We start from the raw sequence: 53,525 nt of genomic DNA, 5'->3' as shown, positions 1-53,525 counted from the left end.
CAATCAACGCACCGGCCATCGCGCAGGCGACGACGTACGCGATCAGGCGCCGGCGTCGTGCCGTGTGTGGACGGGAACCGAAACTGGCCATCGTGAAGCCTTCCCCTTTCGCGGCCGGGTGCCGCTCGCAGCGAGGCCGGTGGCCTCCACCTATGAGGACTCGGTCGGGAGGCGTCTATTACGGGGCCGGGGACCCTATACAGATAACCGATCTAATGCGTATATTGCGTTCCCCACGAGCGCCCTCTCCCTGCGGCCTGACGTCGCTGGCATACTGACCTCCATGACCGACATCACGGATCCCTCCGGTGCTTCGCTTCGTCTCAGCAACGACGAGAGGGAGCGTGCCGTCGCCGCCCTGCAGGCGCACGCCGCGCAGGGGCGGATCACCGATGCAGAACTCCAGACGCGCTCGACGGCCGCCAGAGCCGCGGTCACGCGGGGAGACCTCGCCCCGCTGTTCACCGACCTACCCGGCGGGCTGCACCTCGATGCTCACGCCCCGCAGCCGGGCGCCCAGCCTGCATCCGGAGCGGCCTACCCCGGTCCGCAGAACGCCCAGCAGCCGTATCCACCCCAGCAGCCGTACGCGCAGCCGTACCCGTCGCAGCAGTCCTATGACGGCCGCGGCGGCTCGGGATGGAGTGGACGCGAGCCGTCGAGCCGGTGGGGTCTGCTCGCCGTCTCGATCATCCCGTTCGTCTCGCTGATCCTCTTCTTCATCACCGGGGCGGTGTGGGGGTATCAGTTCTCGTGGCTGTGGTTCCTACTCATCCCGCTGGTCGGCGCCATCGCGTACGGGACGGACGGCGGGCGACGGCGCTAGCAGCGCACTCCCGCGCAGCCGCTCGGCCCGCTCAGCCGACCGTGGCGCCGAACAGCAGTCCGAGGAGGTATGTCGCCGCCGCGGCCCCGTAGCCGATCAGCAGCTGCCGCACGGCGCGCTTCAGCGGTGATGCCCCCGACAGCAGCCCGACGACCGCGCCGGTCCCCAGCAGGGTGATCCCGACCAGGATGGCCGAGACGATGATCGCGGTCGTGCCGGTGAGCCCGAACAGGAACGGGATGATCGGGATGAAGGCGCCGGACGCGAAGAAGCAGAAGCTCGACAGCGCCGCGCTCCAGCCGTTTCCGACCGCCTCGTGCTCGTCCTCGGTGTCGCCAGCAGCGACGGGGATGGGGGAGGTCACGGCCTGAAGTCCGGTGAGCACCTCACGGGCGTGCTCCGCCGCCTCCTCGGCCGACATGCCGCGCGCGCGATAGACCAGCGTCAGCTCGTTCGCGTCCACATCGAGGTGCGGCAGTACCGAGCCCGTCTCCGGGTTCGGGCTGGATGCCTCCAGCAGTTCGCGCTGCGACCGAACGGACACGTACTCTCCCGCGGCCATCGAGAGGGCTCCGGCGAGGAGGCCCGAGATGCCGGTGAGGAGGACGATGTGCGTCGCGACGCCGCTGGCGCTGACGCCGAGGACCAAGGCCAGGTTGCTGACGAGGCCGTCGTTCGCGCCGAACACGGCGGCACGGAAGGTGCCCGACAGCCGCTGCCGGCCGCGGGAGGCGAGCGCGCGGACGACCTCCTCGTGCACCTGCTCGTCGGCGGCCATCTGCGGGGTCGCGTCGTCGTCGGCCGCGTACGGGGACCGCGCTTCCGCGCGCTGGGCAAGCGCGAGGACGAACACCGAGCCGAACCGTCGCGCCAGCCAGCCGAGCATCCGCGTGCGGACATCGCCGCGCAGCGGCCGGCCCGCGTGGTCGCCCAGCAGCTCGACCCAGTGCTGTTCGTGCCGGCGTTCGGCCTCGGCGAGGGCGAGCAAGATCTCGCGCTCTTCGCCCTGCCGTCGGCTGGCGAGGTCGCGGTACACGGAGGCCTCGGCACGTTCGTCGGCGAGGTAGCGGCGCCACCGCCGGATGTCGGCGGGGCTCGGGGTGCGGGCGGCGGTCGTCATCCCCTCCAGTCTAAAGTGCGTTCCCGCCGCTCACCGGCTCGCTGCGCTCGATCCCGAATTCCGCCGCCGACCGGGTGAATCGCTCGCCCCAGTCGGCCGCGGCGACGACGGCATCCTCCGGCCCGAGGATGCGAAAGGGCGCATCGACCGCCGCGAGCCCGAACAGCGCCCATTCCGCGCTGTCGGCCGTGATGTGGACGGCGCTGGTGCCGTCGCCCAGGTCGTCGACCGTCGCCCATCGTCCGAGCCGCTCGAGGACGCGGTCGTGGGGCGCGTCGATGACCGCTTCGACGACCACGGATTCCGAGACCGTGTGCAGGGATTCCCGGACGTACTCCGCGGCGTCCTCCGCCGGCAGCGACCGGGGGCGGAAGCGCGTGCCGGTCGGCCGCGGTTCCGCGATGCGGTCGAGCCGGAAGCTGCGCCAATCGAAGCGGGTGAGGTCGTAGGCGACCAGGTACCACCGCCGTTCGATGGACACGAGGCGGTGCGGCTCCACGGTGCGCTTGGATGCCTGACCGTCGCGTGCCACGTAGGCGAACTCGATCCGCTCCTCATCGCGGCAGGCCTGTGCGAGGGCGGTCAGGATGCCGGCGTCGGCGGTCGGGCCGGGGCCGAACGTGGTCGACAGCGTCGTGGTGCGTAGCGCATCCACCCGCCGACGCAGCTTGGGTGGCATCACCTGCACGATCTTCGCCAGAGCGCGGACGGATGCTTCGTCCACTCCTGCGATCCCGCTCTGGGCTGCCGTCCTCAAGCCGACGGCGAGGGCGACGGCTTCGTCGTCGTCCACGACGAGCGGCGGGAGGGACGCGCCAGCGGCGAGCTGGTACCCGCCCGCGACACCGCGCGTCGCGTCGACGGGGTAGCCGAGGTCGCGCAACCGCTCGACGTCGCGCCGGAGGGTGCGGGGGGAGACGCCGAGGCGCTCGGAGAGCTCCTGCCCAGGCCAGTAGCGGTGGGTCTGGAGGAGCGAGAGGAGCTGGAGCGCGCGGGAACCTGTGCTGGCCATGTCTCTAGTGTGCACACACTTGTGGACAGAACCTGACCGCTATGGCCGCAATCGTGAGGCCCTACTCGGCGAGGGAGGGATGCAGCGCCGTCGACCCGGGTCGCGACAGCGTGAGCACAGCCTCGGTGACCCACTCCGAACGCTCCAGCTCCTCCTCGACCACCTGCAGATCGGCCGCGACATCAGCCTCGCGATCGTTGCCCACCAGATCGACGGCCGCCACCAGGTAGAAGCGTTCGGGGCCGACGTACTCCAGGTGCAGATACGTGACCTTCTCGACCTCGGGATGCCGCAGCAGCGCCCCGAGGGCGGCCTGCCACGCCCGATCCGAGCCCGGCTGCCCGAGCAGGAAGCGCCGGTTCCGCTCGATCAGCACGACAGCGACGATCGCGAGAAGCACCCCGACCAAGATGGAGCCGAGCGCATCCCAGAAGGGATTACCGGTCAGCTCGTGCAGCAGCACGCCGAAGAAGGCGATCACCAGCCCGATGAGGGCGGCCGAGTCCTCGGCGAAGACCGCCCGCAACGTCGGGTTGGAGGTCGTGAACACGTGCTCGAACGTGCCCGTACCGGAAGATTCGGCTTTCGCGTGCGCCTGCCGGTACGACTGGATGAACGAAATACCCTCGAAGACGAACGCGGCGGCCAGCACCAGGTAGGCGATGAGGTAGTCGGTGTCCTCTTCCCGCGACCCGAGCGCGGACACACCGTGCATGATCGAGACGACGGCACCGGCGGTGAACAGCCCGACCGCGGCGAACAGGCTCCACACGTAGGCGTCGCGCCCATAGCCTCCGGGATGCGCGTCGTCCCGCGGCTTCACCGCCGAACGCTCGGCCTGGATGAGGAAGACCTCGTTGCCCGCGTCGGCCCAGGAGTGCGCCGCCTCGGCCACGAGCGATGCGGATCCGGTGACCGCTGCGGCGAAGGTCTTGGCGATGGCCACCAGGACGTTCGCGCCGAAGGCGAGGAGCACCGTGAAGAAGCTGGAAGACCGTTTCCTGCGGGGCATGGCGACACCATATCCCCGCCCGGTGACGGGGGTGGATGGCGGCGGAAAGCAGAAGGCCCCGGTTGCTATGACCGGGGCCTTACCTTCTGTGTCCGAGGGGGGACTTGAACCCCCACGCCCTATACGGGCACTAGCACCTCAAGCTAGCGCGTCTGCCATTTCCGCCACCCGGACGGGTGAGATCGACGGCCGGATCGCTCCGGCTGCCGAAGAAAGACGATAGCACGGATTCACCGGCCGGCATCACTCGGAGGCACACCCCGGGCGTGGCGGAGCGGGCGTCGGTCGGGGCAGGTAGCGTGGAGGGATGACCGACGAACTCCGCGCGACCGAGCAGGACCTGGACGAGACCGCGATCATCGCACGTGACCTCATCCGGTTCGACACGACGAACTACGGCGAGGGCCGGTCGAACGGCGAGGCCGACGCCGCGGAGTACGTCGAGGCGAAGCTCACGGAACTGGGGCTGAAGCCGCAGGTGTTCGAGTCGGATCCCGGCCGCGCGAGCGTCGTCGCCCGGGTGGAGGGACGCGATCCCGGCAAGCCTGCGCTCGTCGTGCACGGGCACCTGGATGTCGTGCCCGCCGACCCGCGCAACTGGTCGGTCGATCCGTTCGGCGGCGAGATCAAGGACGGCCTGCTCTGGGGCCGCGGCGCCGTCGACATGAAGAACATGGATGCCATGATCCTGACCGCGGTCGGCGACATCCTGAACGCCGGGGAGCGTCCGGCCCGCGACCTCGTGGTGGCGTTCTTCGCCGACGAGGAGGACGGCGGACGTCGCGGCTCGCACCATCTCGTCGACACGCATCCCGAGCTCTTCGCCGGGGCGACCGAGGCGATCAGCGAGGTCGGCGGCTACTCGATCGACCTCGCCGGCCGCCGGGCGTACCTCCTGCAGACGGGGGAGAAGTCCCTGGTCTGGATCAAGCTCATCGCCCGCGGCCGCGCGGCGCACGGTTCGCGGCTGATCCGCGAGAACGCGATCACCCGCCTGGCCGAGGCCGTGGTGGCGCTCGGACGCGAGGACTGGCCCATCCAGCTGACCGCGACGACGACGCGGCTGATCAGTGAGCTCGGGCGTCTGCTCGAGGTCGACCCGCAGCGGATCCGACACGACGAGGTGGTCATCCGCACCGGGACGGCGGCCGGTTTCATCCTGGCCACCCTGCGCACGACGACGAACCCCACGCTTCTCGAGGCCGGGTACAAGCACAACGTCATCCCCGACACGGCTGAGGCGCTGATCGACATCCGCACGCTCCCCGGCGAAGAGGATGCGGTGCTCGACCGCGTTCGCGAACTGATCGGCGACGATGTCGAGATCCAGATCATGCATCGGGACATCGGGCTCGAGGCGGACTTCGGCGGCAGCCTGGTGGATGCGATCACCGGCACGCTGGAGCAGCACGACCCGGGCGCGCCCGTGCTCCCGTACCTCCTGTCGGGCGGCACCGACAACAAGGCGCTGAGCCTCCTCGGGATCACCGGCTACGGCTTCGCACCCCTCCGGCTGCCCGCCGACCTCGACTTCCCGGGCATGTTCCACGGGGTCGACGAGCGGGTCCCGCTCGACGCGCTAGTGTTCGGTAGGACCGTGCTCCGCGACCTGCTGCGCTCCTACTGACCGCGCGCTCCTCTCGACTCCAGGAACCACAGCCCTTATGGACTTCATCAATGCCCTGATCCTCGGCCTCGTTCAGGGGCTCACCGAGTTCCTCCCGATCTCGTCGTCTGCTCACATCCGTATCGTCGGTGAGCTGCTCGGCACGGGGGCCGACCCCGGTGCACGCTTCACCGCGATCATCCAGCTCGGCACAGAAGCGGCCGTGCTGCTGTACTTCTGGCGCGACATCACCCGCATCATCGCCCAGTGGTTCCGTGCGCTGTTCGGCCGCATCCCGCGCAACGACCCGGACGCCCGGATGGGATGGCTCGTCATCGTGGGCAGCATCCCCATCGTGGTCCTCGGCATCCTGTTCCAGAATCAGATCGAGACGACGTTCCGCTCGCTCTGGATCGTCGCGACGACACTGATCGTCTTCGGCATCCTGCTCGGGATCGCCGACTGGGTGGGCTCGAAGCGCAAACGTCTGCGCGAACTCACCTGGGGCGACGGCATCATCTACGGGTTCGCCCAGGCGCTGGCGCTAATCCCGGGCGTGTCCCGCTCCGGCGGCACGATCACGGCGGGGCTCTTCATGGGCTACCAGCGTCGCGCGGCCGCCCGCTACTCGTTCCTGCTTGCGCTTCCTGCGGTGTTCGGCAGCGGCTTCTATCAGCTGTACAAGGCGGTCAAGGAGCCGTGCACCCAGGCTCTCGCGAGCGCGGGGACGTGCACGCCCGAGGTCTTCGGCCCGGTCGAGACGGCGGCCGCGACGGTCGTCGCTTTCGTCGTCGGCCTGCTCGTGATCGCCTTCTTCATGAGCTACATCTCACGACGCAGCTTCCTGCCGTTCGTGATCTACCGCATCGCGCTCGGCGTGCTGCTCATGATCCTGCTCGGCACCGGCGTGCTGGCGGCGTGACCCGGATGGTCGGCTGACGCCGTGCGCGCCTGGACGTCACCCGAGGTCCCGCGGGTCGAACCGGTGCCCGGTGCCGCGGGGGACGTGCCGCTGTTGTTCGACACCGCGAGGCAGCAGCTCGTCGAGGCGCGCCCGGACGACATCGCGCGGCTCTACGTCTGCGGCATCACCCCGTACGACGCGACGCACCTCGGTCACGCGTCCACCTACCTCGCGTTCGACACCCTGCAGCGGGTGTGGCGGGATGCCGGCTACCGCGTCCACTACGCCCAGAACATCACAGATGTGGACGACCCGCTGCTCGAGCGCGCCCAGCAGACGGGCGTCGACTGGCGCACGCTCGCGGACGAGCAGGTCGAGCTCTTCCGCGGCGACATGGAGGCGCTCCGCATCCTCCCGCCGGACGACTACGTCGCCGTCACCGAGGTGATCGAGCAGATCGGGCGCGCGACGCGCATCCTGCTCGACCGCGACCTGGCGTACCGAGTGGAGGACGACGTCTACTTCGACATCGCTGCTGCTCAGGATGCGGCGCCGTGGATCCTCGGGGAGGAGAGCGGACTCGATCGGGACACGATGCTGTCCCTCTCGGCCGAACGGGGCGGCGACCCCGACCGCCCGGGCAAGCGCGACCCGCTCGACCCGCTCCTCTGGCGGGCGCCCCGGCCCGGCGAGCCGAGCTGGCCGTCGGAGGCGGGGGAGGGGCGCCCCGGCTGGCACATCGAGTGCTCGGTCATCGCCCTCATGCACCTCGGGCGCGACTTCACGGTGCAGGGCGGAGGGTCGGACCTCGTGTTCCCGCACCACGAGCTGAGCGCCGGGCACGCGGCGGCGCTGAGCGGGCATCCACTCGCTCGTGTATACAGCCATGCCGGCATGGTGGCGTACCGGGGCGAGAAGATGAGCAAGTCGCTCGGCAACCTGGTGCTCGTCTCGCGGCTCCGCGAGCAGGGCGTGGACGCTCGTGCGATCCGGCTGGCGTTGCTGGCCCACCACTACCGCAGCGACTGGGAGTGGTTCGACGAGGCGCTCTCGGAGGCGCAGGTGCGGCTCGCGACGTGGCAGGCGGCGATGGCGGATCCGATCACCGAGGTGGATGCGGCGGCCGCGCTGGACGAGCAGGTGCTGGTCGCGCGCCTGCGCGCGGCGTTGCGGGACGACCTCGACACACCCTCCGCGCTGCGCGCGATCGATCAGTGGGCGGCAGCGTCCCCGCAGGCGCTGACCGACCTCGTCCCGCGCGCCGTCGACGCGCTTCTCGGCATCCGTCTCTGACCCGGAGGACCGAGTCAGCCGCGGCGGGGGTCGTCGGGCGCGCGGCCCGCAGTGCCGCCGTCGCGGCCGTCGCCCCGGCGGCGCAGGTAGCGCTCGAACTCCTGTGCGATCGCCTCGCCGCTCGCCTCCGGCGAGTCGACGGTGTCACGCGCCTGCTCCAGCTGCTGGATGTACGAGGCCATCTCTTCGTCGTCGGACGCGAGCGCATCGATGCCCGCCTCCCACGCTGCTGCCTCGTCGACCAGCATGCCGCGGGGGATGGTCACATCGACCAGTTCCTCGAGCTTGTCGATGAGCGCGAGCACCGCCTTGGGGCTGGGCGCGTTGTGCACGTAGTGCGGCACCGACGCCCAGATCATGATGGTCGGGATGCCGACGTCCTCCGCGCCCTCGGCGAGCGCGCTCAGGATGCCGACCGGCCCCTCGTAGTTCGACCGCTCCACGCCGAGCTCGGCGCGGACGGCCGCATTGTCGCTGGAGGCGAAGACGGAGATGGGACGGGTGTGCGGCACGTCGGCGAGCATCGCGCCGAGGAAGACGACGGCTCCGATGTCGGCGGCGAGCGCCACATCCATGATCTCGGCCGTGAAGCTGCGCCAGCTGCGCGAGGGCTCCGTTCCGAGCAGGAGGAAGATGTTGCCGGCGTTGTCGCCGGTCACCGTCAGCTCCGCATCGCCCGCGAGGCCTTCGCCCACGTGCCCGGGGAGCGACGGCCCGTAGACGACCGCGGACGGCCAGATCAGGCGGCGCCGCCCATCGTCGTCGGTCACCACCGGCCGGTTGAACTGGAAGTCGAAGTACAGTTCGGGGTCGACCTCGGCGAGGGGCACGACGTCGAGCTGCTCCTTGAGCGTCTTCACTGCGCCGCTGGCCGCCTCGCCCGCGTCGTTCCAGCCCTCGAAAGCCACCACGAGGATGCGGCCGCCGAGGATGTTGTGTCCGTCAGTCACGAAGCTGTCCCTCGTCCCTTCCTGGCGCCCGGTCGGGACGCCATCCCATCCCAGGATAGGCCCGCGGCTCTCCCGATAGACTTGCCCGTTGTGACCGCGTCTTCTCCCCGCAGCGAACATCCCCCCGCCGACACCGCCGATACAGCCCACGGCGGCGGCACAGACGGCGGCGGCCTCCCCGCGGCTGTCCTCTGGGACATGGATGGCACGCTCGTCGACACCGAGCCCTACTGGATGGCGTCCGAGCAGGAGCTGGTCGGTTCGTTCGGCGGCACCTGGACGCACGACGACGGCCTGCTGCTCGTCGGGCTGGGACTGTGGAACTCGGCCGAGATCCTCCGCTCGCGCGGTGTCGCGATGGAGGCGGACGAGATCGTGCACTGGCTGACCGACCGGGTGCAGCAGAAGCTCGACGACGAAGGCGTGCCGTGGCGCCCTGGCGCGCGCGAGCTCCTCGAATCGCTGCGCCGGCGCGGCATCCCGACTGCCCTGGTGACCATGTCGGTGCGACGGATGGCGGAGCAGATCGTCGCGCACATCCCGTTCGACGCGTTCGACGTGATCGTCAGCGGCGACGAGGTGGATGCGCCCAAGCCCGACCCCCAGCCGTACCTGCGTGCCGCCGAACTCCTCGGCGTCGAGGTGCGGGACACGGTTGCGATCGAGGACTCGCTGGTCGGGCTCGCGTCCGCCGTGTCGTCCGGGGCCGCGACGATCGGCGTCCCGCACATCGTCCCGCTTCCGGTCTCGGAGGAGCACACCTTGTGGGAGTCGCTGGACGGCCGCACGGCGGACGATGTGGTCGGTGTCGCCCGCGCACGCCGAGAGGCGGCCACCCGATGAACGAGATGCGTCGTAGCTCCGGTCCGTTCCGCGCGGGCGACCGCGTGCAGCTGACCGGCCCCAAGGGGCGCATGAACACGATCACGCTGGAGCAGGGCAAGCTGTTCCACAGCCACCGCGGGGTGCTCGAGCACGACGCGATCATCGGTCTTCCCGACGGCTCGGTCGTCACCAACAACGCCGGCGTCGAGCACCTGGCCCTGCGTCCGCTGCTCACCGACTTCGTGATGTCGATGCCGCGCGGCGCCGCCATCGTGTACCCGAAGGATGCCGCGCAGATCCTCGCACTGGCCGACATCTTCCCCGGCGCGACGGTGGTGGAGGCGGGCGTCGGCTCCGGCGCGCTGTCGCTGTGGCTGCTGCGCGCGATCGGCCCAGAGGGCCGGCTGCTGTCGTTCGAGCGCCGCGAGGAGTTCGCAGACGTCGCGCGCGACAACGCGGCAACCTTCGCGGGCGGCGAGCCCGAGAACTGGACGCTGACCGTCGGCGACCTGCAGGACGCCCTGCCGTCGGCAGTGGAGCCGGGCAGCGTCGATCGCGTCGTGCTCGACATGCTCGCGCCGTGGGAGACGCTCGACGTGGTGACCGAAGCCCTCAAGCCCGGCGGCGTGGTCATCTGCTACGTCGCCACCGTCACCCAGCTGTCGCGCGTCGCCGAGGCGATCCGCGCCTCCGGCAACTACACGCATCCCCAGTCGAACGAGACGATGGTGCGCGGCTGGCACGTGGAGGGCCTCGCCGTCCGGCCGGACCATCGCATGATCGCGCACACCGGGTTCCTCATCACAGCGCGCCGGCTGGCTCCCGGAACCGTGCTGCCCGAGCTCAAGCGCCGTCCGTCGAAGTCGGACTACTCGGATGCGGACGTCGAAGCCTGGACCCCTGGCGCCCTCGGCGAGCGGGAGTCGAGCCCGAAGAGCTTGCGGAAGAGGATGCGGGAGGCTGCCGCCTCCGCCGATCTGGCGAAGGGCCGGGAGGCGGCTATGGACTCCGCGGACACGGACGAGGACGCTCCGGGCGTCGGCTAGCATGAGACACCGGGATGCCGTGCACGCCTGCGGCCGTCCCACATCCCCCATCGATCGGATCGAAAGAGGACCCGTGCCGAACGCAACTGGTCGCCGCGCAACCGCACTCGGCAGAGCAGCCGCCGTCATCGGAGCCGTCGGCCTGGTGGCCGTCGCCCTGACCGGATGCTCGAGCAACCCGAACGCCGACTGCGGCACCGCCCTGCCGTCGGGAAAGGCCTCGCAGCTGGTCGAGGCGACGGGGAAGATCGGCTCGAAGCCCAAGATCACGGTCCCGAGCCCGCTCGACACCACGAAGTCGGAGCGCACGATCATCTCCGAGGGCACCGGTGAGCAGGTGCACAAGGGCCAGGTGGTCGAGATCCAGTACACGATCCTCGACGGCAAGACGGGTCAGGTGCAGCAGACCTCCTTCGGGAGCGGCGACACCTACCCGCTGGCGCTGGGCTCCGGCAACGCGGCCCTGACCAAGGGCCTGCAGTGCGCGCCCGTCGGTTCGCGGGTCGCGGTGGTCATCTCGCCGAAGGACTCCGGCGGCACCGGCGCAACGTCGTCCGGGATCTTCGTCGCCGACATCCTGAAGGCGTACCTGCCGAGTGCGAACGGCGCCGTCCGTCCGTCGGTGTCCGGGTTCCCGACCGTGGTGCTCGCGCCGACCGGACAGCCCGGCATCACCATCCCCTCGTCGGGTTCCGCGCCGAAGAAGATCCGCACCGAGGAGCTGAAGGCGGGCGACGGAGCGACCGTCAAGAAGGACTCGATCGCCATCCTGCATTACACCGCCGTCGGCTGGGACAACAAGAACGTCGTCCTCTCCAGCTGGCAGTCCGGCTCGCCGGACCTCGTCTCGATCGGGAACGGTCAGAGCCAGCTGAACCAGGCGCTGCCGCAGAGCGTGCTCAAGGAATTGGTCGGCAAGAAGGTCGGCTCGCAGGTCGTCATCGAAGCCCCCACCGACGGTCAGGTTCCGGCCGCGGCCTGGGTGGTGGACATCCTCGGGATCCGTTAGCGCGCGCACTAGGATGGTCGGGTGTCCCGTTCATCCGTCTCGCCCTCGCGCGTCCCGGTCGAGGAGCGTCTGTTCAGCCTCGTGCTGGCTCTGCTCGCGACCGAGAACGGCCTGACCAAGAGCGAGATCCTCTCGACCGTGCAGGGGTACCGGCAGCGGTACGAACCCCACGGCGACAACAGCAGCCTGGAGCGGCAGTTCGAGCGCGACAAGGATGACATCCGCGAGTTGGGCGTGCCCCTGGAGACGGTGGAAGCCCCCGAGGCATCGGGCAACAATCAGCTGCTGCGCTATCGCATACCCAAGGGGGCATACGACCTTCCGGCCGATGTGAGCTTCTCGCCGGAGGAACTCGCGCTCCTGGGCCTCGCAGCGGCCGTCTGGCGTGAGGGGTCGCTGTCGGGGGAGTCGCGGCGCGCGCTGATGAAGCTGCGCTCGCTCGGCGTCGAAGCCGATGACCCGGTCGTCGGTTACGCACCACGCCTGCGCGTGCGCGAGAGCGCTTTCGAGCCGTTGAGCCAGGCGCTGGAGCGGCACGTCATGGTCCAGTTCCCGTACCTCAAGCCCGGCGAGAGCGCATCCCGGTCTCGCACGGTCGCGCCGCTCGCCCTCGTGCAGCACCAGGGCCGGTGGCACCTCCAGGGCATCGACCAGGAGGCGAAGGCGTCGCGTACCTTCCTGCTGTCGCGGATCGTCGGCGCGGTGAAGGTCACGTCACGCGTCTTCGGTCCCGAGCAGTACCGGGTCGACGGGGAGGCGTTCGCCGAGCGAGCCCTGCTGGAGCTCGAGCGCATCTGGGAGTCGAATCTCGCCGAGATCGAGGTGACCGCCGGCACGGATGCGGCGACCCGCCTGGGCAAGCGCTACGGCGACGCGATCCCGGTCGGGGCGGAGGGGGAGCCCGTGCGGCTCACCGTCAACTTCTCCGACAGCAACATCCTGGCCGATCAGTTGGCTTCGTTTGGCCCCGAAGTCCTGGTGCTGGCGCCCCCGGAGCTACGCGAGCAGGTGCTCCGCCGGCTCCAGGCCACGGTGGAGGCGCACGATGGCTGAGCGCCGGAAGCCGATGCAGGCCCAGGACAAGCTGGCCTTCCTGCTCGCGCTCGTGCCGTACCTGATGGACCGCGACAGGGTGAGCGTGGCGGAGGCGGCCGAGCACTTCGGCGTCGAGCAGGAGCAGCTGCGCGACGCCGTGCGCCTGATCGCCGTCTCCGGCATCCCGGGCGAGACGAACGCGTACCAGCCGGGCGACTTGTTCGACATCGCGTGGGACGACTTCGAGGAGAACGACCAGATCGTCCTCACGCACCAGGTCGCGATCGACGACTCGCCCCGGTTCTCCGCCCGTGAAGCCGCGGCGCTCATCGCCGGGCTCCAGTACCTGACCGCCCTGCCCGAGAACGCCGACCGGGATGCGATCGGCTCGCTGATGGCGAAGCTCGCACGCGGCGCCTCCGCGGCGCCGAGCCAGCTCGCCGTGGCACGTTCCGAGTCCGATGAGGCCCTTGGCATCATCCGCGACGCCGTGCTCGGCGGCGTCCAGGTGGAGTTCGACTACCTCAGCTCGCGGGGCGAGCGGGAACGCCGGCGCGTCGATCCACTGCGGATCGAGTCGGTCGACCAGGACTGGTACCTGCGCGGCTGGGACCACCTGCGCACGGCGATCCGCACCTTCCGTCTCGATCGCATCGACAACCTGGTCGCCACGGACGAGACGATCACCTACCGGCCGGGCGACGTGAAGCTGCCGGAGACGCTGTTCACCGGCACCCCCGACGACCTCCTGGTCACCGTGGAGATCTCTGCCTCGGCCATCCCGCTGATCGAGGACTACATCCCCGAGGGCGCGGCACGCGAGGCCCGGGGCGACGTCATCCGCACGAGCCTCCGGGTGGCGCACTTCCACGGTCTGAAGCGCCTGGTCGCCGGGCTCTCCGGTGTCCTGACCGTGCTCGACCCTCCCGAGGCCCGCCAGGTGGTCGCAGGATGGGCTCGCGCCGGCGTCGAACGCTACCTCTAGGCTCCGAGCGCGACCGGTAGGCTGGGCGCATGCCCTGGTGGTCGTGGCTGGTGATCTGGACCGTGCTCGTGCTCGGTCTGCTCGGCATGCTCGCGTTCTTCGCCTGGTGGCTGTTTCGCAAGGTGGTCGCCGCCGGCCGCGAAGCTGCCGCGCTCATGGAGAAGGCGGAGGTGCTGTCGCGCCGCGCCGAGGAACTCCATGACACCTTCGAGCCGGCCGTGCTGGCAGACGCCGCCGAGCTCCACGCCGCGCGCCAGGATGCGATCGCGGAGCGGTCCTTCGCGCGGCAAGCTCGCAGGGACGCCCGGGTCAGGCGCGGTAGACTACTCGTCGATGTGGACCCGGCAACGGTGCCCGCTCGCTTCGCCCACCTTTTGAGAAGGATCTGATCTCATGTTCGCAGGACTGACCGGATGGCATCTGCTCATCATCCTCGCCGTGATCCTGCTGCTCTTCGGTGCGCCGAAGCTGCCCGCTCTCGCCAAGAGCATCGGCCAGTCGATGCGGATCTTCAAGGGTGAGGTCGACGAGTTGAAGAAGGACGGCAAGGACGACAAGTCGGCCGACGGCTCCGTCCAGAACACCGCTGCTCCGGCTCCGTCCGCGCCGACGGTCACTCCGGTCGCCCCGGTCGACCCCTCGACCGAATCCAACCCGAAGTCGTAGCCCTGTGGCCTCCACCAAGCGAGGCACGGACCGCGACGGACGGATGACGCTGGCCGAGCATTTCATCGAGCTTCGCAAACGCCTCTTCCGTTCCGCTCTCGCCCTCGTCGGCGGCGCCGTGATCGGCTGGTTCCTCAGCGACTACGTGATGAACGCGATGCGCGGCCCGATCACCGCCATCGCCAAGGATCAGGGCCGCGAGGCGATGCTGAACTACGACAGCATCACCGGAGCCTTCGACCTGAAGATGCAGGTCGCCATCACCATCGGCGCGATCATCTCGAGCCCGGTGTGGCTCTACCAGATCTGGGCGTTCTTCGTTCCCGCGATGACGCGCAAGGAGAAGAAGTACGGGTTCGGGTTCTTCTTCACTGCCGTGCCGCTGTTCATCGCCGGGGGAGTGTGCGGCTGGCTCCTCGTCCCGCACATCGTGAGCCTGCTGACCGGCTTCGCTCCAGAGGCGGACTCGGCGATCATCGGAGCGAAGACGTACTTCGACTTCATCCTCAAACTGGTCATCGCGGTCGGAATCGCCTTCGTGCTGCCGGTCTTCCTGGTGCTGCTCAACTTCGTCGGCGTGCTGAGCGCGAAGTCGATCATCGCCTCCTGGCGCTGGGCGCTCATCCTCATCGCGCTGTTCACCGCCATCGCAACGCCGGCTGCCGACGTGCTTTCGATGTTCCTGCTGGCCATCCCGATGGTCGCGCTGTACTTCGCGGCCTACGGCGTGGCCTGGCTGCACGACCGGCGTGCGGCCAAGATCCAGCTCCGGATCGAAGCGGAACTCGCCGCCTGACCTGACCGCCGCCTTTCCGCTCCACCGCCGTCTGTCTCTGCGGCAGGCATAGGCTGGGCGTGTGACCGACCAGACGCTCTCGCCGGCGGAGCGGTTCGCCGCCTCCCGCGACCGGGCCCGCCAGCCCCTGCTCGAGACTTTCCGCACGGGGCTCCGCTTCGACCTCGACCCGTTCCAGCGGGAGGCGTGCGCGGCGCTCGAGCGCGGCCGCAGCGTGCTGGTCGCAGCGCCCACGGGCGCGGGGAAGACCATCGTCGCCGAGTTCGCCGTGTTCCTCGCCATGCGCGAAGCCAACGCGAAGGTGTTCTACACGACGCCGATGAAGGCGTTGAGTAACCAGAAGTTCCAGGAGTTCCAGGAGGCGTACGGCGCCGAATCCGTCGGTCTCCTCACCGGCGACACCAACATCAACTCGCACGCCCGGATCGTCGTCATGACGACCGAGGTGCTGCGCAACATGCTCTACGCCGACTCCGACCTCCTCGACGACCTCGCCTACGTCGTCATGGACGAGGTGCACTACCTGGCCGACCGGTTCCGCGGCGCTGTGTGGGAGGAGGTCATCATCCACTTGCCGTCGGAAGTGCGGATGGTGTCCCTCAGTGCGACCGTGTCGAACGCGGAGGAGTTCGGCGACTGGCTGCAGGCCGTCCGCGGCGACACGGATGTGGTGGTGTCGGAGGAGCGCCCGGTGCCGCTGGAGCAGCACATCCTGATGCGCTCCAAGCTGATCGACCTGTTCGACTCGTCGGGCCTGGCGGCGACCAATCGGGTCAACCCGGAGCTCGTGCAGATGGCGCGCTACGGCGGGCGCGTGCTCAGCAGCCGGCAGATGCGGGATGTGGGGCGGTACCACTCCAAGGGCGGTCGCCCGGACTCGTTCCGGATGAATCGCGCCGACCTGGTGGCACTGCTGGGCGAACGCAACCTGCTGCCGGCGATCTTCTTCATCTTCAGCCGCAACGGCTGCGACGCCGCGGTGAAGCAGGTGCTGCGGGCAGGCGTCCGCCTGACCGAGAAGCACGAGCGCGACGAGATCCGCGAGATCGTGGAGGACCGCTGCCGGACCCTGCTCGATGAAGACCTGGCCGTCCTCGGCTACTGGGAGTGGCTGGAGGGCTTGGAGCGCGGGGTCGCCGCGCATCACGCGGGCCTGCTCCCTGCCTTCAAGGAGGTCGTCGAGGAGCTGTTCCGCCGGAAGCTCGTGAAGGTCGTCTTCGCCACCGAGACGCTCGCCCTGGGCATCAACATGCCGGCGCGCACAGTGGTGCTGGAGAAGCTGGAGAAATTCAACGGCGAGGCACGCGTCCCGATCACGCCGGGGGAGTACACGCAGCTCACCGGGCGCGCCGGCCGTCGAGGAATCGACGTCGAGGGGCACTCCGTCATCCAGTGGGAGGACGTGCTCGACCCGCAGTCGGTCGCGTCCCTCGCCTCCCGCCGCAGCTACCCGCTGAACTCGAGCTTCCGGCCGACGTACAACATGGCCGTCAACCTCATCGACCAGTTCGGACGGGGACGCACCCGCGAGATCCTGGAGTCGTCATTCGCGCAGTTCCAGGCCGACCGCGCGGTCGTCGACCTGGCACGCAAGGCGCTGCAGCAGGAGCAGTCGCTCGCCGGATACGAGGAGGCGATGACCTGCCACCTCGGCGACTTCAAGGAGTACTTCGCCATCCGGCGCGAACTCACGGACCTGGAGCGCGCCGGTTCGCGCCTCGAGTCGACATCGAACAGCGACCGCGAGAAGCGGCAGCGGAAGCTCGCCGACCTGCGCAAGCGGATGAAGGATCACCCCTGCCACCGCTGTCCCGAGCGCGAGCAGCATGCGCGCTGGGCGGAGCGCTGGTGGAAGCTGAAGCGCGACACCGATCGGCTGCGGTCACAGATCCAGTCGCGAACCGGAGCGGTGGCCAAGGTCTTCGACCGGGTGTCGGATGTGCTCCTCGAGCTCGGCTACCTCACCCAGGAGGACGGCGAGGTGGCCCTGACGGTGCACGGCCGCACGCTGAAGCGCATCTACGGGGAGCGCGACCTGCTCGTCGCCGAATGTCTGCGGCGGAACGCGTGGAAGGACCTCGACGTGGCGGGGCTCGCGGCGATGGCGTCCGCGCTGGTGTTCGAGCCGCGGCGCGAGGAGGGGCTCGCCAGCGACCGCAACCTTCCGCGCGGTGCGTTCCGTCCGGCGCTGGAGAAGACGGTCGGGTTGTGGAGCCGCCTCGACGACCTCGAGCAGGACCACCACCTCCCGGGCAGCGAACCGCCCTCCACCGCCATCGCGCTGGCCATGTGGATGTGGTCCCGCGGTTCGGGGCTGGATGCGGTTCTCACCGAGGCCGACATGGCGGCCGGGGACTTCGTCCGCTGGACGAAGCAGACCATCGACCTGCTCGACCAGCTGTCGCTCGTGGCGCAGGGGAATGTCGGGCGGGTCGCCCGGCAGGCGCTGGAGTCCATCCGCCGCGGGATCGTGGCGTACTCGTCGGTCGCGTAGCGCCGCGCGTGCCTCGCGGCGCATCCTGAGCGGGGATCACACGCGGATGCCTTAGGCTCTCCCTTCGTGCACATCGTCCCGCGAGCCCCGCTCCCGCTCTGGTTCGCGGTGCTCGTGGCCGCCGGTGCTGGGCCGGTGCTCGACGCCGGTTTCCCCGACAAAGACTGGTGGCCGCTCACCTTCGTCGGGATCGCGATGGTCCTGCTCGCACAGCGTGGGCGTCGCGCAGGCTCGGCCTTCCTTGTCGGCTGGATCGCGGGGGAGTCGTTCTACCTCGTCCACGTCGCCTGGACGGCGCTGTACCTCGGTCCGGTGCCCTGGGTGGCCCTCTCGACGCTGGAGGCGCTGTTCTGGGGTGTTGGCGGCATCCTGATCACGTTGGCCTACCGCTGGGTGCCCCGGGCCTTCCCGACGGTGCTCGGGCGGCTGGGACTGCTGCCCGTCGTCGTGGGCGGGCTGTGGGTGCTCCGGGAGTTCGTGACCGGCACCTGGCCGTACGGCGGCTTCTCGTGGGGGCGCGTCGCGGAGTCACAGTCCACCAGCCCGCTCGCGCCGCTCGTCGCCTGGCTCGGAATCTCCGGGCTCAGCTTCGTGATGGTCTGGCTCGTCGCCCTGCTGCTCGAGCTTCCCCGGGTCGTGGATGTGCGCGCCGTCTCGCGCGCGTTGCTCGCCGGCGCAGCCGTCGCGCTCGTGTTCGCCATCCCGGCGTGGCCGGCCACGACGCATGGGTCGACGCGCATCGCCGCCGTGCAGGGCAACGGACCGGCCGGCTACTTCGACAATGCGCCGCCGGGAGCCGTGTTCGATTCGCAGGTGGCCGAGACGCTCCGCATCCCGCGTTCACAGGTCACGGGGTCGAACGCGGTCGATATGGTCGTATGGCCGGAGGGATCGGCGCTGCCGGACCCCACCCGCGACCCCGACAACGCGGCGATCCTGGATGCGCTGAGCCGCAAGTTCGGCGCGCCGTTCGTGGTCGGCACCATCACCGCCCGCGACGACCGCCTGTACAACACGTCGCTGCAGTGGGAGGCCGGAAAGGGCGCCGTCGACTATTACGACAAGAAGCATCCCGTGCCGTTCGGCGAGTACGTCCCCGATCGCGCGTTCTGGCGGCCATTCGCCCCGAGCCTGATCGACCTGATCGGCCGGGACTACACCCCGGGCACGCGCGACAACGTGTTCGACGTCGGAGGCGTGCGGGCCGGCATCTCCATCTGCTTCGACATCGTCGACGACCAGCTGCTCACCGACATGATGCGCGGAGGAGCGCAGGTGATCCTCGCGCAGACCAACAACGCCGACTTCGGCGAGACGGACGAGAACCAGCAGCAGCTCGCCATCGCTCGGCTCCGCGCCATCGAGGCGGGGCGTTCGCTGGTGAACATCTCCACGGTCGGCAGCAGCCAGATCATCGGACCGGACGGCAGCACCATCGCCTCCACCCCGCCGTTCAAGCCGGGACACATGGTGGCGGATGCGCCGCTGGGGACCACGACGACGCCCGCGACGCTGCTCAGCCGGGGGATCGAGTTCCTGGTCGCAGGCCTCGGGCTGTTCGGGCTCCTGGCCGCGTTCGTCGGGCGACGCAACGGGTCCGACTACGGCGCTCCGGACATGCAAAGGCCGCTCTCACCGCGAGGGTGAGAACGGCCGAAGCTGGTGGTCAGGCCCTGGTCGGGCCCTCGTCAGGCGCTGTGGCGGCGCTCGCTGGTGCCGCGACGGGCCCGCAGGTACTGCAGGCGCTCCTCCAGGAGCTCCTCGAGCTCGGCGCGGCTGCGGCGCTCGAGCAGCATGTCCCAGTGGCTGCGGGGGGTCTTGACGTCCGAGTGGTCGATCTCGACCGGGATGTCACCGACGAGAAGGTGCGCCTCGTGGCCGCAGTGCTTGCACTCCCAGCCCTGGGGAGCGTCGGCCTCCGCCGAGAAGACGACGTCGGTCTCTTTGCCGCAGGCGGGACAAAGATAGGTGTAACGGGAACGCGGAGAGTAGACGACGCCTTCTTCGCTCTGTAGGCTTTGAGCGCCGAGTCTCATTCCGCGCAAGCTGCGATCTGCCATTGTGTGGTTCTCCTCTGTGCGCGCGAATCCTCACAGTTATAAACCGTCAAGCTGGGGATTCTCTTTCCGGTGGCGCGTTTCTCCCAGGGGCCTCTCAGAGTCCACCCACTCTGGGGGCGCGATTCAGTGGCGCGAGCCCACCAGCGCGGCGAGCACATCGCACCGGTCGGTCACGATGCCGTCCACGCCGAGATCCAACAGGCGCACCATGTCCGACGGGTCGTCGACCGTCCAGACGTGCACTTCCGCACCCGCGGTGTGGATGCGCTCCACGGTCCGTTCCGTCACGATGCGCACCGGCCCGCGTCGCTCGGGCACCTGGACGGCCACGAAGCCGCGCAGCGCCCGGCTGACGAGCGGCCGAATGCCGAGCTTCGCCCCGATCAGGGCCGGCACGAACTCGGAGACCGAGGGGGAGGAGGCGATGCCGGGGAAGTGCTCAGCGACGGCCGTGCGGCGGTCGGTCGCGAAGCTCGTGATGAGCACGCGATCGGCGGCACGGGCGTTACGGATGGCATCCACGGCGGGTGCTGCGGCCCGCGCATCCTTCACGTCGATGTTGAAGCGCGCGTGCGGGAAGGCGTCGAGCGCCTCGGCCAGCGAGCAGAACGCCTGCCCATGACCGAGGTCGATGCGGCGGAGCTCCCGCATCGTGAGCTGTGCGACCTCCACCTGACGCCCGGCGACCCGCGAGAGGTCCGCATCGTGCGAGATCACCGCGACGCCGTCAGCCGACGCGTGGATGTCGGTCTCGAGGTGGGTCGCCCCGGCGGAGAGGGCGCGCAGGAACGCCAGCAGCGTGTTCTCGGGCGCGTCGAGCGCCAGACCGCGGTGCGCGATGATCCGCGGCCCCGGCCCGTCGAGGAAGGTCACGGCGCGGGGGTCGGAGGCGTTCCCGGCTCGGGGGAGTCGGCCGCAGAGTCCGCGGCAGACTCCGCGGCAACTGCGGGGGCATCCGCAGCGCCTGCATACGCGGTCGCGTCGACTGGCGCAGCAGCCGCAGCACCGCCGGAGCCGAACGCGTTCCCGATGCCCTTCAGCGCCTCCGTCAGCTCGCTCGGGATGATCCACAGCTTGTTGGCCTGACCCTCCGCCAGCTTCGGCAGCGTCTGCAGGTACTGGTAGGCCAGCAACAGGTTGTCCGGATTGCCGCGGTGGATCGCGCCGAACACCGTCGTGATCGCCTGCGCTTCACCATCGGCTCGAAGGACGGCGGCCTTCGCCTCGCCCTCCGCCCGCAGAATCGCCGCCTGGCGCAGACCCTCCGCGTTCAGGATCTCGGACTGCTTCGTGCCCTCAGCCGTGAGGATCACCGCTCGACGGTCGCGCTCTGCGCGCATCTGCTTCTCCATCGAGTCCTGGATGGAGTGAGGCGGATCGATCGCCTTCAGCTCGACCCGGGAGACGCGGATACCCCACTTGCCGGTCGCTTCGTCCAGGACGAGTCGGAGCTGGCCGTTGATGTTGTCACGGCTGGTCAGCGCCTCTTCGAGGTTGAGGCCACCGACCACGTTACGGAGGGTGGTGGTCGTCAGCTGCTCGACCGCGCCGAGGTAGTTGGCGATCTCGTACGTCGCGGCCCGCGCATCCGTCACCTGGAAGTAGACGACCGTGTCGATCGAGACGACCAGGTTGTCCTCGGTGATGACCGGCTGCGGCGGGAAGGAGACGACCTGCTCGCGCATGTCGATCAGTGGCCGCACCTTGTCGACGAAGGGGACGACGACGTTGAGGCCCGGCAGGAGGGTCTTGTGGTAGCGGCCCAGCCGCTCCACGACCCCGGCGCGCGCTTGCGGGATGATCCTGATGGATCGGAACAGCGTGACCAGCACGAAGATCGCGATCACCAGGATGATGACGCTGACCACGATGGTCACGATCAACTGGCTGACTTCGTTCACGGGGCGATCCTCTCGGTGAGGCCGTCGGTTCCTGCGGAGACCGGTGCGGGAGCCACGACGGCTGTGGCTCCCTCGATCGAGACGACGACGACATGTTCGCCGGGCACGAGCTCGCCCGGGACGACGTCAGGATTCGCGAGGCGCGAGGTCCAGGTCTCGCCCACCTGCAGTTTCACCAGGCCGGTCGAGCGGGTGACCGTGGAGACCACGACCCCGCCCATCCCGATCAGCCGGTCGACATTGCTCTTCGCCGGGTCACCGCCGCGCTTCAACGCGCGGAGGAGTGGCGGACGGATGCCGAAGAGGAGCACCACCGACAGGATGGCGGCGATGATGAGCTGGAGCCACCAGGGGGCTCCGAACAGGCCCGAAAGCAGACCACCCAGGCTACCGACGGCCATCATCAGAAAGACGAGATCGAGCGTCAACATCTCGATGATCACGAAGATCAGGATGAGGACAAGCCAGGCAATCCAGGCGAAGGACGTGATGTCCATGACGTCCCCCTTTCACTCTTGATATGACGGTAGCAGGTGCGGCCGACGCCGCTTCGGACGCTCTTGGTAGTCTCAGGATGCTGTACATCGACGCCGAGGAGTTTTTCGTGGCCAACCCCCTTTCACCTGGTTCGCTGACGGGCAAGCGCGCCCTCGTCACCGGCTCGTCGCGCGGGATCGGCGCGGACACCGCGCAGTATCTCGCCGAGGCGGGCGCGGGTGTCGTCATCAACTACCGCAACAAGGAAGCGCGGGCGCAGAAGCTCGTCGACTCCATCGTCGGAGGCGGTGGAACGGCCCTCGCGGTCGGCGCTGATCTGACGGACGCCGAGTCCGTAGAGGCCATGTTCCGGACAGTCGCGGACGCTTGGGGCGGCCTCGACATCCTGGTGCTCAACGCCTCCGGCGGCATGGAGTCCGGCATGGCCGAGGACTACGCCATGCAGCTGAACCGGGATGCGCAGGTGAACGCCCTGACGGCGGCACTTCCGCTGCTCGGCGAAGGCGCCCGCGTCGTATTCGTGACCAGCCACCAGGCGCACTTCATCAAGACCACTCCGACGATGCCCGAGTACGAGGCCGTCGCCCTGAGTAAGCGTGCGGGCGAGGATGCGCTGCGCGAGCTGCTGCCGACGCTGGAAGACAAGGGCGTCGAGTTCGTTGTCGTCTCCGGCGACATGATCGAGGGCACCATCACCGCGACGCTGCTCAACCGCCTGAATCCCGGAGCCATCGACGCCCGCAAGGAGGCCGCGGGCCGCCTCTACAACGTCAGCGAGTTCGCCGCAGAGGTCGCCTCTGCCGCCGTGGACCCGATCCCCGCGGATCACACCCGCCTGGTCGGCGACGTCTCCAGCTTCACCCCGGTGGACGAGTGAAGGCCGCCGATCTCGGGCTGCTGACCAGCGTCTCGACGCCGACGGTGCACCCGGGCGGCGGCCGCGCCGTCGTCTCGGTGACCCATCCCTCGCTCGACGCCGATGCGACCGTCGGGCAGCTGTGGAGCATCCCGCTCACCGGTCATGCCGCGCCGAAGCTGGTCAGCCGCGGGTTCCGTGACACGGCCCCTCGCTTCTCGCCGGACGGCCGGCTCCTCGCCTTCCTCCGCTCCGAGCCCAAGCGCCCGCCGCAGTTGTACGTCGTCGACGCCGCCGGAGGGGAACCCGTGGCCGTCACCGACCGCACCCTCGGCGTCTCCGAGTTCGACTGGTCGCCCGACGGCCGCACTCTGGCGTTCGTCAGCCGCGAGCCGGAGCAGGGCCGCTACGGGACCGTCGAGGGGATCGATCCGTCCGGCGAGCCCGCACGTCGCATCGACACACTGAAATATCAGGCGAACGGGCTCGGCTACACCATCGACCGTCAGGCGCACGTGTTCACCGTGCCGGTGCCCGACGTCTGGGCCGAGCCCATCCCGGCGCCCGTTCCGCTGCCGGACGGTTCGACGGGGGCCGCGCCGACGGTGGCCGAGCCGCGGCAGCTCACCGACGGGCCATGGGATGACGGGGCGATCTCGTTCTCACCGGACGGCCGGAGCATCGCCTTCGTGTCGGCCCGCCACGCCAGCCGCGACATCGACCTCCGCTCGAACGTCTTCCTGGTCTCTGTCGATGGGGGAGACGCGAAGGACCTCACCGGTCGGCACGGCTCCTACAGCGTCCTGGATGCCTCCTTCACCGGCAACGGCGCGCTGTTCTTCACGGCTCAGGATGTGGGGGAGAGCGGCCGCGACTTCGTCGCACGCAACGCGGCGCTCTATGTCATCGAGCCGGACCGGATGGACGCCGCACCGAGGCGACTGACCGACCCGGAGACGGTCGACTTCACGGAGTCCGCGATCGCCCCACATGGCGACGACTCTGTGCTGGTCCTCGACCGCAGCCGCGGCGCCTTGGTCCTCACCGAGGTGGATGCCGCGGGGGAGAGCCGCCGCCTCACCGACGACCGCACCGTCGTGAACGGCGCGGACTCGGTGGGCGACACCATCGTCGTCTCCTACGCCGATGCGCGGACGATCGGTGACGTCGGCCTGATCGCCGGCGGAGCCGTGAACCGGTTGACCGACCTGAGCGCCCCGCTGCGTGCTCGCGGTGTCGTCACCGCCCAGGAGCTGACCGTGACCGGCCGCGACGGCTACCCGGTGCACGGTTGGGTGCTGGTCCCGGAGGGCGAGGGACCGCATCCGGTGCTCCTCAACATCCACGGCGGCCCGTACGCCGCCTATACCCATGCGCTCTTCGACGAGGCGCAGGTCTACGCGGCGGCCGGCTACGCGGTCGTCATGTCGAACCCGCGCGGAGCCGCCGGATACGGTCAGGAGCACGGCCGGGTCATCCGCCAGAAGATGGGGACGGTAGACCTGGACGACGTCCTCGACTTCCTCGACGGAGCCATCGCGCAGGTGCCCGGGCTCGACGCCGAGCGCGTCGGCATCATGGGCGGGTCGTACGGCGGCTACCTGACGGCGTGGACGATCGCGCACGACCACCGGTTCGCCGCAGCGATCGTCGAGCGCGGATTCCTCGATCCGGACGCGTTCGTCGGAACCAGCGACATCGGTAGCTTCTTCGGCGACGAGTACACCGGCACCGATCCCGAGCTCATGCGGTCGCAGAGCCCGCAGGCCGTGGTCGACCGGGTGCGGACGCCCACGCTGGTGCTGCACTCGGCGAACGACCTGCGCTGCCCGCTCGGGCAGGCGGAGCGCTACTACGCCGCGCTGAAGCGCAGGGGAGTGGAGACCGAGCTCGTCATCTTCCCGGGTGAGGACCACGAGCTGAGCCGGGGCGGGCGTCCCCGCCACCGCCAGCAGAGGTTCGACGTCATCCTGGACTGGTGGGCGCGGCACCTGCCCAGCCGCAGCAACCACCGCTGAAAACGCCTGGCCGGTCCCGCTCGTGAAGAGCGGGACCGGCCAGCCCGTTCAGCAAATACGGCATAAAGCGGATCGTATACGATCAGGCGACGCGGGGTGCCGTCGCAGGGGAGTCGGTCGCCTTCAGAACGTCGCGCCCGAACGTGAACGCTCGCACGATACCGATCACACCGAGCACGATCAGCGCGAAGGCCGCGAACCAAAGCAGGAAAACTGCGGACGACGCCGGCAGAACCAGCACGACGATGCCCGCGATGATGCTCAGGATGCCGAACGCGATTGCCCAGCCCGACGATGCGGCACGGCCGGCTTCGGCGAGTGCCATAACGCCTTCGATGATCCACGCGACTCCGATGAAGGCGACTGCGAAGATCACCAGCGTGACGGCTGCGGCGGAGATGTTCTTGAGCGCCAGGATGCCCGCGAAGATGAGCAGAACTCCGAGAATGATGTTGAGCACGCGTGAGCCGCCGCGCAGCCCATGGGCGAAGATTCCGATGGCCAGTCGCAGGACGCCGGCGATCAGGAAGTAGATCCCGAGGAAGACAGCGAGAACAGAGAGCGTCTTCTCGGGCCAGAACAACAGGACGATGCCGAGGATCAGCGCGACGCCGCCGCTGACGCCGAGCGCCGTCCGGACGGCATTGATGGCAGAGCGCGTCATGTCACGCGCATTCAGAGAGAGTTCGTTCACTATCGGATCGGTCGCGCTCATTGCTTCATCCCTTCGCAAGTGCGCCGGTGCTCGGCGATTGCTGCTGACACTAGCGCCCAGCGGGCCGCGTGTCAGGAGCCGAGACAGGCCTGTCGCGTATCGCTGATAATGCACATTATGTCAGCTTGAAGACAATCGATTCCCGCTGATGCGGACGACCACTGGTAAACGGACTCGGTCATCGACGAGGCCTGCCTGCCCCTACCCCGGCTGCGAGCCGGTGCACACGCCTCGCCCGCCAACGACTCGGGACGAGTTCACACCGTCGGCGTCGATATTCGCGCAGTCTCCCACGGCGTGCTCGGATGGACTGCACATCGCACGCGATCCGACATGGGCAGAACGCACGCAAGGCCGAATGGGCACAAAAAAGCGAGGAATATCACCTCGCATTTCCAGAATATATCACGCCAGGGGGCTTGCCGCAAGAGCCCCTCTCCCGGGCAGAATGCCTTCCGCAAACGAAATCCTCCAACGAGAGAGCAGCACCATGGGCATAGTCGTCGCCAATCAGACCATCACCGCTGACGGCTACGCGGCCGGGAGCGACCAGACCGAGGAGCGCCCGTTCGGCCAGGACGGCGGCGACGGATGGGGTGATCGGCTCCACGCCTGGATGTTCGACCAGGGCGACGAGAACAGGGCAGAGGTGGAGCAGATGGCCGGTGCGCGCGCACACATCATGGGCCGGAACATGTTCGGCCCGGTGCGCGGCGAGTGGGATCGCGACTGGAAGGGATGGTGGGGCGACAATCCCCCGTTCCACGGCCCGGTTTTCGTCCTCACCCATCACCCGCGCGACCCACAGCCCATGGAGGGAGGCACGACCTACCACTTCGTCACCGACGGCATCGAGTCGGCACTCGCGCAGGCGCGTGAGGCGGCAGGCGACGGCGACGTCTCCATCCAGGGCGGTGCGGACACGATCAACCAGTACCTCGCGGCGGGACTGGTCGACGAGCTGCGGCTGCACATCGTCCCCTTCACCCTCGGCGCCGGCGCCCGCCTGTTCGACGGTGTGCCGCCACTGAATTTGGAACAGGTGGACGCCCGCGCCGCGAGCACGGTCATCCACGTCACCTATCGGGTGTCGCGGTAAGCGACGAGAAGGAGCAGCTGATGGCAACAGTCCTCTACATGTCGGTCTCGCTCGACGGTTACGTGTCGACGCCCGACGACTTTCTCGGCGGCGCCGACGGCAACCGCCTGCATGACTGGTACGCGCCTGGCGGAGACTCGGCAGCGCTGACCGGCGAGGCGAAGGCACTCGCAGGAGAACTGGACGAGATCGGTGCTGTCGTCACCGGCCGGCGCACCGCCGAGCTGATGGACCATTGGGGTGGAGACGTGCACAACGGCGTACCCATTTTCGTCCCCAGCCACCGGCCTCCCGGCCCCGCGGCCCGCTGGGGCTACCCGAACGTCACGTACGTGCTGGACGGAGTCGCAAGCGCGATGAAACAGGCGGTCGCCGCGGCCGGCGACCGCGATGTGTACGTCCAGGGCGGGTACACAGCGCAGAAAGCGCTCGAAGAAGGGGTGCTGGATGAGATCCAGGTCCACCTGGTACCGGTCCTGCTCGGCGGCGGGCATCGTCTGTTCGACGTGCTCCCGGCCGAGATCGAACTCGAGATCGTCAAGGTCATCGACACTCCCAACGCCACCCACATCCGTTACCGGGTTCTCCGCTGACCCCGGTGGCGCTCCCCTCCCCTGCCGACCGGACCGCGATGACCCTTGCCCTTCCGACCCCGTTCGCCCTCGACGCGCACCCCGCCAAGGCATTGCCCGCGCTGATCGACGAGGATGCCCGCCACTTCGCCCGGATCGAGGCCCGCCTCGCGGCGGAGCGCGACGAGGTCGAGGTCCGCCTCGCCGCGTTGTTGGCGACACCCGGCGGGAACGGGCAGGAGGCGTACGAGCGAGAGGTGGAGATCGTTCGGCTGAACCGGCGGGCACGGTTGCTGCGCCGCTTCGGTGCGGACCTCTGCATCGGGAGGGTGCTGACCGGCACGGAGAGGATCTACATCGGTCGCGTCGGCTTGACGGACGCCGATGGCAACCGGCTCCTGGTCGACTGGCGCACCCCGGCCGCCGAACCGTTCTTCGGAGCCACCCTCGCGCACCCGATGGGGGCCACCTCCCGCCGCCGCTATCGCTGGACCGACCGCCGCGTGACGGACTACTGGGATGAGACGTTCACGGACGACGCCGCCTCCTCCCCCGCGGCGCTCGACGACCAGTCCGCCTTCATCGCCAGCCTCGGCGCCAGCCGGACGCCCCGGATGCGGGATGTCCTCGGCACCATCCAAGCGGACCAGGATGCGATCATCCGCGCGGACGGGCACGGCGCCCTCGTGGTCGACGGCGGTCCCGGCACAGGTAAGACCGTGGTCGCGCTGCACCGCGCCGCGTACCTCCTCTACTCCGACCCGCGGCTGCAGAGCGGGCACGGAGGCGTGTTGTTCGTCGGACCGTCGCACGCCTACACCGACTACGTCGCCGAGATCCTGCCCGGCCTCGGAGAGGAGGGCGTCCGCACCTGCACGCTCGCAGACCTCGTCCCTCAGGGCGAAGAAGCGGTGCCCGAACCCGACCGCCGCGTCGCGCAGCTCAAGGGCGACGGCAGGATGCCCGGAGCCGTCGAGGCTGCCGTCGGGCTCTCCGAGCGCCCGCCGTCGCGTCCGACCCTGCTCGACACTCCCTGGGGCGAGCTCCGGATCGGCCCGCGGGAGTGGGCAGAAGCGCTCGGCGCGGCAGACCCTGCGGCGCCGCACAACGACGCACGGGGGCAGATCTGGGAGGCGCTCCTCGACATCCTCGTCGATGTGGTGACTGCGCAGGCGGGCGAGAGCGATTCAGGGCGCCACGACCGGTGGAGCAACGAAGGATGGGGCGACGCGGGCATCGACCGGGACGAAGACGCTCAGCGCCGGGGGTTCGACGATGAAGATGAATTCGACGCCTACGGCCTGGTCGCCGGGAGGACTGACGCCGACGCGATCCGGCGCGTTCTGACCGACGACACCGACCTTCCTGCGGTGTTCGACGCGGTGTGGCCGCTCCTCGACCCCGCTGCGATTGTCCGGAAGCTGTGGAGTTCACCCGCTCTCCTTGTCCACTGCGCGCCGTGGCTGACCGCCGACGAGGCCGCTCTGCTCCAGAGAGCGCCGTCCGAACCGTGGACGCTCTCCGACCTCCCCTTGCTCGACGCGGCCCTGCAGCGTGCGGGCGACCCCGACCGGGACCGCCGCCGCCGGGCGGAGCACGCACGTGCTGCCGCCGACCGGGCGGTGATGGACGATGTCATCCATGACCTCATCGCAACCGACGACTCAGACCTCAAGACGATGTCGATGCTGCGAGGTCAAGACCTTCGTGCCGCGCTCGACACGTATGGGGGTCCGGCCCCGTCACCTGTGGAAGTGCTCGCCGGCCCGTTCGCGCACATCATCGTGGACGAGGCGCAAGAGCTGACACCGGCCGAATGGACGATGATCACCCGACGCGTCCCTTCGCTGAGCCTGACCGTCGTGGGCGATCGCGCGCAGGCCCGCCGCGGCTTCACGGAGAGCTGGACGGTGCGCCTCGCCGACGTGGGCGTCCCCGGCGCGACCGTGGCGACGCTGTCCATCAACTACCGGACACCGGTCGCCGTCATGGAGCAGGCGGCGCCGGTGATCCGAGCGGTCCTCCCCGACGCCAACGTCCCCACCTCGATCCGCGACAACGGCATCCCGGTGCGGCGTGCGCGTGCGACCGATCGCGACCGCATTGTCCACGACTGGCTGGAGGCCCACGCCGACGGCACCGCCTGCGTCATCGGCGACGACGCCTACACGGGAACGCCGCGCGTCCGGTCTCTCAGCGCCGTCCAGGCGAAGGGACTCGAATTCGACCTCGTGGTTCTTGTAGAGGGCGGCTCGCGTCAGGGTGGCGTCCGCCTCGAGCGCGCGGCGGAGATCGAGGCGGCGGTCGACCGCTAGGTGGCCATGACCCGGACGACCGGCGAACTCGTCATTCTGGATGCGAGTCGCTGACCCGCGACCGGCGCAGATCGGAGTATGAGCCGCTCACCTAGATAGTCCCAATTTCGTCAATATCGCCTTGCCTGCCACGAGACTGTCCGCGAATTCCACCAGTTAGGTTGTCCCTCTGCAGTCCGGCCATACAACCGGATGCCGTAGTAGAACTTCTGCCCCTCGGTCGTCTCGATCCGGTTCGGCAGGCCGGGCTTTCCGGTTGCCGGTTACTGCCCGTGCACCGAGCCTGGGGATCATGCTCCCCCACCTGTAGGGCCGAAGGCCCCGCGCAATCATGGTCTGGGGTACGCGAGTGTCTCGCGCCGCGATACCTGCCAGTCCACGACGACCGCCGCTGCTATGAGGAACAGCCCGCCCAGGAGAGCCAGCGTCAGGTAGACGATCGTCTGGGACGCGCGTAGTTCAGTTCGTTCAAGAGATTGCCCGGAAACAAGCACTTCCCCACCGGAAACGGGCTGCGCCACGATCGCGAAACGGAGACCGTTCGCCGGTTCCCAGGTCACCGCATCCTCACCGGATCTTCGAGCCGCGTCCAGCACACCGGCTGGGATCGTCGCTAACCGGTTGCGGAGGTAGCCGTTTCCCGCGATCGGCTCGTTCACCGAGTTGTAGCGAAGCCAGAAGGTCCCCTCGAAGCGTGCAAGGTCGAGCTGCGCTGGCTGGTCGGCGACATCCTGGGACGACAGCAGCGCACGCGGCGCGTCTTCCGCCGCGTTGCGACCACCGTGTTGTGCCACGATGCCGACCGCTCCCAGAGCGAGGGCGAAAAGTGCATACGCGACGACGGCGATCAGCGTTCGGCGGACCCACATGTCCCGAGGATGGACCCAAGAGCTGACCGCGTCGTCATCCTAGGGAAGGATTCTTCAACCCGTCCGCCCATCCGGCTCGTGCGCTGCTGCGTCCCCGCGGTCGAGGGTCGAACGTCCCTAGCCACACCGACAGTGCCGCTGTCATCATGCCCTCGTCGGCGACGAGTATCCCGTCCACCGGCATCCATCGTTCACACGAAGGGGAAGAACATGGCTGAGCGGAATCTGTTCCTGGTGGTCGGCGCCTACGGCGAATCCGACGCGGCCGACGAGGACTACAAGACCCTCAAATCAGGAGAGAGCGCCGGCGACTACGACATCGTCGGAGCCGTCGTCATGAACCGCGACAAGGACGGCAAGGTGCGCGTCACCGAGCACGAGACCGGCAAAGTCACTAAAGGAGCCGGCATGGGCGCCGGTGCCGGTGTCGTCGTCGGGCTCTTCGCACCGCCGCTTCTGGCGGCAACCGCGATCGGTGCCGGTATCGGTGCCGTCGTCGGCGCTCTCCGCAAGCGCCACGACGAGAAGGCGCTGGGCGTCGACGTGGACGAGTACCTGCCACCGGGGTCCTCTGCCGTCGTCGCGATCGTCGATGACAAGTGGGCCGACAAGGTGGAGGCGGCGCTCGTGAAGGCAGACAAGAGGATCTCGAAGGCGATCGATTCTGGCGACTACGACGAGCTCCAGCACGCGGTTGAGAAGTCGGAGACAGAGGTCAAGGACGCCGCGCAGTCCTGACGAGACAGGCAACACCCTTCCCGCCTGGCAAGAGCCTGAACGCACCTGGAGGACTCGACGGAATAGGTCTACCGTGCGACCTCGGTCTACGCACCCTCGCTGCATGGACCGCGGAAGGAACACTTTGACCCTCGACCTGTCCTCGACCCCGCAGCTGACCGCGCGATTCGACTCGGATGCGACCGGCGAACTCATCGGAGACGGCGTCCGCGAGACCTTCGCGGAGGAGAGCACGGAGCGCCTGCGCGAGGCCGTGCTCGGCCGTGTGGGCGAGCTCGCGTCCGCGGCAGGACGACCGGTGCAGCTGACGGTCTCCGACGAGGAGGGCGACTGGCTGCTCGCTGTGCAGCCCGACGGGAGCATCGGCGACGAGGCGGCGCTCTCCGCCGCCCAGAGCGGCGAGCACGTGCCCGTCTCCTCGCGCGGCTCGCTCTCGGGCGGCTCGTCCTCGGGCGGCTCGTCCTCAGAAGAGGCGCCCGCGAGAGACACTGCGGCACGAGAGGCGCCGACACGGGAATCGTTCCTCCACGTGGAACGACCCCGCCCCGACCGGGCGAGGCAGGGAGTCCGCGGTGCCCTCGCCCGCGCGGGAGTGCCCCTCTCCCCCTCGGCGGCGGAACTGCGGGAGCGGATCGAGCTGGACGCGGTCAGCCGCCACTGGGCCGGCCCGCGCACCATCGCCATCGTCAACGGCAAGGGCGGCGCCAACAAGACGCCGACCACCGCCCTCCTGTCCGCGGTCTTCGCCAGGAACGGCGGGTCGGGCGTGCTCGCCTGGGACAACAACGAGACCCGCGGCACGCTCGGGTGGCGCACGGAGAAGGACGAGCATGACTCCACCGTGCAATCCCTGCTCCCTGCCACGGACATGCTCATGTCTGCCGGTGCCCGCACCGCCGACATCGGCCACTTCGTGCACCACCAGAACGCCGACAAGTACGACGTGCTGCGGTCCAACCCCACGATGCTGGCCACCGAACAGCGCATCTCCAGCGCCGACTTCGACCGCCTCCACGCCGTCGCCACCAAGTTCTACCGCCTCGTCATCATCGACAGCGGAAACGACGAGTCGGCCGAGCGCTGGCTGCGGATGATCGACCACACCGACCAGCTCGTCATCGCGACCACCGCGCTCGGCGAGCACGCCGAGGCGGGGGCGCTGCTCCTGGAGGCTCTCCTGCAGCGCGATTCGCACTCCGCCCGGCTTGCGCGCGAGGCCGTCGTGATCGTTTCGCAGTCGGAGCGTACCGGTCCGGCCGCCGACGTGCGACGGGTCGCCACGGGCTTCGAGCCGCTCGCGCGGCGCGCGGTGACCATCCCCTTCGACCCCGAGATGCACGGCGGCCGGCTGTCGTTCGAGTCGCTCGCGCCGCGAACCCGTCGCGCGTGGCTCCACGCGGCCGCGGCCGTCGCCGATGGGCTCTAGCCGCTCTTCCCCGATTCCCCGTGGGCTCTCACCGCAGGCACGCGATCGGTAAGCCGCTGGCGAACGCTCCCCCAGCGTTGGCTTGGGGCGCGCACACTCGTGTCATGTCGAATGCCGATGCCGATGCCGATGCCGATGCCCTGGACGCATACTCCACTGTCGTCGTGCGCGTCGCCGCCGCGGTGAGCCCGGCGGTCGCCGCCGTCACCGCACGCACCACACGAGGCGTGGGCCTCGGCAGTGCGACGGTCGTCTCGTCCGAGGGACACCTCCTAACCAGCGCGCACGTCGTGGAAGGCGCGATGAGCGTCGACCTGGCGTTCGGGGACGGGACCCGGGTCCGAGCACAGGTCGTCGGCAAAGATCCGCTCTCCGACCTCGCCATCCTGAAGGCCGACGCGCCCACACCGCCTCCAGTGGAGTTGGGTGATGCCGCCGCTCTCCGGGTCGGCCAGCTCGTCGTCGCGGTCGGCAATCCGTTCGGCCTGGCGGGAAGCGTCACGGCAGGGATCGTGTCGGCGCTCGGCCGCTCGCTGCCGACCCGTGCGGGGAGGGTGGTCGACGAGGTCATCCAAACCGATGCCGCGCTCAATCCCGGCAACAGCGGCGGAGCGCTGGCCGACAGTTCGGCCCGCATGATCGGCGTGAACACCGCCGTTGCGGGAACAGGCCTGGGTCTCGCCGTACCCGTCAATGCGACGAGCAGGCAGATCATGGTCACCCTCATGCGAAAGGGTCGCGTACGCCGCGGCTGGCTTGGCATCGCGGGCGCGGAGATCGCGCTCCAGGAGGCAGTCGCGCGCAGGGCAGGCGCCCGCACCGGGATCCAGGTGATGACGGTCGTGCCCAGCAGCCCGGCGGACCTCGCCGGTGTCCGGCCCGGCGACGTGCTGATCTCGCTCGACCGGACCCCGATCCATTCTGTGGCAGACGTGCAGCGCCTGATGATCGCGAGCACGATCGGCCGCCGCCTCGAGCTGACCGTCTGGCGCAACGGCGCCCTGGTGGACGCAGTCGTCGAGCCCACCGAGCTCTCCAACGCGTGACTGTCGCTTGCGTCTTACACGCGCCCACAGCCAGAGAATCGATGTCCCCGCTATCCAGTTGAGCGATGCTTGTTTGCCGTGCCGGCCGACGTGCCATCATCATCTTTTGTGGTCGCACTCATTCCGATTGTCCTCGTGCTGGCCGTCGCGGCAGTCGGCGGCTCGTCCATCTGGCTCATGGAGCGCTCCAGGCGCCGGGTCATTTCGACTGAAGGCGTGGTCGGAACGATTCACGAGAAGCGGCATGTGCGTGAACACGGTGAACTGAGGCTGCCTTATCGGGGCGCCGGTGGCGGTTTTGTCAGCGTCTCCCCCGACTCGTACGTACTCGGCATCCAAACGACCACGGATTACAGGGAGATAGTCGTCGATCGCGATGTCTTCAATGCGTTCGAGATCGGCGATATGTTCCCCGGCGCAGACCGACTGCCACGCGCATAGTTCGGAGGCGCGCACTCGCTACTCGACGACGAGGGTCGGAGTTCCGAGCGCCAACGCATCGATGGGGAGGGACGATCGTTCCTGGAGCTCGACGCGGCCAACAGTTCCTTAGTTTCTCCGCTGTGTACCGGCGTGTCGGGCAGAGAATCCGGGGAACTGTTGGCGGGTGACCAGGGCGTAGGCGGCTCGTACGATGACGGCGTGAGCGGTGCAGGTGGATGGGGTGTCGTCGGGGTGCCATCGAGTGCCGGAGGTCACACGCCCGGAATGGACCTCGCGCCCGCCGCGATCAGGGCTGCAGGCCTGATACCTCGCCTCGAAGCGCGTGGCCAGGCCGTCTGTGACTTCGGCGATGTTCGCGCGTCACGGCGGCGACCCGATCCGGACAACCTGGATCGGCAGAACATCGGCGAGGTGCATCGGGTCGCATCGGAGACCGCGGGTGCCGTCGCCGAAGTTCTCTCAGCGGGCCTCACACCGTTGGTGATCGGCGGCGACTGCACCGTGACGCTCGGAGTGGTGGCCGGCTTCCGCAGCGCCGACCGCCCGACCGCACTGCTCTACATGGATGGCGGTCCGGACCTCTACACGCCGGGCGGCATCGCGTACGGCAATGTCGACGCCATGGGGCTCGCCCACCTCCTGGGCCTCCCGGGCAGCGATCCGCTGCTCACCACGCTGCAAGGCGCGCACCCGCTGCTGCGTCCAGACGAGGTAGTGCTGTACGGCGACGCGCTGCCGGAGGACGGTGAGGATCTCGAGCGGACGGTCGCCGAACAGCTGGGGCTCGTCCGGGTGCCGGCGACGCGCATCCATGAGGACGCAGAAGACGCGGCTCGCACAGCGCTGCGAGCCGCGGAGCGCGCGGGCGCGCGCTTCGTCGTGCACTTCGATGTGGATGTGCTCGGCCACGTGCACCTGCCCCTGGCGAACATGCCGAACCCGGACTCCGAACCGTGGGGTCTCACCACCGAGGAGGTCGTGACCAGCCTGAGGGCCTTCTGCCGCAGCGACCGGTTCGCCGGCGTCGTCCTGACGGAGGTCAACCCCGCGAACGCGCCGGACCTGTCCGCGATGGTGGACTATGTGGAGCTGGTCGCGAGCGGTCTCGACACCGCGCGGTTCCGTGCGTGACGTCTCGGATCATCGGTCGGATTCGATTGCGAAGGTGTTGCCGTCCGGGTCTTGGAACCAGGCGATCCGCCCGCCGCCGGCTCTTTCGGTGATGCCGCGCGAGTCGTGGTCGAGCCCCTCGTAACGGGCGAATCGGACGCCGGCCGCGGTGAGTTCGTCGACGATCGCGTCGAGGTCGTCGACGTACCAGGTCGCCATCGTCGCCTCTGACTTTCCCGCAGTGGCCGACTGGAACACGTTGAGGGCCACCTCGCCGCCGGATCGATAGACGCGGCTCCCGTCGGTGATGTTCGCGCTCGGTCCGGACTGCACCAACGGCAAACCGAGCTTTCCCTCGTAGAACTCGACGGCCATTCCGATGTCGGACACGGCGATGGAGGTGCGCACGGGAAAATCACTGAGCGGCATGGTCAGTGTCTACTCCCCCCGGCCTCAGCGAGGCAATCGCATCGTGCGGCAGGTCCGTTAGCGCTCCCTCACCCGGCGGTAGGTCAGCAGGAGGCATCCTCCCGATCGCTCGCACTCCGCCAACTCGAAGGCGCGCAGCGGTGCATCGTCGGAGAAAAGGCGCTTGCCGTGTCCGGCCAGCGTTGGAGCGACGAGGAGCCGGAGTTCGTCCACCAGGTCGGCCTCAAGCAGTGCACGGGCGAGGCTCAGGCTGCCGTGGATGCCGATGTCTTCGCCTGGTCGCGTCTTCAGTTCGCTCACAAACCCAGCCGGCGGTTCCGTGACCTGCGTCGCGTTCGCCCAGCCCACGAAGGCGCCCAGGGTGAGGCGCACCCCCAGGAACTCCGCCTGGGGCGGCACCGGAGCCTCCGACGCCTGTGACTCGGGCCCCTGAATGCCGGCGTGCGACCCGTCGGCGTCCTCCCAGAACACGAGATCCCAGTGGACACGGGCGACCGACGTCATCGTCGTCGTGTCGGTACTGCGGCTCCGCCAGACCCGCTCAACCCACGCGGACTCGGACGCCCGGTGCTCGAATTCGAGGGTCATGCGCGCTCCTTGGTGTGCCGGCTACCAGGTCTGCTCCGCCGCCCGCACCAGCAGCTCGTTCACGGCCACCCGGCGCGGCCGGGTCACCATGTATGCCACGGCATCCGCGATGTCCGCCGGCTGTAGAGCTTCGATCGTCGCGAGTTGACGCTCCGTCGCCTCGCGGACGGCCGCCGAGTTGTGAGTGACCAGCTCAGTGTCCACCGTCCCCGGCTCGATCACGCCGACACGCACGCGTTGCGGCACGAGTTCCTGTCGCAGGGCCTCCGAGAACGCGTTGACCCCGAACTTCGTCAGGTTGTAGACGCTGCTCCCTGGCCGCGCCACCCGGCCCGCGGTCGAGCTGATCGTCACCACGTCCGCCACTCCTCTGGCGGAATCCTCCGCCGCCCGCACCAGGTGCGGCAGCGCGGCGTGGGTGACGGCGAGCACGCCGTTGACGTTGATGGAGAGCATCCTCTCCCAGTCGTCCAGACTCGCCTGCTGTGCGGGCCCCAGCAGCATCACGCCCGCGTTGTTGACGAGGATGTCGAGCCGGCCGAGCGATTCGACGGCCTGCTCCACTGCGGCCTCGGCGGATGAGCGGTCGGAGACGTCACCCTCGACGACGACCGCACGGCCGCCGGCCTCCACGATGTCGGCCGCGACAGCATCCAATCGTTCCCGGCGACGCGCGACGAGCGCGACCGCGGCACCTTCACGGGCGAGGCGGCGCGCTGTCTCAGCGCCGATTCCGCTGCTCGCGCCGGTCACGAGTGCGACGGTCCCGTCCAGAACTCCGCTCACAATGACTCCATCTCTCTAGAGGTTGCATGGTCGCGATAATCGCTGGGGGTGAGAGACACCCGGTTCACCGTCAATCGAATCCAACAGCCGCCGCGCAAGCGCTTGCACCTCGGTGTCCTTCCAGGTCAAGGACCTCTTACCGTCGTCGGAGACCGGCACGATTGGAATATCCCTGGTGCCGTAGCCACTACGCACGCTCAACACGATGGCAAGCTCGACCCGCGGATACGGCGGAGACGATCGCGTTTCACGAACGGATATGGCTTCAACGCTCGACACCGGAATCTCCCAGACGAGTTCCTGGCGACGCTGGCCGATCAACCTCACCTTGCCCGCTTGGACCGCCACCACATAGGCGACCGGGAGGTGCCGTATGCCGAACGCTTTCAGAGCCTGTTTGGTCGTCGGGAATCGCATGGCGCGCACAGCAGAGCTGTCGGGGAAGAGCGTCAGCAACTCGGACATGTTCGGAGCCTATGGGCAATCGGTCTCAGCGCCAGCCATCCTGACACCGCTCCCCCCTCCGCGCCACACTGGACGCATGACGACCAACCGACCGAAACAGCTCCGCCTGATCATCGAGACCGACGACTTCGACGGTGCCCTCCGCTTCTACCGGGATGTGCTCGGGATGCCGGAGCAGGCGGCGTTCGCCACCGAGGGCGATGACCGGGTGGCGATCCTCCATGCCGGCATCGCGACCATCGAACTGGCGACGCCTGCTCACGCCGCGAACATCGACGTGGTCGAGGGGGTGCCGGAGTCGGCCGCGCATTCTTTACGCATCGCCCTCGAGGTGGATGACACCCCGGCCGCCGTCGCCGCGGCCGAAAACGCAGGGCTGGCCTCGATCGCGCCTCCCATCGAGACGCCGTTCCGCAGCCTGAACGCGCGCATCCAAGGACCGGCGGGGTGGCAGATCACGTTCTTCCAGGAGCTCGAGCCGCTGGAGACGCGTGAGACGCGCGAGGGGTTCACCACGGACGACCAGCGCGAGCGCTGAGAGAGCTAGCCGGCGGGCTTGGTGGCGATCCCGTCCAGCCACAGGGTCTCCGACTCGTCGCGGTGGACGCCGTCCGTCCCGACGTGCTTGGTGCTGATCGTCGGGCCTTTCTGGATGACGTGCACCAGCGCCATCCCGTGCCCACGGCCGAGGTCGTAGTCGTCCTTCAGCCAGCTCAGGATGTCGCCCGCCTTGACACCGGGTGCGTCGAGCCCCTTCTCATGCGCGATGTCGACCAGTTCGCGCGGGGTGAGGCCGGTCTTCTTCTCGATGGTGTCCAAGTACGCCTGAAATGACATGGGTCCTGTCTAGCCGCACACCGCACCTCGGCGCTACTTTGCGCACATCCCGAGCCTGTTCGTGCGACTCACGCAGCGCTCCTGGAGGGCATCGTGGCCGTTACACCCGAAAACCGCCGCGCGGCGGAAGAGAAGCCGGACGAACCGTACGCCTCAGAGGCGCTCGACCGGGTCTTCGACCTGGATCTGAGGAAATCGCGGAACGCCTACCTGCGTGCTTCGCGGCGCGCTGAACAGGTGGCCGAGGTCGTCTCCCGTGACGAGCGGTTCGCCAAGCTGACGGCTGCGATCGGGCGGCTGGAGGCGCCGGTCTCGATCCCGCGGGAGGCGAATCCGTCGCCGGGCGAACTGCACACTCTCAGCCTCGTGACGACAGGCAGCAGCGATCGGCTGTTCTTCGCCGCTCCCCCGTACGACGTGACCTGGACCACGTTCCAGCCGCCCGGGGCGGCCGGCACTGCGGCACGCGGTCCGAGCGTCAATAAGCAGCAGGCCAGCATGTTCATCGACCTCACCGAGACCTACGTCGACCGGCCGGTCGCCGAAGGCGGCTGGATGTACGCCGGCGCAGGTCTCGGGCTCTGGTTCAAACCGAAGGCACCGAACACCTACGTCCGCGTCTCCGGGTTGGTGGAGTACTCGTACGACTGGGCGGACAGCTCCAGCCTGCAGGTCGCGCACAACCGCGCACAGCTGGCCGTCATGGTGCAGCACCGGCGCGGGCCCGGCGATATGGAGACGATTCTGGACACCCGCGACCAGCTGTGGTCCGACGGCACCTCCTGGTACGAGGACCACAGCGACAGCGGGGACGGCTACTGGCCCAACCAGAACTTCTTCTGGGGCACCAGCAACGACTGGTACCTGGTGTGGTTCTGGATGAACGGCGGAATCGACTTCTCGACCAAAGACACGATCGGGTCGAGCAAGGCGTTCCAGTCGTGGCACGCGCGGGTGCCGCTGATGGTCTTCGAGGAGTGGGCCTGACCGATCGCAGCCGCCTCTGTGGGTCTCGCGTTCAGTCGGTGATGGCGAACAAGATGAGAACAGCGGCCGAGAAGAGGCCGGCGAGGATGTTCGCGTAGCCGATGACGAGGCCCGTGATGGCCATGCCGCGACCACTCTGGCCGGTCCTGCCGATCTGCACGAGTGCGATGTGACCGGTGATGACCCCGACCAGGCCGATGAAGAACGACGAGATCAGGGAGATGATCGACAGGGTGTTCGTTCCCCGCTGGCGAGCGGGGGCGCTCGCCGGGTGAGGGGGAAGCTGGGTATCGGGTGCAGCGGACATGGGATGCTCCATTCACAGGGTGTGTTCGTGTGGAGCGCTCGTGGGCTCCACCACCCGATGAAGAAGACGCCATTCCGTGCGTTTCATGACGCGAACAGCTCCGTCGCGTCACGTCTCGTTATGCCTCGTCACGTCGACGCGTGAGGTACGCGACCTCGGCCGTATTGCCCGCCAGTCGGATCGCGGCGTCGTAGGCCGCTCGGGAGGCGCCTGGCCGACCAAGCCGCGCGAGCAGCCCTGCTCGCGCGCCATGGTACGCGTGGTACCCGTCCAGCGCAGGGCCGAGCTCGTCGATGAGGGCGAGTCCAGCCTCCGCCCCGTCCCGCTCCCCCACGGCGATCGCCCGGTTCAGGCGTACGACCGATGAGCCGTCGAGCCGGAGCAGCTGGTCGTAGAGAGCGACCACCTGGCTCCAGTCGGGCGCGTCCCCGTCAGTGTGGACGGCATTGATGGCGGCAAGTAGTTGGTAGCGGCCCGGCGCCTTTCCGGCGGCCAGGCGCTCGCGCACGAGAGCGTGCCCTTCCTCGATGAGTGCCGCATCCCACAGACCGCGATCCTGCTGGGCCAGCGGCACCAGCTCCCCCGACGATGACACTCGCGCGGAACGGCGTGCGTCCGTGAGCAGCATGAGCGCCAGCATCCCGGTCGCCTCTCCGTCGTGCGGCAGCAGCCCGTGAACCAGGCGGGCCAGCCGGATCGCCTCCCGCGTCAGTTCCTCCCGTACCGGTGCGGTGTCCGGGCCGGTGGCGAGGTAGCCCTCGTTGAAGATCAGGAACAGCACGGCGAGGACGCCGGTCACCCGGCCCGGCAGATCGTCCGCTGCCGGAACGCGATACGGGATGCCGGCGGCCTGGATCTTCGCCTTGGCCCGGGTGATGCGCGCGCCCATCGTGGTCTCCTGCACCCGGAACGCGCGGGCGATCTCCGGCACGCTGAGCCCGCCCACCATCCGCAGCGTGAGGGCGACACGGGCTTCGGCCGCCAGCGCAGGGTGGCAGCAGATGAAGATCAGGCGCAGCCGGTCGTCGTCGATCACGCCGAGTGGATCGGGCTCCGTCTCGTACACGAGCATCGCCTCCCTGTGTCGCGCATCGCGGGTGCTCTCGCGGCGGATGCGGTCGATCGCTTTGCGGGTCGCTGTGGTGGTGAGCCAGGCTCCCGGTTGCGGCGGGATGCCGTCCACCGGCCAGCGCTCGGCCGCGGTCGCGAACGCCTCGGCTGCGGCCTCTTCGGCTGTGTCGAGGTTGCCGAACCGCTTGGCGAGGGTTGCCACCACCCGCGCCCACTCGTCGCGGTGGGCGCGGGTGAGGGCCGCGTGCGCGTCGATCACGGCTCCAGCAGAGGGCGCACCTCGAGCCGGCGATTGCAGGCTTTCGAGCCTTCGCCCATCAGCTTCAACGCCACGTCGAGATCGGGTGCCTCGATGATCCAGAAGCCGGCCGCCCACTCCTTCGACTCGACGAAGGGGCCGTCGGTGAAGGCCGGCTCATCCCCTCGGCCGTCGATCACCGTCGACACGGTCGGGTCGGCCAGCCCGGCGCCGAAGACCCAGTGGCCGCCGGCGCGCAGCTTGTCGTTGAACGCGTCGATGGCGACTGCTTCCTCCTCGGTGCCCGAGTTGCTGCGGCTGTCGATGACGTTCACCAGATACTGCATGTTCGCTCTCCCTCTCAATCCGCGTTCCGGGGCTTCGGACCGACGCCCTCGGGGATCTCGCCGTGCACGTGCGGTGCGTACACGAGCTTCTGGGTCCGCCCGTCGAGCACGGTCGACTCGAGGAGGTCCAGGTCGAACTCCGCGCCGCCCTGGAAGAGGGAGGCGTATCCCGCACGGCCGGTGATCGCCGGGAACATCATGATCTCGATCCGGTCGACCAGCCCTGCGGCGAGCAGCGCCCGGTTCAACGAGATGCTGCCGTGCGAGCGCATCGGAACGTCGGTGGTCCGCTTCAGGCGCTCGATCGCCGTCACGGCGTCCTCGTCGATGACGGTCGAGTTCTGCCACTCCAGCGGCTCCTGGAGGGTGCTGGAGAAGACGATCTTCGGAAGCTCGTTGAGGCTGCCGTAGTACGGCTCGTCGAACAGCGTGACGAACTTCCGGAACTGACGGAACGTGGTGGCGCCGAACACGAGCACCTGATCCTGGGCGAAGGTGCGGACGCGGTCCTCGATCACTTCGGGCCCTTCCTTGCCCCAGTATCCGGGCCAGCCCTCGGCCGAGCCGTACCCGTCGACGCTGCAGAAGAAATCGACAGTGAGAGTAGTGCTCATGGTGGTGCTCCCCTTCGTTCGTGCCACCTCCCGTGGGCGGCTTCACTCCTGCTACGAACGCGGCGGCGCCGATTCAACAGTCCGGTCTGAAATATTTGTCGCCTTGACGTGACGCGTGAAGAAAGCGCGCTCGAAACCGTCGTCCGTGCGACGACCCGTCTCGACGAATCCACGCCGCGGGTAGTACGCCAGGTTCTCGACCATCGTCACGTGCGTGTACAGCCGGACCTCGTCGACTCCGGCTTCCCGGGCACGGTCGTCCGCGATGGCGAGCAGCCGGCTCCCCAGCCCCATGCCGCGCTCGCTCGCGGCGACGGCGATGTTCTCGACAAGGATGTGGTCGGGATGCTGGGACAGGATGAGCAGCCCGACGATCGTGCCATCGCGGCGGGCCACCAGCGCGCGGCCGTCCGCGACGATGGCGGCGTAGTCCTCCAGTAGCGGTCCGGGCTTCCTTCCGATGCGTTCCACGTACGGCTCGTAAGCCTCGCGCACGAGCTCCTCCACCGCGGGAACGTCGACGGCGACGGCGGGGGTGATCTGGATCCGGACGTCCATGCCGATCAGGGTAGAGCACGGCTGCTCTCCGGCGTAGCGTCGAAGCATGCTGATACTGGTGATCGTCCTCGTCGTCCTGTGGGTCATCCTCGCGATCGTCGGGTTCGCCATCAAGGGTCTGCTGTGGCTGGGCATCATCGGGATCGTTCTGGTGCTCGGGACGCTCGTCATCGCCTTCGTGCGGCGCTCGGCGCTGTCGAAGCGCGCCGGCGCGAAGCGCGACCCTCGGCCGAAGGCTTAAGACCAGGGCTTGCGTGGGGCGGCCGCGCCGTCACGCGCCGACCGCCTCCCACACCGGGCGGCAGATCGCCTCCACACGGTCGCACACCTGCGGGAGGGCATCGGGGTCGGCGGCTGTGACGATGTCGTCGAGCTCGCGCATCCCGGCGTAGTCGAGCAGCCGCTTCTCGTTGGTCACCCACTCCCCCTGCGCCGCGAGCACCGCGTGTGCGGTCTGGAGGGCTGCGACGGTGAGGGTGGACACGCACTGCGCGACCCGACCCGCGGCGGCGTGCGACCGGGCATAGGACGCGTGCATCCGCGCGTTTCCCGACCACAGCCGCGGCGCGTTTCTCCGCAGGGCCGGCGGATAGGACGGCCTCGGGACCTCGCCGTGCAACGGCCGCGCGATCGCAAGCTCTGCCAGCAGGAGGTAACCGGGGATGCCCGCCAGATGGAAGGCGAGCGGCTCGATGTGAATGCGGCCGGCCTCGGCATCCGCCCACTCACGATCCACCACGTCGAGGTCGCGCCAGTGCAGGTCAACGGGGACGCCGTCCACTCGCAGCCACGCGCCGCCGTTGAAGACTCCCCCGCCCCAGGCGCCCAGCTCGGCGACCTCGCCGGGGTAGCCCAGTGCACGGACCTCGGCCGGTTCGAAACGGCCGCGATAGTAGACGCCGAGATCCCAGTCGGACTCGTCGCGCGCCTCGCCGGTGGCGCGCGAGCCGCCCAGGGTGATCGCTTCGACTCCCTCGATCGCGGCCAGCTGATCGACGAGGCGCAGGAGTGACGGGTCCATGGACGCGATGCTAGCCGGGGCCCTGGCCTAGTCGCCGAGCAACTGAGTTGCCAGGGTGGATGCGAGCCACTCCTGGAAGCGAGCAGGCGTCCATCCCGAGTTCACGACCAGCTCTTGATAGACACCGGTCGCCGCGAAGGCGCGGTAGACCGCCTGCGCTTCCGCCAGCGGCACGACCAGTACGGATTCCACGGACGCGATCAGGCTGTCCATCACGCGGTTCCGGCCGCGGAGTTTCGACCGCAGCAGCGCCTGCGTCTCCGCGTCCTCGTCCATGGCGCCGTCGAGGATGCGGACCACGTCGAAGTCGGTCGAGTACAGGACGGTGAGCCACCGCGTGGCTCCGGCGACGCGTGCACGCTCCCCCGGCTCCTCGAGGATCTCGGCGGCTAGTTCCCGGGCACGGGCCCGCTCCAGCCAACGCTCGCAGATGACGTTGAGGATCTCGCGTTTGGCCCCATACGCCGCGTACACGGTACGGGTTCCGACCCCCGCCTCCTTCGCGATCGCCTCGATGCTCGTGACCGCGTAGCCGTCGCGAGCGAACAGCACCTGCGCGGCTTCGGCGATGCGCAGGCGGGTCTGCTGCGCCTGCTCCTGGCGATAGGACGATCCGGTCTTGACGTCGGCGTTCACGAGATCGATACTAGTGGTGCATTGAGTGCAGTGATACTGCACTCACCGCAGTAAAGGTGCAGACAAGGGAGTTGTCATGATCACCACACACACCGAGTCCACCGCACTCCACATCATGGAGCGCATGTTGAGCGAGGGCTTCGCGCAGGGCCGGACCGAGGTGGTGGACGAGCTCTGCTCCCCCGACCTCGTCGAGCACCAGTTCGGCCTCTCGGGAACGGGGGCCGACGCCATCGCCAAGGTCAAGAAGGGGATGACCGACGTCCACACCGCCTTCCCCGACCTCCGCTTGACGGTCGGCGACTGGGTCGAGCGCGACGACACCATCTGGGTGCGGGCGGAAGGATCGGCCACCAACACCGGCCCATTCTTCGGCCAGCCGACCGGTCTGCCCGTGCAGTTCACCGTCATGGATGTCGCACGCATCGCAGGCGGCCGGATCGTCGAGCACTGGGGCGTGCCGGACCGCTTCGAGATCCTCATCCGCCTCGGGCGGATCGAAGTGCCGACGGGTCAGCGCCCCTGATACAGCGCCCCTGACTCATCGCCCCTGACTCAGCCCACGTCGTAGGTCAGGTGCGTGGCGTTGCTGGTCACCACGACATCGCGCTGCACGAGTGTTCGCGGGACCGGGTTGCGGAACAGCGGCGTGCCCGATCCCAGCAGCACCGGCGCCAGGTGCAGGACCAGCTCATCCACCAGACCCTCGTTGACCGCGGAGCCGACGAGCTCGCCACCGCCCATGAGGACCACGTCGACGTTCTCCCCCCGTTTCGCGGACACGGCCTCCGCGCTCTCCCGGGCGGCGCTGACGGCGTCGGCCAGACCAGTCGTGACGAACGTCCAGTCGAGTTCGATGAGCCTGACCGACTCGGGCGCGGACCGGGTCACCACGAAGAACGGCGGCCGGCCCACCTCTTCGGCGCCGTAACCGACCTCGTCGCTCCACCCGTCAGGGCCGTCGACCACGTCGAACAGGGTGCGGCCCATGATGACGGCGCCGGAACGGTCCGTGCCCCGCTGCAGCAGTCTCCGTTCGTCCGGATCGTCGGAGAACGCCCAGGCGTGCAACTGCATTCCTCCGTCGCCCATGCCGTTGCGCACCCCCGCATTCGGACCGGCGACGAAGCCGTCGAGCGAGACCGAGATGTCGGCCACTACGCGCGTCATGCCGGTCACGCCCTGGCCAGCAGCTCGTCGAGCTTCTCGTAGCCTTCGACCACGCCGTGCTCCATGCCGGAGGCGATCATCTGCTCCAGGGCTTCCTTGGACGTGAAGACCGAGCGACCCACCAGGCGGGAGCGGTCGTTGCCGAGCGCCTCGAAGCGGGTGCGCTCCAGGCTCACCTCGCCAGGCGCTCCGAGGAACTCGAACGTCTGGATGATCAGCTCATTCTCGAGCACGGTGTGGATGACGCCCCGGAAGCCGTAGACACCGCCTTCCGGGTCGCGCTGCTCGAACCCGTAGGCACCGCCGGTGCGGAAATCCCACTCGGTGATGGTCGTCTCGAGGCGCCGGGGACCGATCCACTCGGCATACAGCTGCGGGTCGGTGTGGGCGCGGAACAGCGCCTGCACCGGCACCTCGAATTCGCGCGTGAGGTCGGCGTACGAGGTGCCCGGGACCGCGTCGATGATGACGGGATTGCTCATGATGATTCGTCCTTCTTCTACTGGGGTGAGGGTGGGGCGGCGTCGCCGTCGGGGCGACCCGGTGAGCGGGCGGCGAGGATGCCGTCGAGCTGCCGGTAGCGCGCTTCCGCGTCGAGGCGGTAGCGGTCGATCCAGGCGGTGAGCTGCTCGAGGGCGGCCGCATCCAGGTGGACGGGGCGGCGCTGCGCCTCCCGCGTCCGCCAGACCAGCCCGGCCGCCTCGAGAACACCGATGTGCTTCGACACCGCCTGGAGGGTGATCCGGAACGGCTCGGCGAGCTCCCCGACGGTCGCCGGCCCGCGGCTCAGGCGCGCGACCATCGCGCGTCGCACCGGATCGGCGAGGGCCGAGAATGCCCTGTCGAGTTCGTCATCGTCCACCATGGTCAACCGTCCGTTTAATCAACTACTTGATTGATTAAGAGTACGACCCGACCGGTCCCGCGTCAACACCTCCCCGCCCACTCACCCGACGAGGCGCGCCAGGTTCTCCAGCTCGTTGGCGCGGCCGGCCAACAGGCGCTCCGTCCACACCTCGTCGTGCAGCGGCTCCGCCTGCATGACGACACGGGTGCCCTCTTCCGTCGGCACCAGATCGACGACGGTCAGCTGCTCGTACGGGGCGTGATCGGGGACGAAGTCGATCAGCGACCGGTACGCGACGCGCGTCAGCTCGTCCAGTTCCGTGAACACCTTGCGGGATTCGGTGCTCAGAGGCATCCCGTTCTGCTCCATGAACGCGACCATCTCGGGTGCGATCGCCGTCATGGTGTAGACCAGCTCTTCCCCGGGCCTGAGGTCCAACTGCGACACGTCGGTGCGGAAGCCGTCCGGCGCCCACCACTGCGCGATACCCTCCGGTGTCGTCCACAGCCGCCAGACCGTCTCGACCGGTGCGGGAATGATTCTCTCGATCGTTTCCATGGTTTGCTCCTTCGCTCGGTCGAACGTTATATTCGTCGTGACGAATGTGTCAAGTACTGAATCGAGGTCACCGGATGGAGCTGACGAACGACGCTGTGCGGCAGGCGCTGGCGACGCTGTCCGAGCCGACGCGCTTCCGCATCCTGACCACGCTCGCCAGGCGCCCGCACACCGTCGGCGAGGTCGCCGCGGCGATCGGTGCGCTGCAGCCGCAGACGACGAAGCACCTTCAGGCGTTGGAGGCGGCCGGCGTCATCCGGATCCACCGCCTCGGCCGGCGACGGCTGGCCAGTGTCGACCGCGAGGTGGTGGCCGCGCTCGCCGACTGGCTCGGGCAAGTGGCCATCCCCTCGGCCGACGACGGGATCCTGGACGAGTACGTTCGCTCGGTCACGGCGGCCGAGGCGGCGGGAGCCGAGGGTGCCGCCGGCCCGACTCTGATTCGGCTGGCGCGAGCAGTGCCTGCTTCTCGGCAACGGCTGTGGGCCGCCTGGACCGACCCATCGGTGCTCGCCCGGTGGTGGGCTCCCCAGCACTTCACGGTGGTGCACTGCCGAATGGATGCCGTCCCCGGCGGCCGTGTCGAGCTCCAGCTGCAGGAGGGCGACGGCGCGCGCTACGCGTCCGCCGGCGTGGTGACGGAGGTGGAGCCCGGTCGGCGGCTCGTCTTCACTCTCGCTCCCCTGGGCGCCGATGGGGAGCCGCTGTTCGACGCTGTCCACGAGCTGGAACTGTCCGGCGAGGAGCCGTGCGTGCTCGAGCTGACCATCCGCGCCGACGCCCCGACAGAGGCGTCCGCCTCCATGACCGCGGGACTGGAGCCGGGCTGGACGCAACTGCTGGATGCGTTGGAGGAGGTCGTCACCGCGCCGGACGAGTGAGGGCGGTCGGACAGCTCGTCTCAGCCGGCCGACTCCCACAGCTCGATCGGGAGCCCCTCCGGATCGTGGATGCGGGCGAAGCTGCCGTACTCGCCATCCCACTCGGGCCGCCGCTCGACGGCAATGCCCGCCGCTTCCAGGGACGCGACCAGGTCATCCAGCTCCGTCACCCGGAGGTTAAGCATCAGAGGCTGATCGGCGGCGAAGTAGTCGGAGTCGGCCGGGAACGGCGCGAACACCGTCATGCCCGCCTCCTGGTGCCACACGGCATCCGACCCGGCGTCGATGCCCAGATGCTCCCGGTACCAGACCGCCCTGGCCTCCGGATCGCGGCTGCGGAGGAACACCCCGCCGATTCCCGTCACGCCCACCTCTGGCCTCCCCTCGTCGTGGGAATGAAGGTAGCGCATCCATCGCGGGCTGCTGCTGTGCTCATCCGCGTGCGTCGTACACCGTGAGCGCGGCCGGGCCCACCTGCTCGGCAGAGAGCAGCCGAAGCTGCGTCTCCGCGCCGAAGAGCCGCCGCCCCGCACCTACCGCGAGCGGAAAGGTCAGCAGGCGGTACTCGTCGACCGCGTCCTTCTCGGCCAGTTCCGTCGCCACCGAGCCACTGCCGATCACCACCACATCCCGGTCGGGAAGCGTCTGCCCCAGCCAGCGGCTGACCTCGCCGCCGATCGCCTCGGAGTTCGACCACGTGTCCTCTGGAAGCGCCCGCTCGGTCACCACCGCCTTGCGCGCCTGGTTCATGGCCCGCGAGAAGTCATCGTCGCGCGTGGGCCACAGCGTGGCGAAGTGCTCCCACGTCCGGCGGCCGAAGAGCAGCACCCCGGTCTCCAGGATGCTGCCCAGGCGGAACTTGTCCCCCGCGACCCCCTGCGGCCCGAACCGCATCGCCCAGCCTCCGAACGGCATGCCGTCGCTGCCGTCCGGGTCCTCCACCACGCCATCCAGCGTGATGAACTGCACCACGATCACTCGTCTCATCGTCCGTCTCCCTCATGTCGGTGGATGCTTCACCAGGACATACGGTCGGCGGACTCGAAACTCATCGCTGCGGCAGCGCCGACCTCTCGAACAGCGCGAAGAGGCGCGCATCCTGATAGACGAGGACGTGCCCGATCACGCCGCCGCTGTCGGCGCCGTCGACACCGTCGGCGCCGTCGAAGAGCTGGACCGTGTGCGGCTCGGCGGCGTCGCCGGTGCCCCGATAGAGCAGGAGACCGCTCTGGCCGTTCGCCGTGATCGGCGTGGTCGACCACGCGGTGCCCCGCCAGTCGAACAGGTGCGCCATGAAGGCGGCGTACGGTGTGCGGCCCAGCGACCACTCCGGCACAGGCGGCATCTCGAACACCACATCGTCCGCTACCAGCGACGCGAGCGCCGCGACGTCGGCCCGCTCGATGGCGCGTGCGTACCGCTCGACGGCGTCGGAGGCCAGTGGAGCCGCCCGCTGAGTCCCCGCCCGAATCGCCGCCCGCGCACGCTGAAGCGACGAGTTCGCCGACGCTATCGACACCTGGAGCACGTCCGCGGTCTCGGTCGCGGAGAGCCCGAGAATGTCGCGGAGGACGAACGCCCCGCGCTGCGTCGGCGAGAGCGCCTGCAGCATGGCGGTCACCGCGAACCGCACCTCCTCGCGGCGCTCGGCCGACGCTTCGGCCTCCGACCCGCCCATCCACCCGGATGGTGCCGGAAGCAGCCACGGCACGTCGAATGCGGGAACAAGCGGTGCCCCGGCCTCCAGTCCCGGCTCCCGCAGGTCCCGCGGGAGCGGACGGCGAGGGGTCTCGCGCAACCGGTCCACGCACACGTTGTGCGCGACCCGATACGCCCAGGTCGCGAACGACGCACGGGCGGGATCGAACGAGTCGCGGGAGCGCCAGAGTCGCTCCATCGCATCCTGGACCGCGTCCTCCGCCTCGAACGGGGAGCCCAGCAGCTGGTACGAGAACGCCAGCAGCCCACGACGGACGCCCTCGAGTTCTGCCTCTCCGAACGCCGCCATGGGCCGATCCTAGTGAGTCGCCGGTGGGCCACCCGTCAACTGTTGACGGTTTCTGTCCTCCGAATTGAGGACACCCCCACCGGCCGGATAGCGTTGTGAGTACCCGGGGATGCCGCCCCAAGCGGAAACGAATTCGTGAACGAAGACGTCTCAACCCGACGTGGACGGAACGGCATCCCGGGAAACCCCCACTGCGCTCAGACCCCGCTCATCCCGGTGTCGCCCGCACTGTGGTCGACCAGCGGCTGCACCTGGACACCGCTGTGATCGTGCCGGGCCTCCGCGAGCCCCGAGGCGAGAGCGACCGCGGCCGCCTGATCGGGGACGTCGATCACGTAGAAGCCGCCGACGACCTCCTTGGCCTCGGTGAACGGTCCGTCGACAGCGACCGGCTCGCCGTCCTCTCCGCGCCGCACCGTGACGGCCGTGACCGAACCCTGCAGCTCGCCCGACGCGAGAACGGCATTCCCCGCCTTCGTCCGGAACTCGCCGTGCGCAGCATCGATCTCCGCACGCTCGGACGCCGACATCGCATTCCAGCGCTTCTCGTCGCCGTGGATCAGGATGATGAATTCACTCATGGTGTAGCCCTTCGTCGTGGTGGATGATCTCCTGACATGACGTCGAACGGAAGCGGCGCGAATCGACAGGGGGCACCGGTCAGGCGACCCGGTCGAGCACGATGAGCGGCGTCAGGTAGTGCTCCGTCACTGTCCCGCCGAGGTCGCGCGCGTTGCGTGCCGCCTCGTCCGCCTCCTCGGATGTCCAGTCGCTGAAGGTCGTGAAGAGGGCGCGGACGACCTCCTCGTCGAGGTCGATCGTCCAGCGGAACTCGTCCATCGCCGCCACCGCGAAGAGCCCGCCCACCTCGAGGAGACGCGCCCACTGCGCAGTGTCCGACTCTCCCGGAACCGGACGCGGCGGGGCGTTGCGCCGCGCGACGATCTCCTGCATCCGCCGCCGGAACGGCGTGGGCGGGACCGACTCGTCGCCGTAGGCGTTCCGCCAGACGGCGAGGCGGCCGCCCGAAGCGAGGGCCGCGTGCAGCTTCGGCAGCACCACGTCCAGGTCGAACCAGTGCACGGCCGTGGCGATCGTGACAACGTCGAATGCTGCCGGCGGGAGGTCGGCGCCCTCCGCCGTCGTCTGAAGAACCCGGACGGACGGGAGCCGCTCCCGAAGGCGCGCGGCCAGAGCGGCACCCGGCTCGATGGCGGTGACGTGCATCCCGGCGCTCACCAAGGCTTGGGTGGCCTGCCCGGTGCCCGCCCCCACGTCGAGCGCGCGCTTCCCCTCGGACAGCAAGCCGAGAGCCCTCAGGCGCTCCCAGAGCGCGTCGGGATACGGCGGCCTGGCACGGTCGTACAGGTCGGCATGCCGGTCGAAGTGCATCGGGTCAGGCATGGATGCGACTGTACCCGCGGCGGAGCCGCCAGGCTTGTGGAGGTCGTGAGCCGGAGCAGGGCTGGGTCGAGGGGCTGGTCGAGGACGTCGCTCGGGTAGATGATGCGTTCACGACCTGGAAGGACGCTCATGGACAACGCAGCAGACCGCGACGGAACCTCGAACGGCGCGGAGTACCCGGACGACGCGGGATACCCGGACGGCGCCGGGACGCTCGACGAAGGCACGGGCGCCTTCCGCACGGGGCCGACGGGCGACGAGGCGGCCGATGACGGTGGCCGCGACGACACGGGCCAGGAAGGCGAAGAGATCGTCGAGGAGCTGACCGAATTCGACGCACCCGACGCACGGGACGAATAACGGCGGGCTGGCGCCGCGTCAGCTCGGGACGGCGGCGACCGCCTCGATCTCGACCAGTGCGCCCGGCCGCCCCGGAGCGACCGTCAGCACGGTGACCGCCGTCCGGTGATCGCCCCAGACAGTCCGCGTGGCACCGTACGCGTCGGTCGGGTCTATCCCGGGCGCCAGGTGGATGGTCAGCTTGGCGACGTGCTCCGGTCCGCTTCCCGCCTCGGCGAGCACGATCAGGAGGTTGCGCAGCGCCTGCTCGGTCTGCGCCTGCAACCCGTCGAGCAGCGCGCCTTCCGCATCCACGCCGTTCTGACCCCCGACGAAGAGGATGGGCCCGGCGGGCACGATCATCCCCTGCGCGAAGGCCGGGCTTCGGTGCAGCTGCGGCGGATCGACCGCGATCGGTGTGTCGGACATGGCGCCCCCTTCTTCTTCGGTGTGACATCCACTCTCCCGCCGACCGCCGACATCCGTACGGGCGCGCTGCGGCGCGCCGTCCTGAAAACAGGACCGGCAGGTAGAGTGGTGGGGTGAACCCGCTCGTCTCTGAGCCCAGTGCGCCCTCTGCGGTCGCCGGGCGTCTGGAGGTCGTCGGCGCGCATCGCGCCGGCGCGAGATAGCGCTGTCCCCTTCTCGGTGATTCCGCGCGCCCTCGGGCGCGACCCCGCCGCAGCGGCATGCCCGCCGGCGGTTCTCTCCGGCATCAGCCTGCCCGCGGCAGGTCGACCCATCGTCACGACAGACAGGCGTTCATCCATGCTTCCCCTGACCGAGCAACAGCTCCGCTCCTCCTTCGTCAACGCGTCCCAGCGCGAACGCAAGGAGCTCACCCTCCCCGATCTCGCGCAGGTGCGCTGGGACGACATCGACTTCCTCGGCTGGCGTGACCGCAAGCTCCCCGGCCAGGGGTACGTGGTCGCGCACATCGACGGCGAACCCGTCGGCGTCCTCCTGCGACAGGCAGAAGGACGGACCCGTTCGCGACCGCAGTGCTCCTGGTGCGAGGACGTCCACCTGCCCAACGACGTGGTCTTCTTCATCGCCAAGCGCGCCGGAAAAGCCGGACGGAACGGCAACACCCTCGGCACGCTGGTGTGCGCCGAGTTCCAGTGCTCGGCGAATGTGCGGAAGCGCCCGCCCACCGCGTACGTCGGATTCGACGTCGAGGCGGCACGGCTCCGGCGCATCGACGCCCTACGCGACCACGTCGATGCGTTCGTCCGCCGGGTTCAGGCCGACGACTGAACCCGACCCTGGAGGCGGTGGCGGCTTAGACCGCCACCGCCTCCATGAAGGGCTCATGGTGGTAGCCGGAGTCGTCCAGGATCGCGACGGTCGACTCCGGTACTTCGACGAAAGTCCCCGGTAGGTCGCTGAACGGCTCGGAGACCACGACTTTCGCGTTGTCTCCGAAGATCTGGAGCCGTTCCGCGTCCGGGTAGAGCTCGCGCAGCTCCGGAATCGCCACCGAGTGGAACAGGCTTCTGGTGTTGTGCGAAGTGGAGTATCGGAACGCCCATAGCGTGTGTCCGTCGCTCACCGCGACGGTGCCCTGCATGGGGAAGCTGATGCCCTTCTCGTGGCCCACCTTCTCCACCATCTGAACCGCCCGGCTGAGGCCGGCCACCGGGTCGTCCCTCAGGCCCAGGGTGAGCGCGAGGTAGAACAGCACCTCGGTGTCGGTGGTCCCATGGATGAGCGGGTACAGCGACGGGTCGACCGCGAAAGCGAGGTCGCGCTTCATCTCGCTGAACCCGTCGAGGAAGCCGTTGTGCATGAACAGCCAGTTCTCGTACCGGAAGGGATGGCAGTTCGTCTGCTGAATCGGCGGACCGGCCGCCGCGCGGACATGCGCGAAGAACAGCGGACTGGCGATGGCGCCGCTCAGCTCGCGCAGGTTCTCGTCGTTCCAGGCCGGCTCGATGCTGTGGTACAAAGCCGGGATGTTTCCGTGCGACGGGTCCTCGGGGTACCACCCGATGCCGAAGCCGTCGCCGTTCACGGTCTCCACCCCGAGTTCGGAGTTGAGTGACTGGGCGACCAGCGAATGCTGGCTGTTGAGGATGATTTCCGAGGGCTTCAGGGGCTCCCCGGTATACGCAAGCCAACGGCACATGAATGACCTCCTCGTCCTAGGTGGACGGGCTGAACATATCCCGCGCGAGGACCGTTCGGG

The 53,525-nt window shown here is 68.9% G+C and carries 65 protein-coding genes and 1 tRNA gene (1 of these 66 cut by a window edge); 31 read left to right on the top strand and 35 right to left on the bottom strand.

From position 1 onward, the window contains the following. Positions 1-91, bottom strand: partial view of a DUF7927 domain-containing protein gene (locus tag AB7E03_RS04190; RefSeq protein WP_489939601.1) — the start only. The gene continues 2,897 nt to the left of window position 1, outside the view; 91 of the gene's 2,988 nt are visible here — the first part of the coding sequence; the start codon lies at positions 89-91; its stop codon lies off the left edge, out of view. A gap of 192 nt (positions 92-283) precedes the next feature. Between AB7E03_RS04190 and AB7E03_RS04185 the strand changes: the two genes are divergently transcribed. Then, positions 284-826 (top strand): DUF1707 SHOCT-like domain-containing protein, encoded by a 543-nt coding sequence (locus AB7E03_RS04185; protein ID WP_489939599.1) that lies wholly within the window; start codon positions 284-286, stop codon positions 824-826. Positions 827-857: 31 nt separating this feature from the next. Here AB7E03_RS04185 and AB7E03_RS04180 read toward each other — a convergent pair whose 3' ends face one another. From AB7E03_RS04180 to AB7E03_RS04165, 4 genes are all read right to left on the bottom strand, one after another. Continuing rightward, positions 858-1,946, bottom strand: coding sequence for a VIT1/CCC1 transporter family protein (locus AB7E03_RS04180; RefSeq protein ID WP_489939597.1), 1,089 nt, complete (start codon positions 1,944-1,946; stop codon positions 858-860). 10 nt (positions 1,947-1,956) lie between these two features. After that, complete coding sequence (locus AB7E03_RS04175) at positions 1,957-2,958, bottom strand: helix-turn-helix transcriptional regulator (protein WP_489939595.1); 1,002 nt, start codon at positions 2,956-2,958, stop codon at positions 1,957-1,959. Positions 2,959-3,019: 61 nt separating this feature from the next. Further along, positions 3,020-3,970, bottom strand: a complete 951-nt coding sequence (locus AB7E03_RS04170; protein ID WP_489939593.1) for a cation diffusion facilitator family transporter — start codon at positions 3,968-3,970, stop codon at positions 3,020-3,022. 89 nt (positions 3,971-4,059) lie between these two features. Then, a tRNA-Leu gene (locus AB7E03_RS04165) sits at positions 4,060-4,144 on the bottom strand. 133 nt (positions 4,145-4,277) lie between these two features. On the opposite strand from AB7E03_RS04165, the gene AB7E03_RS04160 reads away from it, so the two are divergent. From AB7E03_RS04160 to mshC, 3 genes are read left to right on the top strand one after another with little or no spacing between them, the layout of a single operon-like run. Then, on the top strand, positions 4,278-5,597 hold the full coding sequence (locus AB7E03_RS04160; protein ID WP_489939591.1) for a M20/M25/M40 family metallo-hydrolase: 1,320 nt from the start codon (positions 4,278-4,280) through the stop codon (positions 5,595-5,597). 37 nt (positions 5,598-5,634) lie between these two features. Continuing rightward, positions 5,635-6,498: an undecaprenyl-diphosphate phosphatase gene (locus AB7E03_RS04155; protein WP_489939589.1), complete on the top strand. Its 864-nt coding sequence runs from the start codon at positions 5,635-5,637 to the stop codon at positions 6,496-6,498. A gap of 21 nt (positions 6,499-6,519) precedes the next feature. Further along, complete coding sequence (mshC, locus tag AB7E03_RS04150; RefSeq protein WP_489939587.1) at positions 6,520-7,773, top strand: cysteine--1-D-myo-inosityl 2-amino-2-deoxy-alpha-D-glucopyranoside ligase; 1,254 nt, start codon at positions 6,520-6,522, stop codon at positions 7,771-7,773. A 14-nt stretch (positions 7,774-7,787) separates the two neighbouring features. Here mshC and AB7E03_RS04145 read toward each other — a convergent pair whose 3' ends face one another. Then, positions 7,788-8,723 carry a proteasome assembly chaperone family protein gene (locus AB7E03_RS04145; RefSeq protein ID WP_441782166.1) on the bottom strand — a complete coding sequence of 312 codons (936 nt, stop codon included), beginning with the start codon at positions 8,721-8,723 and terminating at the stop codon, positions 7,788-7,790. A gap of 90 nt (positions 8,724-8,813) precedes the next feature. On the opposite strand from AB7E03_RS04145, the gene AB7E03_RS04140 reads away from it, so the two are divergent. The 10 genes from AB7E03_RS04140 (at position 8,814) to lnt (ending at position 19,226) form a co-directional block, all read left to right on the top strand. Continuing rightward, positions 8,814-9,566, top strand: coding sequence for an HAD family hydrolase (locus tag AB7E03_RS04140; RefSeq protein ID WP_489939584.1), 753 nt, complete (start codon positions 8,814-8,816; stop codon positions 9,564-9,566). Further along, a complete protein-coding gene (locus AB7E03_RS04135; RefSeq protein ID WP_489939582.1) occupies positions 9,563-10,594 on the top strand; it encodes a tRNA (adenine-N1)-methyltransferase in 1,032 nt (343 codons plus the stop codon). Before AB7E03_RS04140 ends, AB7E03_RS04135 begins: the two co-directional genes overlap by 4 nt. A gap of 73 nt (positions 10,595-10,667) precedes the next feature. Next, the gene (locus AB7E03_RS04130; RefSeq protein ID WP_489939580.1) at positions 10,668-11,603 is read left to right on the top strand and encodes an FKBP-type peptidyl-prolyl cis-trans isomerase; all 936 of its coding nucleotides are present in this window, start codon (positions 10,668-10,670) and stop codon (positions 11,601-11,603) included. A gap of 21 nt (positions 11,604-11,624) precedes the next feature. Next, the gene (locus tag AB7E03_RS04125) at positions 11,625-12,656 is read left to right on the top strand and encodes a helix-turn-helix transcriptional regulator (protein ID WP_489939578.1); all 1,032 of its coding nucleotides are present in this window, start codon (positions 11,625-11,627) and stop codon (positions 12,654-12,656) included. Next, complete coding sequence (locus tag AB7E03_RS04120) at positions 12,649-13,623, top strand: helix-turn-helix transcriptional regulator (RefSeq protein WP_489939576.1); 975 nt, start codon at positions 12,649-12,651, stop codon at positions 13,621-13,623. The genes AB7E03_RS04125 and AB7E03_RS04120 overlap by 8 nt, the downstream gene beginning before the upstream one ends. A 29-nt stretch (positions 13,624-13,652) precedes the next feature. Continuing rightward, positions 13,653-14,012 carry a hypothetical protein gene (locus tag AB7E03_RS04115; protein WP_489939574.1) on the top strand — a complete coding sequence of 120 codons (360 nt, stop codon included), beginning with the start codon at positions 13,653-13,655 and terminating at the stop codon, positions 14,010-14,012. A 4-nt stretch (positions 14,013-14,016) separates the two neighbouring features. Continuing rightward, positions 14,017-14,289, top strand: a complete 273-nt coding sequence (gene tatA / locus AB7E03_RS04110) for a Sec-independent protein translocase subunit TatA (protein ID WP_489939571.1) — start codon at positions 14,017-14,019, stop codon at positions 14,287-14,289. A 43-nt stretch (positions 14,290-14,332) separates the two neighbouring features. After that, positions 14,333-15,085, top strand: coding sequence for a twin-arginine translocase subunit TatC (gene tatC, locus AB7E03_RS04105; protein WP_441782997.1), 753 nt, complete (start codon positions 14,333-14,335; stop codon positions 15,083-15,085). Positions 15,086-15,146: 61 nt separating this feature from the next. After that, on the top strand, positions 15,147-17,579 hold the full coding sequence (locus tag AB7E03_RS04100) for a DEAD/DEAH box helicase (RefSeq protein WP_489939569.1): 2,433 nt from the start codon (positions 15,147-15,149) through the stop codon (positions 17,577-17,579). A 66-nt stretch (positions 17,580-17,645) separates the two neighbouring features. Further along, positions 17,646-19,226, top strand: a complete 1,581-nt coding sequence (lnt, locus tag AB7E03_RS04095; RefSeq protein ID WP_489939567.1) for an apolipoprotein N-acyltransferase — start codon at positions 17,646-17,648, stop codon at positions 19,224-19,226. Between the two features lie 41 nt (positions 19,227-19,267). Here lnt and AB7E03_RS04090 read toward each other — a convergent pair whose 3' ends face one another. The 4 genes from AB7E03_RS04090 to AB7E03_RS04075 form a co-directional block, all read right to left on the bottom strand. Beyond that, entirely contained in the window at positions 19,268-19,639 is a 372-nt protein-coding gene (locus AB7E03_RS04090) for an RNA polymerase-binding protein RbpA (RefSeq protein ID WP_441782176.1), read from the bottom strand. A gap of 123 nt (positions 19,640-19,762) precedes the next feature. Continuing rightward, a complete protein-coding gene (locus AB7E03_RS04085; protein WP_489939565.1) occupies positions 19,763-20,512 on the bottom strand; it encodes a glycerophosphodiester phosphodiesterase family protein in 750 nt (249 codons plus the stop codon). After that, a complete protein-coding gene (locus AB7E03_RS04080; protein WP_489939563.1) occupies positions 20,509-21,540 on the bottom strand; it encodes an SPFH domain-containing protein in 1,032 nt (343 codons plus the stop codon). The genes AB7E03_RS04085 and AB7E03_RS04080 overlap by 4 nt, the downstream gene beginning before the upstream one ends. Beyond that, the gene (locus AB7E03_RS04075) at positions 21,537-22,037 is read right to left on the bottom strand and encodes an NfeD family protein (protein WP_489939561.1); all 501 of its coding nucleotides are present in this window, start codon (positions 22,035-22,037) and stop codon (positions 21,537-21,539) included. Before AB7E03_RS04075 ends, AB7E03_RS04080 begins: the two co-directional genes overlap by 4 nt. Before the next feature lie 77 nt (positions 22,038-22,114). Here AB7E03_RS04075 and AB7E03_RS04070 point away from each other — a divergent pair, with 77 nt between their 5' ends. Both AB7E03_RS04070 and AB7E03_RS04065 read left to right on the top strand, forming a co-directional pair. Further along, complete coding sequence (locus AB7E03_RS04070; protein WP_489942854.1) at positions 22,115-22,915, top strand: SDR family oxidoreductase; 801 nt, start codon at positions 22,115-22,117, stop codon at positions 22,913-22,915. Next, entirely contained in the window at positions 22,912-24,912 is a 2,001-nt protein-coding gene (locus tag AB7E03_RS04065) for a S9 family peptidase (RefSeq protein ID WP_489939559.1), read from the top strand. Before AB7E03_RS04070 ends, AB7E03_RS04065 begins: the two co-directional genes overlap by 4 nt. A gap of 82 nt (positions 24,913-24,994) precedes the next feature. On the opposite strand, the gene AB7E03_RS04060 is transcribed toward AB7E03_RS04065, so the two are convergent. Then, a complete protein-coding gene (locus AB7E03_RS04060) occupies positions 24,995-25,576 on the bottom strand; it encodes an HdeD family acid-resistance protein (RefSeq protein WP_489939557.1) in 582 nt (193 codons plus the stop codon). 541 nt (positions 25,577-26,117) lie between these two features. On the opposite strand from AB7E03_RS04060, the gene AB7E03_RS04055 reads away from it, so the two are divergent. From AB7E03_RS04055 to AB7E03_RS04045, 3 genes are read left to right on the top strand one after another with little or no spacing between them, the layout of a single operon-like run. Further along, the gene (locus tag AB7E03_RS04055) at positions 26,118-26,726 is read left to right on the top strand and encodes a dihydrofolate reductase family protein (RefSeq protein WP_489939555.1); all 609 of its coding nucleotides are present in this window, start codon (positions 26,118-26,120) and stop codon (positions 26,724-26,726) included. A gap of 20 nt (positions 26,727-26,746) precedes the next feature. Then, entirely contained in the window at positions 26,747-27,319 is a 573-nt protein-coding gene (locus AB7E03_RS04050) for a dihydrofolate reductase family protein (protein ID WP_489939553.1), read from the top strand. Between the two features lie 38 nt (positions 27,320-27,357). Further along, complete coding sequence (locus AB7E03_RS04045) at positions 27,358-29,613, top strand: HelD family protein (RefSeq protein ID WP_489942853.1); 2,256 nt, start codon at positions 27,358-27,360, stop codon at positions 29,611-29,613. Between the two features lie 329 nt (positions 29,614-29,942). Here AB7E03_RS04045 and AB7E03_RS04040 read toward each other — a convergent pair whose 3' ends face one another. Beyond that, a complete protein-coding gene (locus AB7E03_RS04040) occupies positions 29,943-30,482 on the bottom strand; it encodes a hypothetical protein (RefSeq protein ID WP_489939551.1) in 540 nt (179 codons plus the stop codon). A gap of 210 nt (positions 30,483-30,692) precedes the next feature. On the opposite strand from AB7E03_RS04040, the gene AB7E03_RS04035 reads away from it, so the two are divergent. From AB7E03_RS04035 to AB7E03_RS04015, 5 genes are all read left to right on the top strand, one after another. Further along, positions 30,693-31,220 (top strand): DUF1269 domain-containing protein, encoded by a 528-nt coding sequence (locus tag AB7E03_RS04035; RefSeq protein WP_489939549.1) that lies wholly within the window; start codon positions 30,693-30,695, stop codon positions 31,218-31,220. Between the two features lie 103 nt (positions 31,221-31,323). Then, positions 31,324-32,646 carry a MinD/ParA family ATP-binding protein gene (locus tag AB7E03_RS04030; protein WP_489939547.1) on the top strand — a complete coding sequence of 441 codons (1,323 nt, stop codon included), beginning with the start codon at positions 31,324-31,326 and terminating at the stop codon, positions 32,644-32,646. A gap of 104 nt (positions 32,647-32,750) precedes the next feature. Next, positions 32,751-33,692, top strand: a complete 942-nt coding sequence (locus tag AB7E03_RS04025) for a S1C family serine protease (RefSeq protein ID WP_489939545.1) — start codon at positions 32,751-32,753, stop codon at positions 33,690-33,692. A 78-nt stretch (positions 33,693-33,770) separates the two neighbouring features. After that, complete coding sequence (locus AB7E03_RS04020; protein ID WP_489939543.1) at positions 33,771-34,133, top strand: hypothetical protein; 363 nt, start codon at positions 33,771-33,773, stop codon at positions 34,131-34,133. A 201-nt stretch (positions 34,134-34,334) separates the two neighbouring features. Continuing rightward, positions 34,335-35,267, top strand: coding sequence for an arginase family protein (locus AB7E03_RS04015; RefSeq protein ID WP_489939541.1), 933 nt, complete (start codon positions 34,335-34,337; stop codon positions 35,265-35,267). A 9-nt stretch (positions 35,268-35,276) separates the two neighbouring features. On the opposite strand, the gene AB7E03_RS04010 is transcribed toward AB7E03_RS04015, so the two are convergent. Genes AB7E03_RS04010 through AB7E03_RS03995 form a run of 4 tightly spaced genes read right to left on the bottom strand, consistent with a single transcriptional unit; the run spans position 35,277 to position 37,514 of the window. Beyond that, positions 35,277-35,675: a VOC family protein gene (locus AB7E03_RS04010; protein ID WP_489939539.1), complete on the bottom strand. Its 399-nt coding sequence runs from the start codon at positions 35,673-35,675 to the stop codon at positions 35,277-35,279. Positions 35,676-35,732: 57 nt separating this feature from the next. After that, positions 35,733-36,263 (bottom strand): dihydrofolate reductase family protein, encoded by a 531-nt coding sequence (locus tag AB7E03_RS04005; RefSeq protein WP_489939537.1) that lies wholly within the window; start codon positions 36,261-36,263, stop codon positions 35,733-35,735. A 21-nt stretch (positions 36,264-36,284) separates the two neighbouring features. Further along, complete coding sequence (locus tag AB7E03_RS04000) at positions 36,285-37,049, bottom strand: SDR family NAD(P)-dependent oxidoreductase (protein WP_489939535.1); 765 nt, start codon at positions 37,047-37,049, stop codon at positions 36,285-36,287. 15 nt (positions 37,050-37,064) lie between these two features. Further along, positions 37,065-37,514: a hypothetical protein gene (locus AB7E03_RS03995; RefSeq protein ID WP_489939533.1), complete on the bottom strand. Its 450-nt coding sequence runs from the start codon at positions 37,512-37,514 to the stop codon at positions 37,065-37,067. A 76-nt stretch (positions 37,515-37,590) separates the two neighbouring features. Here AB7E03_RS03995 and AB7E03_RS03990 point away from each other — a divergent pair, with 76 nt between their 5' ends. Further along, positions 37,591-38,052 carry a VOC family protein gene (locus AB7E03_RS03990; protein ID WP_489939531.1) on the top strand — a complete coding sequence of 154 codons (462 nt, stop codon included), beginning with the start codon at positions 37,591-37,593 and terminating at the stop codon, positions 38,050-38,052. A 5-nt stretch (positions 38,053-38,057) separates the two neighbouring features. Here the strand turns inward: AB7E03_RS03990 and AB7E03_RS03985 are convergent, their stop codons facing one another. After that, entirely contained in the window at positions 38,058-38,351 is a 294-nt protein-coding gene (locus AB7E03_RS03985) for a DUF4287 domain-containing protein (protein WP_489939527.1), read from the bottom strand. 93 nt (positions 38,352-38,444) lie between these two features. Between AB7E03_RS03985 and AB7E03_RS03980 the strand changes: the two genes are divergently transcribed. Next, the gene (locus AB7E03_RS03980) at positions 38,445-39,338 is read left to right on the top strand and encodes a hypothetical protein (RefSeq protein WP_489939525.1); all 894 of its coding nucleotides are present in this window, start codon (positions 38,445-38,447) and stop codon (positions 39,336-39,338) included. A 31-nt stretch (positions 39,339-39,369) separates the two neighbouring features. Here the strand turns inward: AB7E03_RS03980 and AB7E03_RS03975 are convergent, their stop codons facing one another. From AB7E03_RS03975 to AB7E03_RS03955, 5 genes are all read right to left on the bottom strand, one after another. Then, positions 39,370-39,645 carry a DUF4190 domain-containing protein gene (locus tag AB7E03_RS03975; RefSeq protein ID WP_489939523.1) on the bottom strand — a complete coding sequence of 92 codons (276 nt, stop codon included), beginning with the start codon at positions 39,643-39,645 and terminating at the stop codon, positions 39,370-39,372. Between the two features lie 118 nt (positions 39,646-39,763). After that, complete coding sequence (locus AB7E03_RS03970) at positions 39,764-40,975, bottom strand: RNA polymerase sigma factor (protein ID WP_489939521.1); 1,212 nt, start codon at positions 40,973-40,975, stop codon at positions 39,764-39,766. After that, positions 40,972-41,301 carry a YciI family protein gene (locus AB7E03_RS03965; RefSeq protein WP_489939519.1) on the bottom strand — a complete coding sequence of 110 codons (330 nt, stop codon included), beginning with the start codon at positions 41,299-41,301 and terminating at the stop codon, positions 40,972-40,974. The genes AB7E03_RS03970 and AB7E03_RS03965 overlap by 4 nt, the downstream gene beginning before the upstream one ends. A 14-nt stretch (positions 41,302-41,315) precedes the next feature. Beyond that, positions 41,316-41,915 (bottom strand): dihydrofolate reductase family protein, encoded by a 600-nt coding sequence (locus AB7E03_RS03960; RefSeq protein WP_489939517.1) that lies wholly within the window; start codon positions 41,913-41,915, stop codon positions 41,316-41,318. Positions 41,916-41,966: 51 nt separating this feature from the next. After that, positions 41,967-42,473, bottom strand: coding sequence for a GNAT family N-acetyltransferase (locus tag AB7E03_RS03955; protein ID WP_489939515.1), 507 nt, complete (start codon positions 42,471-42,473; stop codon positions 41,967-41,969). A gap of 46 nt (positions 42,474-42,519) precedes the next feature. Between AB7E03_RS03955 and AB7E03_RS03950 the strand changes: the two genes are divergently transcribed. Further along, entirely contained in the window at positions 42,520-42,714 is a 195-nt protein-coding gene (locus tag AB7E03_RS03950) for a hypothetical protein (protein WP_489939513.1), read from the top strand. A 30-nt stretch (positions 42,715-42,744) separates the two neighbouring features. Here AB7E03_RS03950 and AB7E03_RS03945 read toward each other — a convergent pair whose 3' ends face one another. Then, positions 42,745-43,494 (bottom strand): nucleotidyltransferase domain-containing protein, encoded by a 750-nt coding sequence (locus AB7E03_RS03945; protein WP_489939511.1) that lies wholly within the window; start codon positions 43,492-43,494, stop codon positions 42,745-42,747. 27 nt (positions 43,495-43,521) lie between these two features. Continuing rightward, positions 43,522-44,130: a TetR/AcrR family transcriptional regulator gene (locus AB7E03_RS03940; RefSeq protein ID WP_489939509.1), complete on the bottom strand. Its 609-nt coding sequence runs from the start codon at positions 44,128-44,130 to the stop codon at positions 43,522-43,524. A gap of 76 nt (positions 44,131-44,206) precedes the next feature. Here AB7E03_RS03940 and AB7E03_RS03935 point away from each other — a divergent pair, with 76 nt between their 5' ends. Further along, the gene (locus AB7E03_RS03935) at positions 44,207-44,656 is read left to right on the top strand and encodes an ester cyclase (RefSeq protein ID WP_489939507.1); all 450 of its coding nucleotides are present in this window, start codon (positions 44,207-44,209) and stop codon (positions 44,654-44,656) included. 29 nt (positions 44,657-44,685) lie between these two features. Here the strand turns inward: AB7E03_RS03935 and AB7E03_RS03930 are convergent, their stop codons facing one another. The 4 genes from AB7E03_RS03930 to AB7E03_RS03915 form a co-directional block, all read right to left on the bottom strand. After that, a complete protein-coding gene (locus tag AB7E03_RS03930; RefSeq protein ID WP_489939505.1) occupies positions 44,686-45,300 on the bottom strand; it encodes a dihydrofolate reductase family protein in 615 nt (204 codons plus the stop codon). Between the two features lie 5 nt (positions 45,301-45,305). Then, a complete protein-coding gene (locus tag AB7E03_RS03925; RefSeq protein ID WP_489939503.1) occupies positions 45,306-45,782 on the bottom strand; it encodes an SRPBCC family protein in 477 nt (158 codons plus the stop codon). 17 nt (positions 45,783-45,799) lie between these two features. Continuing rightward, the gene (locus AB7E03_RS03920) at positions 45,800-46,165 is read right to left on the bottom strand and encodes an ArsR/SmtB family transcription factor (RefSeq protein WP_489939501.1); all 366 of its coding nucleotides are present in this window, start codon (positions 46,163-46,165) and stop codon (positions 45,800-45,802) included. An 81-nt stretch (positions 46,166-46,246) separates the two neighbouring features. After that, positions 46,247-46,705 (bottom strand): SRPBCC family protein, encoded by a 459-nt coding sequence (locus AB7E03_RS03915; RefSeq protein WP_489939499.1) that lies wholly within the window; start codon positions 46,703-46,705, stop codon positions 46,247-46,249. 74 nt (positions 46,706-46,779) lie between these two features. On the opposite strand from AB7E03_RS03915, the gene AB7E03_RS03910 reads away from it, so the two are divergent. Beyond that, entirely contained in the window at positions 46,780-47,586 is an 807-nt protein-coding gene (locus AB7E03_RS03910) for an SRPBCC domain-containing protein (protein ID WP_489939497.1), read from the top strand. A gap of 20 nt (positions 47,587-47,606) precedes the next feature. On the opposite strand, the gene AB7E03_RS03905 is transcribed toward AB7E03_RS03910, so the two are convergent. From AB7E03_RS03905 to AB7E03_RS03885, 5 genes are all read right to left on the bottom strand, one after another. Continuing rightward, a complete protein-coding gene (locus tag AB7E03_RS03905) occupies positions 47,607-47,957 on the bottom strand; it encodes a VOC family protein (protein ID WP_489939495.1) in 351 nt (116 codons plus the stop codon). A gap of 61 nt (positions 47,958-48,018) precedes the next feature. Then, complete coding sequence (locus tag AB7E03_RS03900; RefSeq protein WP_489939493.1) at positions 48,019-48,573, bottom strand: dihydrofolate reductase family protein; 555 nt, start codon at positions 48,571-48,573, stop codon at positions 48,019-48,021. Positions 48,574-48,634: 61 nt separating this feature from the next. Further along, on the bottom strand, positions 48,635-49,594 hold the full coding sequence (locus tag AB7E03_RS03895; protein ID WP_489939491.1) for an RNA polymerase subunit sigma-70: 960 nt from the start codon (positions 49,592-49,594) through the stop codon (positions 48,635-48,637). 197 nt (positions 49,595-49,791) lie between these two features. Continuing rightward, positions 49,792-50,175, bottom strand: coding sequence for a YciI family protein (locus AB7E03_RS03890; RefSeq protein WP_489939489.1), 384 nt, complete (start codon positions 50,173-50,175; stop codon positions 49,792-49,794). Positions 50,176-50,254: 79 nt separating this feature from the next. Then, positions 50,255-50,998, bottom strand: coding sequence for a class I SAM-dependent methyltransferase (locus AB7E03_RS03885; RefSeq protein ID WP_489939487.1), 744 nt, complete (start codon positions 50,996-50,998; stop codon positions 50,255-50,257). A 129-nt stretch (positions 50,999-51,127) separates the two neighbouring features. On the opposite strand from AB7E03_RS03885, the gene AB7E03_RS03880 reads away from it, so the two are divergent. Then, positions 51,128-51,358 carry a hypothetical protein gene (locus AB7E03_RS03880; protein ID WP_441782228.1) on the top strand — a complete coding sequence of 77 codons (231 nt, stop codon included), beginning with the start codon at positions 51,128-51,130 and terminating at the stop codon, positions 51,356-51,358. 18 nt (positions 51,359-51,376) lie between these two features. On the opposite strand, the gene AB7E03_RS03875 is transcribed toward AB7E03_RS03880, so the two are convergent. Further along, positions 51,377-51,766: a RidA family protein gene (locus tag AB7E03_RS03875; protein WP_489939485.1), complete on the bottom strand. Its 390-nt coding sequence runs from the start codon at positions 51,764-51,766 to the stop codon at positions 51,377-51,379. Positions 51,767-52,105: 339 nt separating this feature from the next. Here AB7E03_RS03875 and AB7E03_RS03870 point away from each other — a divergent pair, with 339 nt between their 5' ends. Continuing rightward, positions 52,106-52,594, top strand: a complete 489-nt coding sequence (locus tag AB7E03_RS03870; protein WP_489939483.1) for an FBP domain-containing protein — start codon at positions 52,106-52,108, stop codon at positions 52,592-52,594. A 25-nt stretch (positions 52,595-52,619) separates the two neighbouring features. On the opposite strand, the gene AB7E03_RS03865 is transcribed toward AB7E03_RS03870, so the two are convergent. Next, the gene (locus tag AB7E03_RS03865; RefSeq protein WP_489939481.1) at positions 52,620-53,465 is read right to left on the bottom strand and encodes a class II glutamine amidotransferase; all 846 of its coding nucleotides are present in this window, start codon (positions 53,463-53,465) and stop codon (positions 52,620-52,622) included. Positions 53,466-53,525 lie beyond the last annotated feature (60 nt).

The sequence above is a fragment of the Leifsonia sp. RCC_180 genome (assembly GCF_058138205.1).
The sequence above is the reverse complement of the archived record's forward strand: the minus strand, read 5'-3'. Positions and strand labels throughout refer to the sequence as shown.

Coding starts and splice junctions, on each gene's coding strand:
- AB7E03_RS03900 (WP_489939493.1), bottom strand. CDS start 48,573: ATGAGACGAGTGATCGTGGTGCAGTTCATCACGCTGGATGGCGTGGTG.
- AB7E03_RS04120 (WP_489939576.1), top strand. CDS start 12,649: ATGGCTGAGCGCCGGAAGCCGATGCAGGCCCAGGACAAGCTGGCCTTC.
- AB7E03_RS03895 (WP_489939491.1), bottom strand. CDS start 49,594: ATGGCGGCGTTCGGAGAGGCAGAACTCGAGGGCGTCCGTCGTGGGCTG.
- AB7E03_RS04035 (WP_489939549.1), top strand. CDS start 30,693: ATGGCTGAGCGGAATCTGTTCCTGGTGGTCGGCGCCTACGGCGAATCC.
- AB7E03_RS03935 (WP_489939507.1), top strand. CDS start 44,207: ATGATCACCACACACACCGAGTCCACCGCACTCCACATCATGGAGCGC.
- AB7E03_RS04090 (WP_441782176.1), bottom strand. CDS start 19,639: ATGGCAGATCGCAGCTTGCGCGGAATGAGACTCGGCGCTCAAAGCCTA.
- AB7E03_RS04155 (WP_489939589.1), top strand. CDS start 5,635: ATGGACTTCATCAATGCCCTGATCCTCGGCCTCGTTCAGGGGCTCACC.
- AB7E03_RS04045 (WP_489942853.1), top strand. CDS start 27,358: ATGACCCTTGCCCTTCCGACCCCGTTCGCCCTCGACGCGCACCCCGCC.
- AB7E03_RS04070 (WP_489942854.1), top strand. CDS start 22,115: ATGCTGTACATCGACGCCGAGGAGTTTTTCGTGGCCAACCCCCTTTCA.
- AB7E03_RS03925 (WP_489939503.1), bottom strand. CDS start 45,782: ATGAGCAATCCCGTCATCATCGACGCGGTCCCGGGCACCTCGTACGCC.
- AB7E03_RS04060 (WP_489939557.1), bottom strand. CDS start 25,576: ATGACGCGCTCTGCCATCAATGCCGTCCGGACGGCGCTCGGCGTCAGC.
- AB7E03_RS04025 (WP_489939545.1), top strand. CDS start 32,751: ATGTCGAATGCCGATGCCGATGCCGATGCCGATGCCCTGGACGCATAC.
- AB7E03_RS04050 (WP_489939553.1), top strand. CDS start 26,747: ATGGCAACAGTCCTCTACATGTCGGTCTCGCTCGACGGTTACGTGTCG.
- AB7E03_RS03985 (WP_489939527.1), bottom strand. CDS start 38,351: ATGTCATTTCAGGCGTACTTGGACACCATCGAGAAGAAGACCGGCCTC.
- AB7E03_RS03975 (WP_489939523.1), bottom strand. CDS start 39,645: ATGTCCGCTGCACCCGATACCCAGCTTCCCCCTCACCCGGCGAGCGCC.
- AB7E03_RS03890 (WP_489939489.1), bottom strand. CDS start 50,175: ATGAGTGAATTCATCATCCTGATCCACGGCGACGAGAAGCGCTGGAAT.
- AB7E03_RS04055 (WP_489939555.1), top strand. CDS start 26,118: ATGGGCATAGTCGTCGCCAATCAGACCATCACCGCTGACGGCTACGCG.
- AB7E03_RS03955 (WP_489939515.1), bottom strand. CDS start 42,473: ATGGACGTCCGGATCCAGATCACCCCCGCCGTCGCCGTCGACGTTCCC.
- AB7E03_RS04135 (WP_489939582.1), top strand. CDS start 9,563: ATGAACGAGATGCGTCGTAGCTCCGGTCCGTTCCGCGCGGGCGACCGC.
- AB7E03_RS03995 (WP_489939533.1), bottom strand. CDS start 37,514: ATGTCCGAGTTGCTGACGCTCTTCCCCGACAGCTCTGCTGTGCGCGCC.
- AB7E03_RS03875 (WP_489939485.1), bottom strand. CDS start 51,766: ATGTCCGACACACCGATCGCGGTCGATCCGCCGCAGCTGCACCGAAGC.
- AB7E03_RS04005 (WP_489939537.1), bottom strand. CDS start 36,263: ATGACCCTCGAATTCGAGCACCGGGCGTCCGAGTCCGCGTGGGTTGAG.
- AB7E03_RS03965 (WP_489939519.1), bottom strand. CDS start 41,301: ATGCAGTATCTGGTGAACGTCATCGACAGCCGCAGCAACTCGGGCACC.
- tatA (WP_489939571.1), top strand. CDS start 14,017: ATGTTCGCAGGACTGACCGGATGGCATCTGCTCATCATCCTCGCCGTG.
- AB7E03_RS04175 (WP_489939595.1), bottom strand. CDS start 2,958: ATGGCCAGCACAGGTTCCCGCGCGCTCCAGCTCCTCTCGCTCCTCCAG.
- AB7E03_RS04170 (WP_489939593.1), bottom strand. CDS start 3,970: ATGCCCCGCAGGAAACGGTCTTCCAGCTTCTTCACGGTGCTCCTCGCC.
- AB7E03_RS03945 (WP_489939511.1), bottom strand. CDS start 43,494: ATGGACCCGTCACTCCTGCGCCTCGTCGATCAGCTGGCCGCGATCGAG.
- tatC (WP_441782997.1), top strand. CDS start 14,333: ATGACGCTGGCCGAGCATTTCATCGAGCTTCGCAAACGCCTCTTCCGT.
- AB7E03_RS03930 (WP_489939505.1), bottom strand. CDS start 45,300: ATGACGCGCGTAGTGGCCGACATCTCGGTCTCGCTCGACGGCTTCGTC.
- AB7E03_RS03920 (WP_489939501.1), bottom strand. CDS start 46,165: ATGGTGGACGATGACGAACTCGACAGGGCATTCTCGGCCCTCGCCGAT.
- AB7E03_RS04180 (WP_489939597.1), bottom strand. CDS start 1,946: ATGACGACCGCCGCCCGCACCCCGAGCCCCGCCGACATCCGGCGGTGG.
- AB7E03_RS04160 (WP_489939591.1), top strand. CDS start 4,278: ATGACCGACGAACTCCGCGCGACCGAGCAGGACCTGGACGAGACCGCG.
- AB7E03_RS04040 (WP_489939551.1), bottom strand. CDS start 30,482: ATGTGGGTCCGCCGAACGCTGATCGCCGTCGTCGCGTATGCACTTTTC.
- AB7E03_RS04030 (WP_489939547.1), top strand. CDS start 31,324: ATGGACCGCGGAAGGAACACTTTGACCCTCGACCTGTCCTCGACCCCG.
- AB7E03_RS03950 (WP_489939513.1), top strand. CDS start 42,520: ATGCTGATACTGGTGATCGTCCTCGTCGTCCTGTGGGTCATCCTCGCG.
- AB7E03_RS04115 (WP_489939574.1), top strand. CDS start 13,653: ATGCCCTGGTGGTCGTGGCTGGTGATCTGGACCGTGCTCGTGCTCGGT.
- AB7E03_RS03885 (WP_489939487.1), bottom strand. CDS start 50,998: ATGCCTGACCCGATGCACTTCGACCGGCATGCCGACCTGTACGACCGT.
- AB7E03_RS04010 (WP_489939539.1), bottom strand. CDS start 35,675: ATGCCGCTCAGTGATTTTCCCGTGCGCACCTCCATCGCCGTGTCCGAC.
- AB7E03_RS04075 (WP_489939561.1), bottom strand. CDS start 22,037: ATGGACATCACGTCCTTCGCCTGGATTGCCTGGCTTGTCCTCATCCTG.
- AB7E03_RS03880 (WP_441782228.1), top strand. CDS start 51,128: ATGGACAACGCAGCAGACCGCGACGGAACCTCGAACGGCGCGGAGTAC.
- AB7E03_RS03910 (WP_489939497.1), top strand. CDS start 46,780: ATGGAGCTGACGAACGACGCTGTGCGGCAGGCGCTGGCGACGCTGTCC.
- AB7E03_RS03915 (WP_489939499.1), bottom strand. CDS start 46,705: ATGGAAACGATCGAGAGAATCATTCCCGCACCGGTCGAGACGGTCTGG.
- AB7E03_RS04185 (WP_489939599.1), top strand. CDS start 284: ATGACCGACATCACGGATCCCTCCGGTGCTTCGCTTCGTCTCAGCAAC.
- AB7E03_RS03865 (WP_489939481.1), bottom strand. CDS start 53,465: ATGTGCCGTTGGCTTGCGTATACCGGGGAGCCCCTGAAGCCCTCGGAA.
- AB7E03_RS03960 (WP_489939517.1), bottom strand. CDS start 41,915: ATGAGCACTACTCTCACTGTCGATTTCTTCTGCAGCGTCGACGGGTAC.
- AB7E03_RS03990 (WP_489939531.1), top strand. CDS start 37,591: ATGACGACCAACCGACCGAAACAGCTCCGCCTGATCATCGAGACCGAC.
- AB7E03_RS03870 (WP_489939483.1), top strand. CDS start 52,106: ATGCTTCCCCTGACCGAGCAACAGCTCCGCTCCTCCTTCGTCAACGCG.